At 60.0% G+C, this 57,487-nt stretch carries 50 protein-coding genes, 1 tRNA gene, 2 pseudogenes and 1 riboswitch (1 of these 54 cut by a window edge); of the genes and pseudogenes, 24 read left to right on the top strand and 29 right to left on the bottom strand.

From position 1 onward, the window contains the following. Window positions 1–197: helix-turn-helix domain-containing protein (locus tag E5J99_RS05610; protein ID WP_135496745.1), on the bottom strand; the 197-nt coding region annotated here is incomplete at its 3' end. Window positions 198–231: 34 nt separating this feature from the next. Next, window positions 232–798, bottom strand: a complete 567-nt coding sequence (locus E5J99_RS22195; RefSeq protein ID WP_394345941.1) for a DDE-type integrase/transposase/recombinase — start codon at window positions 796–798, stop codon at window positions 232–234. Between the two features lie 435 nt (window positions 799–1,233). Here E5J99_RS22195 and E5J99_RS05615 point away from each other — a divergent pair, with 435 nt between their 5' ends. Both E5J99_RS05615 and E5J99_RS05620 read left to right on the top strand, forming a co-directional pair. Continuing rightward, window positions 1,234–1,767, top strand: coding sequence for a T9SS type A sorting domain-containing protein (locus tag E5J99_RS05615; protein ID WP_167852006.1), 534 nt, complete (start codon window positions 1,234–1,236; stop codon window positions 1,765–1,767). A gap of 25 nt (window positions 1,768–1,792) precedes the next feature. After that, window positions 1,793–4,300, top strand: coding sequence for an Ig-like domain-containing protein (locus tag E5J99_RS05620; protein WP_135496747.1), 2,508 nt, complete (start codon window positions 1,793–1,795; stop codon window positions 4,298–4,300). A 21-nt stretch (window positions 4,301–4,321) separates the two neighbouring features. Here E5J99_RS05620 and E5J99_RS05625 read toward each other — a convergent pair whose 3' ends face one another. The 5 genes from E5J99_RS05625 to E5J99_RS05645 form a co-directional block, all read right to left on the bottom strand. Next, on the bottom strand, window positions 4,322–5,203 hold the full coding sequence (locus E5J99_RS05625) for an IS3 family transposase (protein ID WP_167852007.1): 882 nt from the start codon (window positions 5,201–5,203) through the stop codon (window positions 4,322–4,324). Then, complete coding sequence (locus tag E5J99_RS05630) at window positions 5,200–5,502, bottom strand: transposase (protein ID WP_135496749.1); 303 nt, start codon at window positions 5,500–5,502, stop codon at window positions 5,200–5,202. Before E5J99_RS05630 ends, E5J99_RS05625 begins: the two co-directional genes overlap by 4 nt. 100 nt (window positions 5,503–5,602) lie before the next feature. Next, entirely contained in the window at window positions 5,603–6,193 is a 591-nt protein-coding gene (locus E5J99_RS05635; RefSeq protein ID WP_167852008.1) for a phosphatase PAP2 family protein, read from the bottom strand. Continuing rightward, window positions 6,190–7,140, bottom strand: coding sequence for an oxygen-dependent coproporphyrinogen oxidase (hemF, locus tag E5J99_RS05640; RefSeq protein ID WP_135496751.1), 951 nt, complete (start codon window positions 7,138–7,140; stop codon window positions 6,190–6,192). The genes E5J99_RS05635 and hemF overlap by 4 nt, the downstream gene beginning before the upstream one ends. A gap of 214 nt (window positions 7,141–7,354) precedes the next feature. Next, on the bottom strand, window positions 7,355–8,698 hold the full coding sequence (locus E5J99_RS05645) for a hypothetical protein (protein WP_135496752.1): 1,344 nt from the start codon (window positions 8,696–8,698) through the stop codon (window positions 7,355–7,357). 413 nt (window positions 8,699–9,111) lie between these two features. Between E5J99_RS05645 and E5J99_RS05650 the strand changes: the two genes are divergently transcribed. Beyond that, window positions 9,112–11,226: an alpha-ketoacid dehydrogenase subunit alpha/beta gene (locus E5J99_RS05650; RefSeq protein WP_135496753.1), complete on the top strand. Its 2,115-nt coding sequence runs from the start codon at window positions 9,112–9,114 to the stop codon at window positions 11,224–11,226. A gap of 242 nt (window positions 11,227–11,468) precedes the next feature. Here E5J99_RS05650 and tamL read toward each other — a convergent pair whose 3' ends face one another. Further along, the gene (gene tamL, locus E5J99_RS05655) at window positions 11,469–13,988 is read right to left on the bottom strand and encodes a translocation and assembly module lipoprotein TamL (protein WP_135496754.1); all 2,520 of its coding nucleotides are present in this window, start codon (window positions 13,986–13,988) and stop codon (window positions 11,469–11,471) included. On the opposite strand from tamL, the gene E5J99_RS05660 reads away from it, so the two are divergent. Next, window positions 13,979–14,722 (top strand): TrmH family RNA methyltransferase, encoded by a 744-nt coding sequence (locus tag E5J99_RS05660; RefSeq protein WP_135496755.1) that lies wholly within the window; start codon window positions 13,979–13,981, stop codon window positions 14,720–14,722. The genes tamL and E5J99_RS05660 overlap by 10 nt on opposite strands. Window positions 14,723–14,948: 226 nt before the next feature. On the opposite strand, the gene E5J99_RS05665 is transcribed toward E5J99_RS05660, so the two are convergent. The 6 genes from E5J99_RS05665 to E5J99_RS05690 form a co-directional block, all read right to left on the bottom strand. After that, complete coding sequence (locus E5J99_RS05665; RefSeq protein WP_135496756.1) at window positions 14,949–16,124, bottom strand: outer membrane beta-barrel protein; 1,176 nt, start codon at window positions 16,122–16,124, stop codon at window positions 14,949–14,951. 20 nt (window positions 16,125–16,144) lie between these two features. Then, the gene (locus tag E5J99_RS05670; protein WP_135496757.1) at window positions 16,145–17,005 is read right to left on the bottom strand and encodes a hypothetical protein; all 861 of its coding nucleotides are present in this window, start codon (window positions 17,003–17,005) and stop codon (window positions 16,145–16,147) included. Further along, complete coding sequence (locus E5J99_RS05675) at window positions 16,986–17,561, bottom strand: RNA polymerase sigma factor (RefSeq protein ID WP_135496758.1); 576 nt, start codon at window positions 17,559–17,561, stop codon at window positions 16,986–16,988. Before E5J99_RS05675 ends, E5J99_RS05670 begins: the two co-directional genes overlap by 20 nt. 370 nt (window positions 17,562–17,931) lie before the next feature. Then, window positions 17,932–18,291, bottom strand: coding sequence for a CoA-binding protein (locus tag E5J99_RS05680; protein WP_135496759.1), 360 nt, complete (start codon window positions 18,289–18,291; stop codon window positions 17,932–17,934). Between the two features lie 100 nt (window positions 18,292–18,391). Further along, the gene (locus E5J99_RS05685) at window positions 18,392–19,978 is read right to left on the bottom strand and encodes an NAD(P)/FAD-dependent oxidoreductase (RefSeq protein ID WP_135496760.1); all 1,587 of its coding nucleotides are present in this window, start codon (window positions 19,976–19,978) and stop codon (window positions 18,392–18,394) included. A 277-nt stretch (window positions 19,979–20,255) separates the two neighbouring features. Further along, complete coding sequence (locus tag E5J99_RS05690; RefSeq protein WP_135496761.1) at window positions 20,256–20,648, bottom strand: acyl-CoA thioesterase; 393 nt, start codon at window positions 20,646–20,648, stop codon at window positions 20,256–20,258. Window positions 20,649–20,817: 169 nt separating this feature from the next. Continuing rightward, a riboswitch (cobalamin riboswitch) is annotated at window positions 20,818–21,015 on the bottom strand. 126 nt (window positions 21,016–21,141) lie between these two features. Between E5J99_RS05690 and E5J99_RS05695 the strand changes: the two genes are divergently transcribed. Next, entirely contained in the window at window positions 21,142–22,467 is a 1,326-nt protein-coding gene (locus E5J99_RS05695) for an MFS transporter (protein WP_135496762.1), read from the top strand. 6 nt (window positions 22,468–22,473) lie between these two features. Here the strand turns inward: E5J99_RS05695 and E5J99_RS05700 are convergent, their stop codons facing one another. From E5J99_RS05700 to E5J99_RS05715, 4 genes are all read right to left on the bottom strand, one after another. Then, a complete protein-coding gene (locus tag E5J99_RS05700; RefSeq protein ID WP_135496763.1) occupies window positions 22,474–23,211 on the bottom strand; it encodes a M23 family metallopeptidase in 738 nt (245 codons plus the stop codon). A gap of 259 nt (window positions 23,212–23,470) precedes the next feature. Then, window positions 23,471–24,406, bottom strand: coding sequence for a tetratricopeptide repeat protein (locus E5J99_RS05705; protein ID WP_167852009.1), 936 nt, complete (start codon window positions 24,404–24,406; stop codon window positions 23,471–23,473). A 170-nt stretch (window positions 24,407–24,576) separates the two neighbouring features. Next, window positions 24,577–25,566, bottom strand: a complete 990-nt coding sequence (locus E5J99_RS05710; protein ID WP_135496765.1) for a tetratricopeptide repeat protein — start codon at window positions 25,564–25,566, stop codon at window positions 24,577–24,579. Window positions 25,567–25,661: 95 nt separating this feature from the next. Continuing rightward, a complete protein-coding gene (locus E5J99_RS05715; RefSeq protein WP_135496766.1) occupies window positions 25,662–26,639 on the bottom strand; it encodes a tryptophan 2,3-dioxygenase family protein in 978 nt (325 codons plus the stop codon). A 205-nt stretch (window positions 26,640–26,844) separates the two neighbouring features. Between E5J99_RS05715 and sdaAB the strand changes: the two genes are divergently transcribed. From sdaAB to E5J99_RS05750, 7 genes are all read left to right on the top strand, one after another. After that, the gene (sdaAB, locus tag E5J99_RS05720) at window positions 26,845–27,525 is read left to right on the top strand and encodes an L-serine ammonia-lyase, iron-sulfur-dependent subunit beta (RefSeq protein ID WP_135496767.1); all 681 of its coding nucleotides are present in this window, start codon (window positions 26,845–26,847) and stop codon (window positions 27,523–27,525) included. Window positions 27,526–27,565: 40 nt separating this feature from the next. Beyond that, a complete protein-coding gene (locus E5J99_RS05725) occupies window positions 27,566–29,107 on the top strand; it encodes a TolC family protein (RefSeq protein WP_135496768.1) in 1,542 nt (513 codons plus the stop codon). A gap of 128 nt (window positions 29,108–29,235) precedes the next feature. Continuing rightward, window positions 29,236–30,642, top strand: coding sequence for an efflux RND transporter periplasmic adaptor subunit (locus tag E5J99_RS05730; protein WP_135496769.1), 1,407 nt, complete (start codon window positions 29,236–29,238; stop codon window positions 30,640–30,642). A 129-nt stretch (window positions 30,643–30,771) separates the two neighbouring features. Then, entirely contained in the window at window positions 30,772–31,761 is a 990-nt protein-coding gene (locus E5J99_RS05735) for an NAD(P)H-dependent glycerol-3-phosphate dehydrogenase (protein ID WP_245318730.1), read from the top strand. Window positions 31,762–31,845: 84 nt separating this feature from the next. After that, a complete protein-coding gene (locus E5J99_RS05740; RefSeq protein WP_135496770.1) occupies window positions 31,846–32,283 on the top strand; it encodes a hypothetical protein in 438 nt (145 codons plus the stop codon). Between the two features lie 131 nt (window positions 32,284–32,414). Beyond that, window positions 32,415–32,810, top strand: coding sequence for a DUF4259 domain-containing protein (locus E5J99_RS05745; RefSeq protein ID WP_135496771.1), 396 nt, complete (start codon window positions 32,415–32,417; stop codon window positions 32,808–32,810). A gap of 1 nt (window position 32,811) precedes the next feature. Beyond that, window positions 32,812–33,240: an EamA family transporter gene (locus tag E5J99_RS05750; RefSeq protein WP_135496772.1), complete on the top strand. Its 429-nt coding sequence runs from the start codon at window positions 32,812–32,814 to the stop codon at window positions 33,238–33,240. A gap of 8 nt (window positions 33,241–33,248) precedes the next feature. Here E5J99_RS05750 and E5J99_RS05755 read toward each other — a convergent pair whose 3' ends face one another. Then, entirely contained in the window at window positions 33,249–33,683 is a 435-nt protein-coding gene (locus E5J99_RS05755) for a hypothetical protein (protein ID WP_135496773.1), read from the bottom strand. Between the two features lie 536 nt (window positions 33,684–34,219). Here E5J99_RS05755 and E5J99_RS22200 point away from each other — a divergent pair. Both E5J99_RS22200 and E5J99_RS05760 read left to right on the top strand, forming a co-directional pair. Beyond that, window positions 34,220–34,738 (top strand): MFS transporter, encoded by a 519-nt coding sequence (locus tag E5J99_RS22200; protein ID WP_394345942.1) that lies wholly within the window; start codon window positions 34,220–34,222, stop codon window positions 34,736–34,738. Continuing rightward, entirely contained in the window at window positions 34,633–35,373 is a 741-nt protein-coding gene (locus E5J99_RS05760; protein WP_245318731.1) for an MFS transporter, read from the top strand. The genes E5J99_RS22200 and E5J99_RS05760 overlap by 106 nt, the downstream gene beginning before the upstream one ends. Before the next feature lie 170 nt (window positions 35,374–35,543). Here E5J99_RS05760 and E5J99_RS22205 read toward each other — a convergent pair. The 5 genes and pseudogenes from E5J99_RS22205 to pdxH form a co-directional block, all read right to left on the bottom strand. Continuing rightward, a pseudogene (locus E5J99_RS22205) lies at window positions 35,544–35,826 on the bottom strand (IS481 family transposase); the annotation flags it as partial. A gap of 41 nt (window positions 35,827–35,867) precedes the next feature. Then, window positions 35,868–36,077, bottom strand: coding sequence for a hypothetical protein (locus E5J99_RS05765; protein ID WP_135496774.1), 210 nt, complete (start codon window positions 36,075–36,077; stop codon window positions 35,868–35,870). A gap of 103 nt (window positions 36,078–36,180) precedes the next feature. Continuing rightward, entirely contained in the window at window positions 36,181–36,771 is a 591-nt protein-coding gene (locus E5J99_RS05770) for a Maf family nucleotide pyrophosphatase (RefSeq protein ID WP_135496775.1), read from the bottom strand. After that, window positions 36,746–38,068, bottom strand: a complete 1,323-nt coding sequence (locus E5J99_RS05775) for a DUF1015 domain-containing protein (protein WP_135496776.1) — start codon at window positions 38,066–38,068, stop codon at window positions 36,746–36,748. The genes E5J99_RS05770 and E5J99_RS05775 overlap by 26 nt, the downstream gene beginning before the upstream one ends. 161 nt (window positions 38,069–38,229) lie before the next feature. Then, complete coding sequence (gene pdxH, locus E5J99_RS05780; RefSeq protein ID WP_135496777.1) at window positions 38,230–38,880, bottom strand: pyridoxamine 5'-phosphate oxidase; 651 nt, start codon at window positions 38,878–38,880, stop codon at window positions 38,230–38,232. A 239-nt stretch (window positions 38,881–39,119) separates the two neighbouring features. Between pdxH and E5J99_RS05785 the strand changes: the two genes are divergently transcribed. The 3 genes from E5J99_RS05785 (at window position 39,120) to E5J99_RS05795 (ending at window position 42,306) form a co-directional block, all read left to right on the top strand. After that, window positions 39,120–39,686 carry a YqgE/AlgH family protein gene (locus tag E5J99_RS05785; protein ID WP_135496778.1) on the top strand — a complete coding sequence of 189 codons (567 nt, stop codon included), beginning with the start codon at window positions 39,120–39,122 and terminating at the stop codon, window positions 39,684–39,686. A gap of 66 nt (window positions 39,687–39,752) precedes the next feature. Further along, entirely contained in the window at window positions 39,753–42,191 is a 2,439-nt protein-coding gene (locus E5J99_RS05790) for a DUF349 domain-containing protein (protein ID WP_135496779.1), read from the top strand. Between the two features lie 42 nt (window positions 42,192–42,233). After that, window positions 42,234–42,306: transfer RNA gene (locus E5J99_RS05795), tRNA-Thr, on the top strand. A 215-nt stretch (window positions 42,307–42,521) separates the two neighbouring features. On the opposite strand, the gene E5J99_RS21780 is transcribed toward E5J99_RS05795, so the two are convergent. Beyond that, complete coding sequence (locus E5J99_RS21780; RefSeq protein WP_245318735.1) at window positions 42,522–43,094, bottom strand: IS630 family transposase; 573 nt, start codon at window positions 43,092–43,094, stop codon at window positions 42,522–42,524. A gap of 1,830 nt (window positions 43,095–44,924) precedes the next feature. On the opposite strand from E5J99_RS21780, the gene E5J99_RS21585 reads away from it, so the two are divergent. Next, the gene (locus tag E5J99_RS21585; RefSeq protein WP_210114408.1) at window positions 44,925–45,176 is read left to right on the top strand and encodes a hypothetical protein; all 252 of its coding nucleotides are present in this window, start codon (window positions 44,925–44,927) and stop codon (window positions 45,174–45,176) included. Between the two features lie 1,392 nt (window positions 45,177–46,568). Here E5J99_RS21585 and E5J99_RS05810 read toward each other — a convergent pair. Continuing rightward, complete coding sequence (locus tag E5J99_RS05810) at window positions 46,569–46,844, bottom strand: hypothetical protein (protein ID WP_167852011.1); 276 nt, start codon at window positions 46,842–46,844, stop codon at window positions 46,569–46,571. Between the two features lie 329 nt (window positions 46,845–47,173). On the opposite strand from E5J99_RS05810, the gene E5J99_RS05815 reads away from it, so the two are divergent. Then, entirely contained in the window at window positions 47,174–47,578 is a 405-nt protein-coding gene (locus E5J99_RS05815; protein ID WP_135496783.1) for a LytR/AlgR family response regulator transcription factor, read from the top strand. A 155-nt stretch (window positions 47,579–47,733) separates the two neighbouring features. Here E5J99_RS05815 and E5J99_RS05820 read toward each other — a convergent pair whose 3' ends face one another. After that, window positions 47,734–51,207, bottom strand: a complete 3,474-nt coding sequence (locus tag E5J99_RS05820) for a PAS domain-containing protein (protein WP_135496784.1) — start codon at window positions 51,205–51,207, stop codon at window positions 47,734–47,736. A 185-nt stretch (window positions 51,208–51,392) separates the two neighbouring features. Here E5J99_RS05820 and E5J99_RS05825 point away from each other — a divergent pair, with 185 nt between their 5' ends. From E5J99_RS05825 to E5J99_RS05840, 5 genes and pseudogenes are all read left to right on the top strand, one after another. Next, on the top strand, window positions 51,393–51,623 hold the full coding sequence (locus E5J99_RS05825) for a hypothetical protein (RefSeq protein WP_135496785.1): 231 nt from the start codon (window positions 51,393–51,395) through the stop codon (window positions 51,621–51,623). Window positions 51,624–51,763: 140 nt separating this feature from the next. After that, window positions 51,764–52,576 (top strand): hypothetical protein, encoded by an 813-nt coding sequence (locus tag E5J99_RS05830; RefSeq protein WP_135496786.1) that lies wholly within the window; start codon window positions 51,764–51,766, stop codon window positions 52,574–52,576. Between the two features lie 86 nt (window positions 52,577–52,662). Next, window positions 52,663–52,899, top strand: a pseudogene (locus tag E5J99_RS22210) (SMI1/KNR4 family protein); the annotation flags it as partial. Window positions 52,900–52,954: 55 nt separating this feature from the next. Continuing rightward, complete coding sequence (locus E5J99_RS21785) at window positions 52,955–53,194, top strand: hypothetical protein (RefSeq protein ID WP_245318736.1); 240 nt, start codon at window positions 52,955–52,957, stop codon at window positions 53,192–53,194. Between the two features lie 121 nt (window positions 53,195–53,315). Next, the gene (locus tag E5J99_RS05840) at window positions 53,316–54,773 is read left to right on the top strand and encodes an MBL fold metallo-hydrolase (protein ID WP_135496787.1); all 1,458 of its coding nucleotides are present in this window, start codon (window positions 53,316–53,318) and stop codon (window positions 54,771–54,773) included. A gap of 212 nt (window positions 54,774–54,985) precedes the next feature. Here E5J99_RS05840 and E5J99_RS05845 read toward each other — a convergent pair whose 3' ends face one another. Together E5J99_RS05845 and E5J99_RS05850 are read right to left on the bottom strand one after the other, a co-directional pair. Then, on the bottom strand, window positions 54,986–56,962 hold the full coding sequence (locus E5J99_RS05845; protein ID WP_135496788.1) for an OmpA family protein: 1,977 nt from the start codon (window positions 56,960–56,962) through the stop codon (window positions 54,986–54,988). A gap of 200 nt (window positions 56,963–57,162) precedes the next feature. Then, window positions 57,163–57,487: the final stretch of an NHL repeat-containing protein gene (locus tag E5J99_RS05850; protein ID WP_135496789.1), read on the bottom strand. The gene runs 752 nt beyond the window's last position; 325 of the gene's 1,077 nt are visible here — the last part of the coding sequence; the start codon falls outside the window, past its right edge; its stop codon occupies window positions 57,163–57,165.

The raw sequence follows: 57,487 nt of genomic DNA on the forward strand, positions 1-57,487 counted from the left end.
CGGCGCAGCTGACTGACGGCCTGCCGGCTCAGGCCCACAGCCTTACCGGCCGCCTGCTGGCCGATACCCGTGGCTAGCGCCAGCAGGGCCTGAGCGCGGCGTACGGCCCGCACCGGGCGGCGGCCCGTGCGGGTGAAGGCTTCCAGGGCGGCCTGGGCGGCGGCCGGTAAGGCAAAAGGGATGATTGGTCGGGCCATAGCACCCTAACCGCAAGAACCTGTATTCTGTTAATCAACTTGCCTGACTAAGCACTAGTTCGATGTGCATCTGCTCGGCTAGGTGCCAGCCCACGACCTGGCGCGAGCAGGTGTCGCGCCAGGTGGCCAGGTAACACCAGCGCCCGCCCACCAGCGGCAGATACATGATGTCGTCCACCCATACTTGGTCCGGGGCGGTGGGGGCCGGCTGGCCGAGCAGCCGGTTTTCGGCGACTACGTCGGTCGGATCGGCTACCGTAGTAGGGGGCGTTGCGGGCGGGTGTTCAGCGCCCGCAAGCCGTTGCGGTGCAGCCAGGTGCGCAGTGCATAACGCCCCACGGCGTGCCCTTCGGCATGCAATTCGGTTCGTAACCAGCGGGTGCCGTGACGGCGGGCATGGCGCACAAAGGCTGCCTGCGCCGCCGGTTGCTACGCCGCAGATGGAGGGGCCGGGCGCTGACACCACTGATAATAGCCAACTGAACTGACGGCTAACAGGCGGCACAGCACGCGCACGGGCCACGGTTCCGCGCAGGCGTGGATAAATGCATAGCGGCTCATGACTGAGGCGGTTGGGAGAGCCCGCGCTTAAAGCGGGCACTGGTCACAACTTTTTTTAAATATCGCGCTCCATTGGATTTCGTCGCGCTCCGCGCTGCAGTACAACATGTCTGAACAAACGAGTCCATTTCATTGGCTTGCCCGTTGCAGAACTGTCAAATCAAAAAAGCATTTGACGTGTTTTTATTTTATTTAAATATTTACTATATTTAATTGTATTAAATTGATAAAAAGGCCCGAAGCCTTGACTTGTGCTACCCCTGTTTTGGCTGTGATTGCCACAACACATCAGCATAGAGTAGTCAATGGAATCCTGGGCGCGTTTTCTTCTCCCACGCAAGCAGCTCCGGCTGTGCCCGTACTATTCATGCTGCATATGAAGTGCTACTACTTGCTGCCGTTCTTATTGCTTCCCGGAACGTTGCGCTGCGCTGCCCAGTCCACTCTACGTTTTACGCTGCGCCAATCCCCGCTCTTGGTTGTAGATGCCGGAGCGGATCAGACTATTCCGCAAGGGGGACGCGTGGTGCTGGGGGGAGCCTTGCCTGCCTCAGGCGGCTCAGGTACGTTCGCCTACGCATGGACCCCGGCCACGGGCTTGGACCGGTCAGACGTACCTCATCCAACGGCTTCCCCTAACCAGACAACCACTTACACGCTGACCGTGACCGACCCCGGCAGCTGCCAAAAAGAAGCCCGGGTCACGGTAACGGTGTCCACCCCCACCCCCACAGCCATGGCCGCTGCTTGGGACCCTTGGGGACTGCACCTGTTCCCCAACCCTACCCACGGCGTATTCACGCTCGCATCCGAGCACCCCATGGGCACGAAGATTTTGCTGCTGGCAGTGTACTCTGTCTTGGGCCAGCGGGTGTACGCCGAAAGCATTTTAGCTGGCTCCCACAAGCTGGAGCAATTAATTCAATTGCCGCCGCAAGCCGCTGGTCTCTACTTCGTTCAAATCACAGGTCAGGACGTGAACCGTGTCTTCCGCCTGCAGGTGCAATAGGCTCCCATTCTTTTCCTTTTACGCCATGTCCTATTTATACATGCGTCCGCTACTGCGCTGGTTGCTCCTCGCATTGTGGTGTCTTTGTTCAACAACTGTCTATGCGCAAGCATCCAAGCCGTTCAAACTGCACCTTGACGGCTTCCGAGGCAACATACAATGGGAGCAATCTGCCGATGCCAAGAACTGGTCAGATGTGCCCAATGGGAACGTAGCCTCTTTGTCCGTCACCCCTACGCAAACTACTTATTACCGGGCGAAGGTGAGCGAGGCCGGATGCGTACCCACCTACTCCGACCTCAAGGCGGCGTATGCCCAGCCCGATGTTAAATATGTCCCCGTGACGTTCGGAGCGGATGTAAGCGCGGCTGGCAGGCAGGAAGTAGAAGGGTTCTACTCTGCATTAGAATCAACGGCCCCCACGGATGATGCCATGTTGCCGGTGGCAATTGGCCGGAAGGAGGACCTCTTTTTTGCTTTAGGGGGAAAAGAACAAGTACTACTGATGGGGTTCACGGAAGGAGAACCAGCAGAGCTGAGCATTGAAAACACAGGCGTGGCCTTGGTACGATTCGCCATTAATCCATTGGGTACGGGCAGCTTAACGCCCGCGCAACTGAAGGAGGCCATCCGGAAAGCACCTGCGTTTTCCTTGCTACGGCAAGCCATTAACCAAGCCTTAAGCAAAGGCGAGTCGTCTTTAGATTCCGACGATGCCATTGCAAAAGCGGGAGCCGTAGCTGCAGAAGTGGTCAAAGCATATGGAGGCTTTGTGCCAAATCGAGGAGTGGCGGGGGCGAGTGTGAATCAGGCCACAGCATTGCCTTATTTTCTTATTAAAACGGCCTTTAAAGGAAATAATATTTGGCTGGAGGACGAGAAGGCATCGGCCAACGTTAAAATGTTTAACGACACCCGGCTCTACTGGGAGGTTGTTACTTCGAACGAACAAGGACAGCAGATTCAAAAGCAGGAGGTCAAGTGGGAACCCTTTAAATTTTTTGAATTTTTGCCGTTTGTAAACCCGCCTGAAACCGCCATTTTGCAGGGCCACCCCGAGAAATTCACGGTTACCATTGGCCAAAATACTCAGCTTCGTGGTCGACACGCAGCTTTTTTAATACAATCCGCGATTTTAACGTTGTTAGAGTGGGCTGGTGACCCTAAGCGGGATCCAGAAAAGGTAGCTGCCTGTGTAAATGCGTTGGCGCCCGTAATCGTCAATAAAGAACTGTCTGGCTTGATTACCCAGGCCGACGGTCAATCTGCCAGACAATACCTACTCGAGATAATGGATAAATTGATGGGGGTGACAGATAGTGGCAAGTTTTGGATATACGAGTACATGAACCAATGCCAAGGGAAAAATTTGCCTGGGATTGAGGATTTACCTGCCAAACGGAAGTTCGCCAAATTATTATCACGTGCGTGGACGAAAATGCAAGTTACGATATCGTTTAGCGCTACGGCAGGATTTGCTTACCAGTTTTTCTACTATTATAATCACACGGCTTCGGTTACTTTATGTAAAAACAACGGCACTGTCAGCGAATGTGTGGACCGAGTAAATATCAGTGACCCTACTGCATCCAATGCGTTGCCCGTGGGCACAACTCTCAGCCTTTCGGGCACTGTAATTGGCGAGGATGGCACAGACTTAACCTCTTCCCACACCATCACGTGGCAATCCAGTAACCCCGCACTGGCTACAGTTAACGCGCAAGGGGTCGTAACGGGCATCAAAGTAGGCAAGGTGGATATTACGGGCACTTGCGGCGGGAAGAAGGGTACTCTAAATCTGACAGTTACTCCTTTTTCTCAATTAGTACTCATGAGTACCATGAAGCTGATGGAAATTAAGTACGCTGGCCCGTACGCTACTACCTCGGACACCATCACCGCCGTTGGCCTGGGTCAAACGCTTGGTTTGTTCCCGCGTTTGGTGGATGAAAACGGTAACGAGCAGCAAATGCAAGGACCGCTGGAGTGGGTGGTGTCGCGCCCAACCGTGGCGTCCGTTACTACCCGACAAGGGCAGTACAATATCCCATTTAGTACCCAACTTTATAACGGCACTTATGGCGAAATAAAGGGGTTGACAGAAGGCGAAATGCGGGTTCGGGCCCGTTACCAAGGCGTGTTCAGCAAGCCAATGTTGGTAAAAGTAGTGGACCTGCGTAATACCTACGACCTTACTGCCGTCGGTGGTGAACCAGTGCCCGGCATCACAAGTAACGGTGTTGAGTGGATAAGTGGAACAGCCACCCTTAAAAGCGCTTCGTTTACTTTGAGTTTAAAATCTAAAAGCACACCGTATTATCCACCAACCGAAGATAAACAAGCAGGAGATCTACACGTAATGGGTTATTCAGAAACTGACCAAGTGTACCCCTCCCATTTCACCGTACCTTTCCCCAAAGGCTTTATTTTACTGCACTGGAGAGGTGGGAATGCCTATAACTGGGGCTCGTTATCACCAGACAAAGGGACATATTACCAGACCTATAACGGAGGGATTTTATTTAGGAAATGAGGACTCTTTGAGGTGGTCTAGCTAAGCCGGACACAACTGGGACGTGGTTAGAAGTTGTGTTTCGAAGTGGTTGGGCGAGTGGTAGCCCAGGGCTGAGTGGCGGCGTTCGGCGTTGTAATAGGCGATATGGTGGCTGATTTCGAGCTTGGCTTCCGCAAGGCCGGGGAAACTTCCGCCGTCGAGCAGTTCGGCCTTGAAGCGGCTCCAAAACGATTCGGCGTGGGCATTGTCGTAGCAGTTGCCGCGCCGGCTCATGCTTTGCAGGGCACCATGTTGCGCGAGTAAGTTCTTGAATCGGGTGGCCGTGTACTGGCTGCCCTGGTCGGAATGCACGATGAGCCCGGCCGCGGGCCGGCGTACGGCCAGCGCGCGGCGTAGCGCCTCACTGACCAAGTCTTGGGGCATCGTGTCGCGCACGTCCCAGCCGACGACTTTGCGCGAGCAGCGGTCCAGCCAAACCGCCAGGTAGAGCCAGCCGCCGCCCTGCCGGGGCAGGTACGTGATGTCGCCGACCCAGACCCGGTTGGGGGCTATAGGGGCCGCCTGGCCCAGCAAGCGGTTGGGGGCCGCGCGTACGGCCGGGTCGGAAGCGGTGGTGCGGGGCACAAACGAGCGCAGCTGCTGCGCGCGCAGGCCGTGGGCATGGAGCACCCGGCGGATGCGCCAGCGGCCCACCGGATGGCCTTGGGCCTGCACTTCTACCCGCAGTCGGCGGGTACCATAACGCTGGCTGTGATACGCAAACGCTTCGCGCACCGCGACTTGCCAGGCCGGCTCGCCCACCAGCATCTGCCGGCGGCGGTGCCAGGCGTAATAGGCCGCTGGGGCCACCCGCAGTGCCTGGCAGAGCTGACGCACCGGCACTTGGCCGGCCCGTTGGGTGATGTGCTGGTAGGTACTCACGGGGTCAGCTGGCCGAAGATGACCAAGGCTTTTTTTAAAATGTCGAGCTCCTGCGCCAGCCGCTTGTTGGCCGCGCGCAGGGCGCGCACTTCCGGGTCGCGGGCCACTTCCACGCTGCCCACTTCGGCCACGAGCTGCGCTTGCTGCCAGCGGTAGAGCAGCTTGGGACTGATGCCCAGTTGCCGTGCCGCGGCTTGCGTGCTGCGGCTCTCCGAAGCCAGGCGCAAGGCTTCCGCCTTAAACGCCTCGTCGTATTTGCGCCGTTTGTCGGGCGACGCCCCGCTGGTTTTGGTTGCCATAATAGAAGAAATATACGTCCTTCTTCTGTCCGTCTTTCCTAGACCACCTCATCAAGCAGGAAGCCCCCGCTGCGCGTGCAACGGGGGCTTCCTGCGTTCTTCAGGCAGGGCTTGCGGCGTTATCATTGGGCCACCAGCGGGCCACGCCGAGCTGATAGAGCCGCACGCAGCCCCAGGCCAGCAAGCTGCCGAGCGTGGCGCCAGCCAGCACGTCGGAAGGGTAGTGAGCCCCCAGATACATGCGGCTATACGACACCAGAATGGCCCAGATGACCACCAGCACCTTCACCAGCCAGTAGCGCCGGGGCAGCACCAGGCACAGAAAAACGACGAGCGCGAAGGCATTGGCCGCGTGCGACGACATGAAGCCAAAGCGCCCGCCGCAGCCATTCACCAGGTTGAGCGTGGCCGAGAGCTGGGCGTCGTGGCAGGGGCGCAGCCGGGCAAAATAGGGCTTGAAAAACCGGCTGGAAATACCATCGGCCAGCGCCACGCTCAGCCCCAGCAACGGCAGCAGCAGCGTGGCCCGCCGGCCAAACAGGTAACTCAGCGCGAGCAGGATAACCAGGTAGGCCGGAAACCAGACGAAGCGCTCCGAGAAGAAAATCATCCACGCGTCCAGCGTGTCCGAATGGTTGTTGTTGGCGGCCAGCAGCAGCCAGCGGTCCAGGGCTTGCAGCTGCTCAATCACAGTGCGTCGGGGGTTGCGAGCCACTGCACGCCTTTGCGCAGCCAGGCCTGGGTGGCGGCTTCCGCCGAGTTGGGCTCGGGGCGCTGGTCGTAGTGCCATTCGCAGCGCGGGGGCAGGCTCATCAGAATGCTTTCGGTGCGGCCCCCGGTTTCGAGGCCGAAGCGGGTGCCCCGGTCGAAGGCCAGGTTAAACTCGGCGTAGCGGGCCCGGCGCAGCATGTGCCACTGCACTTCCCGCTCACCGTAGGGCAGGTCGCGGTTCTGGTGCATCAGGGCGGTGTAGGTGGGCCCAAATACATTTCCCACGGCCTGCATGAAGGCGAATAGCTCCTCGCGGCTACCATCTTTGCCCACCGTGAGGCGGTCGAAGAAAATGCCGCCCACGCCCCGGGTTTCCTGGCGGTGGGGCAAGTAGAAGTAGTCGTCGGCCCACTGCCGAAAGCGCGCGTAGTACGCCGGGTTGTGCGCATCACACACGTCCTTGAGCTGCTGGTGAAACCAGCGGGCTTGGCTCTCATCCACGTAAATCGGGGTCAGGTCGATGCCGCCGCCGAACCAGGCCTCGCCGTTGCCGGCCTCGAAGTAGCGCACGTTCATGTGGGCAATGGGTACCCGGGGGCTGCGCGGGTGCTGCACCACGCTCACGCCGGTAGCGAAGTAGTTGGCGTTGGGCATCAGCAGCACGCGGGCGGCCTGCTCGCTCATTTCGCCCCACACGGCTGAGAAGTTCACGCCGCCTTTCTCCAGCACCCGCCCGCCCTGAATCACGCGCGACAATCCGCCGCCGCCGCTGCCGTGCGTCCAGGCATCCTGCTGGAAAGTAGCGTGGCCTTCGGCAGCTTCCAGCTGCTCGCACAGGCGCCGTTGGAAGTCGCGAAGCCAGTCGGCCACGGTGTCGCGGAAGGTAGAGGCCGCCGGTGGCGCGGGAGAAGGAGAAGCAGTCAGCATAGAGGGGAAAGCGGCCAGGTCTGAACCAGGCAACTACGCAGCTGACTCGTGCAGAAACAGAAAACCGCCTGGCGGCGGAGGAAGTTGTAAGCCGCAAAGGTAGGCGTTTCGGCGTTTTGGTGCCGGCAAAGGTTAGCCGGCCGGCTGAGGTAGAGCACAACAACGCCCGCCTCCGGCAGGAAGCGGGCGTTGGGGCCTTGCAGGGGAGAAAACGCTAGTGGTTTTGCTGCACCAGCGCGGTGTTGGCGTTGCCGTGCTGCAGCACGTCGCTCTGGTTGCCGGCCGCGCCCTGGAAGGTTTGGGCGTCGTTTTCGTTGCCGGTCTGCCGCTGCCGGGCGTAGTGGCCATTGCCCTGCTGCTCGATAAGGGCGTCATTGCCTTTATAGCGTGGTCCGGTGGCTATAACGTCGCCCAGGCTCTGTGCCTGAATAGCGGTGCTTCCGTTGCCGGTCTGCGAAATCTGGGCGCTTTGGTACCTGTCAGCCTGCGTTTGGGTAGTCTGGTTGCTGTTGCCCGTCTGGGTGGCAGTAACCGCTTGAAATCTGCCCTGTTGGTTCTGGGTGGCCTGGTTGCTGTTGCCGGTTTGCGTGGCCCGGGCGTTCAGGTAGTCCCCCTCGTTCCGGATCTGGAGTTGGGTCTGGGTGGCTTGGTTGCTGTTGCCGGTTTGGGTAGTTGTTTGGTTACTTATAGTATTCAGGGTTTGCTGCTGCGTGCTGCGGTTGTCGTTGCCGGTCTGGGTCAGTGTAGCATTCAACATACCGTCGAACGAGGTACTCTGGCCCTGGGAGCCGGTATTGCGCTGCCCCAGCTGGGTAATGGTAGCCCGCGTCTCCACGCCGTTTTGGAGCTGACTGGCCGTATTGAAGTCGCCCTGCTGGCTGATGCTGGCCTGTCCTCTCAGGCCGCTCTGGTCCTGAGCGGCACTGTTGTTGTTGCCGAGCTGATATACTGTAACACGCTGTCCTGTCGTCACGCTGCCACCGCCTTGCTCCTGAGACGAGGTGTTGGCGCTGCCCAGCTGCATGGCTGTGGCCGTCAGCGTGACCCCACCCTGCTCTTGCGTGGCCACGTTGCGGTTGCCCAGGCTTTGCACGATGTCGGCGCTGAGGTTACGGCCCGATTGGCTCTGGGCAGCATAGTTGAGGCCGCTGAGCTGCTGAATAGAAGCTCCCAAGCTAAAGCCGCTCTGGTTCTGGGTGGCATAGTTGCCCTGGCTGCCCGCCTGGGTAGAGCCCTGCGTAATGCTGGCTCCGTTGCTGCCCCGGGTTTCATCGGAGCGCTGGTTCTGAATGGCCGTCTGGTCGTTGCCCATCTGGTTCACCGTAGCCCTTTGGGTGATGCCCTGCTGGATTTGGGTGCTATGGTTGTTGTTGCCGCTGGCCGAGCCGCCATTCACGGCCGCATCGTTCTGGCGCGTGGTGGCGGTGTTGGCCCGGCCGCTCTGCGTTACCGTCACTTGGTTGTTATTCCCATAACTGGTAGAAAGTTGCGTATTCTGCTGCGCTGCCGCCGCGCCGCTCACGGCCATAGCCGCAAAAAGGATTCCGGTTGATTTCATAAAAAGGAAATAGAAAAAGTGGATGATGCTGGCCCTGCAAGTGACCTTGTTAGGTAAGTGGAATCAATATTGTATATAAAAAGTTATAATGAAAGTATATTTAATTATATCATAATAAGATTAATTCCCTACTGTCTGCTTCTATAATGAGCTGATTATCAATATTAAAAATACTGAATATGCCGCTCGCGGGACGGTTGCCTCCCACAACGTCACCAGAGCCGCCCGGGCGGGTTTGCCTGGCGGGAAAACAGGGGACAGGTGAGTCCCGAAACCTTACTGGGAACCAGTAACGACTGAGCCCGATAACGCCGTTGCCCGGAATCGGGCGCCGCCCGCGCTGCCCACGGCCGGGCAACGATGTTGCTGTCGTTGCGAAGTCGTAATTTCGCCTTTCCACCTGCTACTCCTTCATGCCCTCGCAAACCACCCCCGTCATCGAACCGGAGTTTTCCACTCATCTTACCGCTACCCAGCCCAGCCAGGCCACGCTGCTGCGGGCGTATTCCTTTATGCGCACGGCCGACGCGCTGGCTCGCCTCTACGAGGAGAATAAGGCCGTAACGGCCAAATACGTGCACGCTACGGCTCGGGGCCACGAAGCCATTCAGCTGGCCGCCGCGTTTCACCTCAAAGCCACCGACTACGTCACGCCCTACTACCGCGACGACGCCATGCTGCTGGGCCTGGGCCTGGAGCCCTACGAGCTGATGCTGCAGCTGCTGGCCAAGCGCGACGACCCATTCAGCGGCGGCCGTACGTATTATAGCCATCCGTCACTGCGCCGGGCCGGGTTTCCGGTCATTCCTCACCAAAGTTCGGCCACCGGCATGCAGGCTATTCCGGCCACTGGCCTGGCCCACGGCCTGCACTACCTGGAAAGCCAGGGCCTGCTCGCCTCTGCCGATGCGCAGCCGGTGGTGGTGTGCTCTATCGGCGATGGCGCCATGACGGAGGGCGAAGTAGCGGAAGCGCTGCAAATGGCCGTGCTGCACCAGCTGCCCATCATTTATCTGGTGCAGGACAACGACTGGGGTATTTCGGCCACCGGCCGCGAGATGCGCGCCATGGATGCCTACGAGTTTGCCGCCGGCTTCAAAGGCTTGCAGCGCCTGCGCGTGAACGGAGCCGACTTCCCGGATTCCTACGCCGGCATGGCCACTGCCTTCGACTACGTGCGCCGCACCCGCGGGCCCATTCTGGTGCATGCCAAATGCCCGCTGCTGGGCCACCACACCAGCGGGGTGCGCCGCGAGTGGTACCGCGGCGACAACCTGGCCGAGCACAACACCCAGGACCCCTTGCCGCGTCTGCACCAGCAGCTGCTGGACCTGGGCAGCACGGAAGCCGAGCTGGCCGAGCTGGGCGAGCAGGCCCAAACTCTGGTGCAGGCCGACTACCAGCGCGCCCTGGCTGCCCCCAATCCGGACCCGGCCACCTTTGCCGACCACGAATTCGCGCCGCCGGCCGTAACCGAGGAAAGCGGCGAGCGGGCTCCCGCCGGGGCCGACAAGGCGCTGATGGTAGATGCCGCTCTGCACGCCGTGGATGATATTCTGCGCGAATTTCCGGAGGCTTTGTTCTACGGTCAGGATGTGGGCGGGGAGCTGGGGGGCGTGTTTCGCGAAGCAGCCCTGCTGGCCAAAAAGTACGGCGATACCCGTGTCTTCAATACCCCGATTCAGGAAGCCTACATCGTGGGATCCACGGCCGGCATGTCGGCGGTAGGAGCCAAGCCTATCGTCGAAATTCAGTTTGCCGACTACATCTGGCCCAGTCTGAACCAGCTGGTGGAAGAGCTCAGCAAATCGTGCTATTTGTCCAACGGCAAGTTTCCGGTGCAAAGCCTGATTCGGGTGCCCATTGGGGCCTATGGTGGCGGTGGGCCCTATCATTCGGGGTCCATCGAGAGTACGCTGCTCACCATTCGGGGCATAAAAGTGGTGTACCCGAGCAATGCCGCCGACATGAAAGGCCTGCTGCGCGCCGCCTTCCTGGACCCCAACCCCGTGGTGCTGCTGGAGCACAAAGGCTTGTACTGGAGCAAAGTGCCCGGCACCGAAGAGGCCAAAACCGTGGAGCCTGCTGCCGGCTACGTGATTCCGCTGGGCAAAGCAGCCATTGCGCAGCAAGCCGATGCCGAACAGCTGCGCCTGGGTGCTACCTGCGTGGTTATTACCTACGGCATGGGGGTGCATTGGGCCAAAACGGCTAGTCGGCAATTCGCCGGGCAGGTAGAAATCCTGGATTTGCGCACGCTCAATCCGCTCGATTTTGAGGCCGTGGAAGCCGCCGTACGCCGCCACGGCAAAGCTCTGGTACTCACCGAGGAGCCGCTGATGAACTCTTTCGCCGAGTCGTTGGCTGGCCGTATTCAGCGCAGCTGCTTCGCGCAGCTCGACGCACCAATATTCACGCTGGGAGCCGCCGATCTGCCCGCCATTGCCCTGAACGTGGAGCTGGAAAAGCAAATGCTGCCCAGCGCCGAGAAAGTAGCCGCCGCTTTGGCCGAGCTGCTGGAGTGGTAAAGAACGGGTTCGGAACTTCAATTTTCGTGTGTGTCAATATCGAGCCTTAGCGAGACATCTCGCGTGCCATGGTAATCTGATTGCCATGGCACGCGAGATGTCTCGCTAAGGCTCGATATTGACGTTCAAAGAAGATAAATATTCCCTGAGGCGCTACTGGCCACACAGCCTGGGTGAGGCAAGTCCTGCGCGTTGCTTAGAATGACAGGCAGAACAACGGTAATTCATTCATAAGCTCATTGCTAGAATGGATAGCCGATACCCAGGTTGAAAGCCGTTTGGTTGGGCGATTGACTAAAGCGGAAATTGGGCAGCACGAATTTATTGCCCGGCGCGGTAGGGTCATATACCTTGGTGGCTACGTCGAGACGTAGGATCAGGAAGGTGAAGTCGAAGCGGATGCCGATGCCGGAACCCACGGCCAGCTGCCGGTAAAACCGGTTCAGCCGAAACACGGCTTCCTCGCGGTTGCTCTCGTTTTGGAGCGTCCACACGTTGCCAAAATCTGTGAACAAGGCCCCGTTGATAAAGCTATAGAGCGGAAACCGGTATTCCAGGTTGCCTTCCAGCAGCACTTCGCCCGGCTGCTCCAGGTCGTAGTCGCGCACGGCCAGGCCGTTTTCTATGCGCGGCGAACCGTCGGCATTGAGCTTGTAGGTGGTGTAGGAGCCGCTGCCCAGGCGGCGCGGCCGCCAGGCCCGAATGCTGGAGCTACCGCCGGCGAAAAAATACTTGTCGTAGGGAATGCTGAACTGGCCGTCGGTTTTGGTCAGCGCGTGCGCTACGCCGCCATTGAGACGATACACGAAGAACGACTTTGGGCTCAGCTTGTGGTAGCGCCGAAAATCGCCGCTTATTTTGGCGAAGTCGTAGACGTTCAGGTTGATGCTGTTCTGGTAGAGCGAGCGGGTGAGGCCCCCAACCTCCACAAACAGGCGCAGGTAGCGGGCGTCGCGGGTTTGGGTGAAGTCGTTGGAGTTGAAGAGCGACGTGGCGTTGATGCTGGGCACGAACAGGTTGCCAAAGCTGCGAAACAGCGGTGAGCCCTGCGTGGTGAGCAGCTTCTGGAGCTCCGCCTCAAAGGTGGGGTCTTTGATGGGCGTATAAATCACGCTCAGATCGAAGGGCGTGAAAACGTACTGGTGGAAGGCAGAGCGCTGCCAGATATAATCGTAGGTAGCCTCCAGGTTGGTGCGCGTGTACTCGGGCCGCTGCACGTAGGTGTAGCTACCGCTGATGCGGGTTTTGGGGTTGTAGCGCGTCAGGAAGCGGTTGGTGCGCCACGGCACCAGAAACTGTGGCAATACTAAGTTGACGTTGGCTCCCAGCTGGGTCGTGAGCACGCTGCGGTCTTCAATGCGACTCAGCTGGCCTTCGAAGCCGCCCCGCAGGCCCAGCTCCAGCACTTCGGCCCCCCCGAAGATATTGCGCACCTTCAGCCGGAAATTCAGGAAGGGGCCCGGCAGCGCCGCCACGTAGGTGCCACCAAATTCGATGGTTTCCTGGTACTTCTTGGTGGGCGAGGCGTTGACGGTAGCTACCAGCTCGCCCCGAACACTGTCGCCGCTGGTAGGTCGCACTTTGTTGTAGCTCACCGTGTTGAAGCGGAACATATCCAGGTCGCTGAGCTGGCGCTGGGTGAGCAGCGTATTTTGCAGGCTATACCGCTCGCCGGGGCGCACCGTGAGCTTGCGGTCCAGTACTTTGGGGCTGATGCGGTGTTTGAAGGACAGGTAGTACACCGAGTCGCGCACGATGGTGTCGCGCTTCACGCCAAAGCGGGTCGTGCCCGCATCGGTAATAAAGCGCACGCGCCGCACGGTATACACCTGGTGCTGCTCGCCGGCGGCCGGGTTCGTAATAATGGTGCGCAGCCGCACGGTGGCGGGCGCAAAGCTTGTGTCGGCTTCCAGCGACACGTACTGCTGCCGAAAATCGTAGTAGCCCGCGTTCTTCAGCAGTGTTTCCAGGCGCGAGCGTTCCTGCCCGATAACCGACTCGTTGTAGCGGTCATTCACGCGCAGCAACGAGGCCGGCTGGCCCGCCAGCACCACCCGGGCCACTGCCGAGTCGGCAATGTCATAATCGAGCTGGGAGTAGTGGTACGGCTGGTTTTCGGTTACGCGGTAAGTTACCGTCACCCGGCGGTTGTGTACTGTGTCGGGGCCTTCAAAAATATGAACCAGGGAAAAGCGCCGGTCCACCACAGTGTCGGTGGCCGTGACGCCGCTGCGGAAAAAGCCCTCCGACTTCAGGAACGTCGCAATCTGCTCCACGGTCTTGGTCGTGAGGGTGGAGTCGTAGATAACCGGCGGCTCGCCCAGGCGCATAATGGCGTTGCCTTTGTCGAGGGCCAGCAGCAGGCGGCGGGTGCGCTTCTCGCGTCGTACCAGCAGCTTGCCTACTTTCACCGAGTCGGGGCGGGCGGCCTGGGTGCGCTCATCAAACTCGGTGCGGATGCGCTGCAGCTTGAGCTGCAGGCGCTGCTTATCATAAAAGCGGTTTCCGAGCTGGTAGATTGCTAGCTTTGGCAGCGGAAAGCGGCTGTTGGGCTGTTGCTGGTAGAGCGCCTCGATGCGGGCCGCATCGGCTTCTTGCACGCCTTCCAGGCGGATGCGGCTGAGCAACTTCTGGCGGGGCTCCAGCAGCCGCAGCGGCGAGCAGCCAGCCAGGAGCAGCAAGGCTCCGGCCAGCGCCGCGCGGGTCATCCATTCTACCGTAAGCCGCCCGTGGCGGTTGATAAACAAAGAATATGGTTTCAAAAGCAGTAGCGAAATACGTGCACGCGCTGCACCTGAAGAAATACCGGCTCCGCCACCAGGCCTTTCTGGTGGAAGGCGGTAAGAGTGTACAGGAGCTGCTAAGCTCCGGGCTTCAAACGGAACGGGTGTTCCTGACGGCTGAGTTTGCCGCAAAAATCCCGCCGCTGCCCGCGAAGGTACCGGTTGAAATCGTGACGGAAGAAGAATTAACCAAACTTGGCACGCTGGCCAACAACACCACGGCCCTGGCCATTGCCCGCCTGCCCGAGCCAACGGCCTTAGCGCCAGCACCCAACCGGCTGCTGCTGGCCCTCGATGAAGTGCGCGACCCCGGCAACCTGGGCACGCTCATTCGGCTGGCCGACTGGTATGGCCTGCACGGGGTGGTGTGCTCCGAAACCTGCGCCGACCCGTGGGCGCCCAAAACCATTGCCGCCACCATGGGGTCCTTCACCCGCGTGGCCATCTGGCAGCGCGAGCTGCCCGAGTGGCTCGATACGCTGCCCGCCGCGCTGCCGCGCTACGGCGCCCACCTCGAGGGCGACAATGTGCACCGTCTCGCGCTGCGGCCCGGCGGCGTGCTCATCATGGGTAGTGAGTCGCACGGGCCACGCCCCGAGGTGCTGGCCCGCCTCACCCAGCGGCTCTACATTCCCGGTGCCGGCGGGGCCGAAAGCCTGAACGTGGCGGTATCGGCCGCTATTCTGCTCGATAATTTTCATCGGGAGCTGTAGGAGCGGGGCCGGCGTTGCTTTTCCTCATCTGTCATCCTGAGCTTGCGAAGGACCTTCCTCTAATAAGTGCTACGTGTTCTTAAATGCGAAAAGCCCTTCACCACGCCATGGTAAAGGGCTTTTCTACGCTAGGACAAGCTTTCTCAGTTAGGAAAGGAAGGTCACGCCTCTTGATGCGCGGAATGCGCTGCTCAAGATGACCGGCGGGAAGGAGCTAACCCTGCCTTTAATCCAGAATAGAGATGCCGAAGCTGACGGACTGGGCCTGGGGGCCGCGGTTGTTCTTGAATAGCTCATTCATGTTGTATTTCACGAACAAGTCGATGCCGCGCACCCCGATGATGCCTTGCACGCCGTACTGGAATTCTTCCAGGTTGAAGCTGTTGCGGTCCTTGTCTTTGCGGGTGTTACCCTCGTTTTCGTACTTTATTTTGGAATGGCTGGCCAGGCGGTAGCCGGCGAAGCCGCCCGCGCCGATGCGAAACGCGTCGTGCCCGGTTTTGTCCTGGAAGTTGAGTTTGGCCATCAGGGGCAGGTTCAGCACGGTGGTAGCCAGCTTGCTTTTCTCCAGGCTTAGCTCGGGCTCATGCTGGATAAAGGTACGGGTATCGGCGGCCAGGATGCGGCGGTTGTTGTCAAACATGTAGTTGTTGAAGGCCAGCTCCGGCCCCAGCACCAGAAAGAAGGGGCTGCGCCGGCCGCCCACCCGGATATCATAGTGCCAGTTCAGGCTCAGGTAGCGCGAGCCGGTGGGTTTCAAGTCAAACTGCTCCTCGGCGAGGCTCGAGCGGTTGGCCAGCGCATTCAGGCCCAGGTCGAGGGAAAAGTTGCTGTGCACGGCGCGGCGGTCATGTTCTTCCCGCTTGCGGGCCCGGGCCGCGTTGCGAAGAGAGTCGCTGTTTTGCCGGGTGTCGCGGCCGATGTTAATCGATATTTCATCGTTAGTATCCTTATTCTCACCGTCTTTGCCGGGTTCCTTGGCGCTTTCTTTCACCGTCACGCTGAATACCTGCCCGAACTTGTAGCCCTTCACCGCCACTTTTTTCGCGCTAGGCTCCTCGTTGCGCACCGTCACCCTGATTTGCTCGGGAGCCTGGGTGCCGGGGCGCTCCTTGGCCGGATAAAACTCCATCGTGACGGAGCTGTTATTCGCGTTTTTGCTGGCTACTTCGGCCTGTCGAATGTATTTATCGAGCAGCGCCATCAGCGTGTCGAGGCGGTAGGTGCGGAGCTCACGCAGCTGCTCCTTATTTTTGGTGTGCAGCGTCATGGTGGCCTGGTTTGGCAGTTTCACCACGATGGTATCGTCGTTGGAAGCCGGTGTGGTGGCTGCCTGGGTGCGGCAAGGCGCGGCCAGTACTGTCAGCAGCAGTACCGCCAGCAGTGAGGAAAGACGTTTCATGATAGTAGGAAGTTGAAATCTTAGAGTTGAATGACTTTGGTGGCCGAGTGATTGAACACATTGACCTGAACCGTTACCGTTTCCGGTAAATCGACTTTGGGAATACCCACGCGGCCCTCTTTCACCGCCGACTTCGCTTTGTGAAACAGGTTCTTGAGGTGCGAGTGCGACTCATACAGCTGCGGCGCGTCCACGGCAGCTACGGCAGGTGCCGCCTCCGGGCCCCGGTGTACTTCCACTTCAATAGCGCCTGCCTGGGCCGCTGATGGCAGCGGCGGTACCACGGCGGCTACGGCCGGTGCTGCGGGGCGCTCCGGACGCGCCGTAGCAGCAGAGGAAGCAGCAGCCATAGCCAGGGTAGCTACCGAAGCCGGGGTAGTGGCTTTCGTCGGGTGGCTATTGAGGTGAGCCGTTCGTGCCGGTTTCGGCTCCGGCGAGATGATGCCGGCAACGAGCGGCTCTTGTTTGCTGGCAGCAACTGCAGGTGCTGGAGCAGGCATGGCCGAAGGCGCTTTTTTCGGGCTGGCAACCTGGGCTACTGAAGGGCTAGATGAAAACCCGTTGTCGGCGGTTGCCTGGGTCCCAGCGGGATTTTTTGGGGTGCCGACCGCCGTTGGCTGCTGGTTGCGCGAAGGCTTCAGCGGACTGCTGGTAGCCAGCGTGCCGGTGGTAGGCGCGAAAGCCGGAGTGTGCAACAGCCAGGCGCCGCCCGCCACAATCAGCAGCGCTACCATGGCCGCTGCGGCATAGAGCCACATGGCCGGGCGCTTGCGGGCGGGCTGAATTTCGGCTTCCAGCTGCTCCCAGAGGTAGGCCGGGGGCGTAGGAGCGTGGTGCTGCAGCTGGTTGCGAAACAGCTTGTCAATATCTTCCGGTTGCATAATATTCTTTCGGTGAGGAAGTGGAAGCGCTCATGCTGGCGGCTGCCAGGCGGCGCTGCAGCATGGCGCGGGCCTTGCTGAGCTGCGATTTGGAAGTGCCCTCCGAGATGCCCAGCAGCTCGGCAATTTCGGGGTGGGAAAAGCCTTCCAGGGCGTAGAGGTTAAAGACAGTACGGTAGCCGGCGGGCAGGTCGGCCAGCAGCGCCAGCAAATCGGCCGTATTCAGCTGGCTCTCGGCGTCGGCGGGGGTTACAGCTAAATCGGTGTGCGAGTCGTCGATGGCCAGGTGCAGGGGCTCTTTGCGCCGCAGCTGGCCCAGGGCTTCGTTCACCATGATACGGCGAATCCAACCCTCAAAGCTGCCCTCGTGCCGGTACTGGTCCAGGGCCCGGAACACTTTGGCAAACCCGCCCAGCATCGCCTCCTCCGCATCTTCGCGGCGGCGCAGATACCGGATGCATACACCCAGCATCATGCCCGCAAACCGCTCGTAGAGCAGTTTCTGGGCGCGGCCATTGCCTTGGCGGCACGCGGCGATGAGGTCGGCGTCAGTCACGGGTAGAAGGTAAGGTTTTCGGCAGATGTAAGGCGTTTGGGGAGGTAGATGCAACCTATTGGGCGGCGGTTGCCTCTGGGATACTTATTCTGTATGATTTTTTGCGGAAGAGAAGTGTATTTTGAAATATATATTTGTATATCAGTAAGTTATTGATTCGTAGAAGCGTGTTTCACGACCAATTACAGGACATCTATGTAGCCTGCCAGCCAGGCTGTGTAGACAGTGACCGAAAACAGCTGTTTGGGTCTGTGCAGCATGACGTTTCTTCTGTTTACTGTCCACACTAGCTGGTAGATATAAAAACTGCTTTCAGAAAAAAAGCGACTCTGCCGGAGTCGCTTTTTTTCTGAAAGTATAGGCAGCAGCCTTAATAATTGCCCACCGACAGCATCACCAACGTGCAGGCTTCCTCGGTGCGGATGCCGCGCTCCTGGGCCAAGCGCTCCAGCTCCTCGTTTTCGGTGCCGGGGTTGAAGATGATCCGCTTGGGCTGCAGGTCCAGAATATAGTCGTACCAGGCGGGCTGGTTTTGCGGGCCCACGTAGAGCGTCACAGTATCAATGTCGCCTTCCTCGGGCCGGTCGGTGTGAATATCGAGGCCGGCTACCTGGCCCTTGCGGATGCCCACGGGCACCACGTGGTGGCCGTGCTGCTTGAGCTGGTGCACGGCGCGGTAGGAGTAGCGGGCCGGATTATCGCTGGCCCCGAGAACGAGAGTCTTTTTCATAAGATGATGCGGTAGAACTGTTTGCCTGCGCAAAACAGAAAATATGGGTACGGACCAGAAGCGAAGTCAATCCTTCGGACCATCCACAACCAACAAACGATTATTTCCCGGAAAAGGTGGCTACTACGGCTGCTACTGCCTCCGCGCACCGTTCGCCATCCATGGCCGCCGACACGATGCCGCCGGCAAAACCGGCGCCTTCGCCACAGGGAAACAGCCCGGTGGTTTCGGGGTGCTGCAGCGTGGCCGGGTCGCGCGGAATGCGCACCGGGGCCGAGGTGCGGCTTTCTACGCCCACAATCTGGGCCGCGTTGGTGGCGTAGCCGGGGATTTTGCGCCCAAAGTTCTCGAAGCCCTGGCGCAGCCGCTCGGCCAGACCCGCGCCCAGCACCTGGTCCATATTCACCGACACCAGGCCGGGTTGGTAAGACGTTTCGAGCAAGTCGGACGATACTTTTCCTTTCAGGAAGTCGCCGAGGCGCTGGGCCGGGGCCAGCTGGGTGTTGCCGGCCAGGGCGCAGGCGCGCTGCTCCACTTCCTGCTGCAACTGCAGGCCAGCCAGCGGGCCGTAACGCTTCAGGTCCATGTCCTCCAGCTCAATAGCCGTTACAATGCCCGAGTTGGCGTAGCGCGAGTCGCGGCGGCTGGGGCTCATCCCGTTCACCACCACCTCGCCGGGCGCCGTGGCAGCCGGCACAATGAAGCCGCCCGGGCACATGCAGAACGAAAACACGCCCCGCTGCTTGCCCTGCCACTGTGTTTGGTGCACCAGCGAGTAGGAGGCTGCCGGCAGCGGGCCCCGGTCGGCGCGGCGGTACTGGGCCTGGTCGATGAGCTCCTGCTGGTGCTCGACGCGCACGCCCAGGGCAAAGGGCTTGGCCTCGATGCGCACCCCGCGCCGGTGCAGCAGCTCGTAGATGTCGCGGGCTGAGTGGCCGGTGGCCAGAATAACGGCGTCGGCCTCCAGGGCCTCGCCCGTAGCTGTAACCACGCCGCGCAGGTGATTGTGGTCCAGCATCAATTCCGTCACCCGCGTCTCGAAGCGTACTTCGCCGCCGGCCTGCCGAATCGATTCGCGCAGGGCCGCCACCACGCCGGGCAGCTTATTGGTGCCGATGTGGGGATGGGCGTCCACCAGAATATCGGGGGTAGCGCCGTGCTGCACCAGCAGCTTAAGGATGCGCTGAATGTCGCCGCGCTTGGTGGAGCGGGTGTAGAGCTTGCCGTCGGAATACGTGCCCGCGCCGCCTTCGCCGAAGCAGTAGTTGGAGTCGGGATTCACGATGTGCTCCTTGTTGAGGGCGGCCAGGTCGCGGCGGCGGGTACGCACGTCCTTGCCGCGCTCCAGCACAATGGGCCTGATACCCAGCTCGATGGCTCGTAGCGCCGCGAACAGGCCCGCCGGACCCGCGCCCACGATGAGCACCGTGCGCCGCGCCCGGCACACATCGGGATACTGAAACCAGGGGCCAAATAAGTCGGCCGGGGGCGGGGTGCGCCAGATATCGGCCCGCAGGCGCACGAGCGGCTGTCGGCCCCGGGCATCGATGGAGCGCTTACGCAGGTGGACAAAGTCGGCGTCGCCGGGCTGCAGCCCGGCGGCGGCCAGCAGGGCGCGGTAGCGCGCATATTCGTCGTAGGCTACTTCGGGGGGAAGCAGGGCCTCAATTTCCTGTTTTTCGGACATAATGGGTGAAAGGTGTTTAGCCTTTAGACCTTGGTAAAAGGAGCTTTTTGTGGCGCAAAGATACGGAAGTTCGTTGCTCCCCATCGGTCATCCTGAGCCGGCGAAGGATCTTCCTCTGTTAGTGGCAAACGTACAGCAACGCCCAAAATCCCTGTACTGCCGGCGCAGTACAGGGATTTTGGGCGTTGGCAAGAGCTGAAGTGGGGCAGGTGAGGAAGGTCCTTCGCTGTGCTTCGCGCCATTCAGGATGACAGACGGAAAGGGTAGAAGACCGCCCTTACTCGGTCATAATCCGCACGGGACGCTTCTGGGCATCGATGGCGACGAACGTAAACAGGCCCGTGACGGCCTTGGTGCGCTCCTCAGAATACATCTGTTCCACGAACAAATCGACGCGCACCTGCAGGCTGGTGTTGCCCACGCGCACCACGTTGCCGATCAGCTCGACGAGCGTGCCACCGGGAATGGGGTGGGTGAAATCGACTTTGTCGGACGATACGGTTACCATCTTGAGGCGGCTGAAGCGGGTGGCCGTGATGAAGGCTACCTCGTCCATCATGTGCAGCGTAGTGCCGCCAAAGAGCGTGTCGTAGTGGTTGGTGGTGTTGGGGAATACCGCTTTGAAAATACGGGTTTCGGCGCGGGCAATCTTCTCGTCGAGAGCAAGCATGGAAGGGAGGAAAAGGAGGAAAGAAACATCCGTTGCTGATTTCCGGCTCCCACGCACTACCCCAACCGTCGGGAGGAAACGCGGCTGCCCAGCGCCGACGCCCAAACGCGCCCGCGCCAACAAACACCCCACTCGTACCCGACAAGAGCCTCATAGCGCGAAGGCAACCTTATCCAATCGGCGCAAGGCAGGTCTCCTGACTTATACCAGTTTCACCGCCCTTCTCCCTCCGGTTTCGGGCCGGAAGAATGGGCTGTAGCGTGGTGAAAACCAACTCGGTACTTACAGTAGCGCGTCTGTCCGGGATTCGCACCCGGTTCCCTATTAATCCCGGTATTACCCGGAAACCTTGTGCCGTCTGACCGAAATCAAACCAAGAACAACTGCGCCAAAGGTAGGAGTTTCGGCGTGGGCCGCTACCTTGGCGGCTAGTAGCAGGGCGCACTGTATCGGTGGCGCAGCTACTAGCCGCTCGTTCATCCTGGTGCTGTCTATGTCCTCCCAACTTTCTGCCGCGCCGCCCGCCCGCAGCATGGCTTCCCGCATCCGGTCCATCGTCAGCGGCTCCATCGGCAACCTGGTGGAGTGGTACGACTGGTACGTGTACTCGGCCTTCTCTCTGTATTTCGCCCCGGCTTTCTTTCCTAAAGGCGACCTGACGGCCCAGCTCCTCAACTCGGCGGCCGTGTTTGCCGTGGGCTTTCTGATGCGGCCCCTGGGTGGGTGGCTGATGGGTATCTACGCCGACCGCCAGGGCCGCAAGGCGGCCCTGGTCGCCTCGGTGCTACTGATGTGCGGCGGCTCGCTGCTGATTGCCCTCACGCCCGGCTACGACCAGATTGGGGTGGCCGCCCCGGTGCTGCTGGTGCTGGCCCGCCTGCTGCAGGGCCTGAGCGTGGGCGGCGAGTATGGCACCTCGGCCACCTACCTCAGCGAAATGGCCGACCAGAAAAACCGGGGCTTCTTTTCCAGCTTTCAGTACGTGACGCTGCTGGCCGGGCAGCTGCTGGCCCTGTCGGTGCAGCTGGGGCTGCAGCGGGTACTGAGCGAGCCGGAAATGTACGCCTGGGGCTGGCGCGTGCCGTTCGGGCTGGGCGCGGGGGCCGCGCTGGTAGCCTTGTATCTGCGCCGCCACATGGAGGAAACGGACTCGTTTGTGCGGCAGGAACAGCAGGCCGCTACCGACCTTACTACTGCTTCTGCTGCCCCCGGCAAGCTGCGCCTGCTGTTGCGCTACCCGCGCGAAATCCTGACCGTGGTGGGCCTCACGCTGGGTGGCACCATCGTTTTCTACACCTTCACGACCTACGCCCAGAAGTTTCTGGTCAACACGGCCGGCTTCAGCAAAGCTCAGGCCTCGCTGGTTTCCTTCCTGATGCTGGCCTTTGCGCTGGTGCTGCAGCCGCTGTTCGGGGCGGTGTCAGATAGGGTAGGGCGGCGGCCGGTGCTACTGTTTTTCGGCATCGGAGCCACGCTGAGCACCGTGCCGCTGCTCACGCTGCTGGGCCGCGCCGACAATGAGTGGACGGCGCTGGGCTTGCTGGCCGTGGCTATGCTTATCATGAGCGGCTACACCTCGATTAATGCCGTGGTGAAGGCCGAGCTGTTTCCTACGGCCATCCGGGCCCTGGGCGTGGGGCTGCCCTATGCCCTCACGGTAGCTCTATTCGGCGGCACGGCCGAATACATTGCTTTGCAAGCCAAGCAGTTGGATGTCGAGTCGTGGTACTATTGGTATGTCACGCTGTGCGCGGCTATTTCTCTGCTGGTCTACTGGCGTATGCCCGACACCCAGAAGATTAGCCGGATGGACGGGTGAGCCAGTCTATTTCGCCGGTAGTATCTGCCCGGTTGTGAGGTAGCCGGTTTGCAGAGAGTCGGTTTGAGACAGCACGGAATGCTCCAGGGCCTTTGGCTCACTGGGGTAAGCCACGCAGAAGCCACGCAGCGGTTCCCATGACTTGCTCGTGCGCCCGGAATAGCCCAGCCGCTGGCCCGCCCCAACATACTGACCTATCTGCACAGCCGCTCCATTTTGGCGCAGGTGGTTGTACCAGGCATACGTGCCATCCTCGTGGAAAATTACTATCCAGTTAGAATCCTTGTAGTTGACTCGCCGGCTGCCTTTATTCGAGTCCTGCTTGATGTTGGCTACCATACCCGCCCGTGCGGCCCGTGCGGGCGGGCTTCCGGGCAGGGCAAACCTGATTGGCATCTGCCCGCTTTTCGGCCTCTTGTGCGTAGCGGGGTAGAGTATGGTGCTGGGCTGGGAAGGCGCAAAAGGCAGGCGGTACACAAACGTGGTGTCGGGTAGCCGGCCATTGCAGATACCCATCTGGTCATCGAAGGTATACTGAAAGGAAAAGCCGGGGCCGGTAGGCGTGAGGTGGGCCAACACGCGGGGCTTTTTGGTCGGAAAAACCACGATTTTGGCCGGTAAGCTAACGTCGCTCACCATCTTTACCAGCGTGGCGTTGAGAAAGGCGGTAGCGGGGACAAATCCTGTGTTGTGCGCTGTACTAGCTACGCGGCCGTCGCGGTAGCTTACCCTATCAACCACCATCAGCTGCTGCTGCTAGGCTTTGCCGGAAAAAGGGTTCAGCAACAGCAGCAGGCCGGTAATCCAGTAGAATCATCTCATCGGGTAGCTATAGTAGTTGGCCCGAAGAAACAGCATTGCCGGGCACCAACCTAGCCATTTTCACAAGTCGCCGGGTCCGCGGCAACCGCGCCCGAACCGCGGTGCAGCAGGCCATTCGCTTCGGGCGGAAACCTCAGACCGCCGCAGGGCACGAGTATACCTTGTCCTGACTTCGACTACCTCAGCGGCAGTGCTCCTTGATGATGCGCTTCAGTTCTTTCTCGCCCACGGCCGCGTCGCCCCAGCGCAGGGCCTGCTTCAACGACTCGCAGGCGCCGGGGTCTTCCAGCTTGATCTGGGCAATGCCGATCATGCGGTGAAACTGGCCTTTGTCGAGAAAATCGGCCATTTCCAGGCATTTGCTGTAGTCGGCCACGGCTTCTTTCAGGCTGCCCTGCTGCTCGTAGGCCAGGCCGCGCGCGGCATAGGCGTCCAGGTAGCGCGCATTGACGCGCAGGGCCTGGCTGTAGGCGGCCACGGCCCGGCCATAGTCCTGGCGGGCGTAGGCCAACTGCCCCAGACCCAGATACACCACCGAATCCGTGGCATTCAGCGTCAGGGCCTTTTTCAGGTGTTGCCGGGCTTTGGCACTATCCTGCAGGGCCAGGTAGGTCGAGCCCAGTGTCCGGTAGGCCGCTGCATTATTGGGGTCGAGCTTGAGCACCTGCTGGTAGGAGGCCAGTACGCCGGCGTGTTCGCCCAGTTTTTCCTGCAAGTCGGCCAGGCGGGTATAGTACGTCAGCGCACCCCGGTTTTTGGGGTCATGCTGCTGACCCAGCTCAAAATACCGCTCGGCCTCGGCCGGCGTGCCGCGCCGGCTCAGGTAGGCGCTAAAGCCGTAATACACGTTGGCACTGGCCGAGTCGAGCAGCCACGCCTGGTTGTAAGCCTGCAGCGCCTGCCCGAATTTCTCCTGGTAAAAGGCCCCCCAGCCCGCATCGACGTACGTTTCGGAAGCGGCGGCGCGGGTTTTATATTTCTTCAGAGCCTGGGCCACGAACTCCTGGTCGGCTTGGCGCTGCGCCGCCGTATGGGGCCGACCGGCGTAGCGCGGCTTTTCGACCGCGTCTCTGTTCTGGGCGTGGGTGAGCCGGGGAGTGGCAAGGCAAAAAAGCATCAGAACGAGTAGTGCCTTTCTCATAGGAAGCGCGACTGGAAGGGGAGAAGTACCCGCCTACTACGTTCGTGCCCGTAGCAGGATACTAGTTGCGCCGGTTTTCCCGTCTGGGATTATTCCGTCGGGCTGATTGAAGCCCAGCGGCTGGTTCTACCGGCAGTTACTTTTCATCAGACGGCGAATTTCCTTTTCTGCGGCGGGCGTTGCGACCAACGACCCGGTCGGCGCCACGCTTCACAGGCGCCGACCGGGTCGTTGGTCTTTAGCCGAGCCTGTGCTATAAGGTCGTAGAACTGGGGCTTGTCGTGGGACGGTACCAGTCCCAGGCACGTTTGCCAGTCGGCTATGGCTGCCCCGTGATTTCCGGTATCAGAGTAGACCAGCGCCCGATTGGCGTAGGCGCTGATGTAGTGCGCGTTGATGCTGATGGCCTGCGTGAAGTCGGCCACGGCCTGCGAGTAGCATTTCTGCCCGTAGCGCACCCAGCCCCGGTTCAGGTAGGACACTGAATCCTGCGGGTTCAGGGCCACGGCCCGGCTGAGGTAATGGCTGGCGCGGGCTGTGTCCTGCTGCTGCATATACCAAAAGCCCATTCGGCCGTTGGCAAACGTGTTATTGGCATCCAGGGCCAGTATCTGCTCGTTGGTAGCAATGGCCCCGGCGTAGTCGCGGCGCAACGACTGCCCGTAGGCCAGGCTGGCGTAGTACTCCAGCAGCGCCACGTGGCCGGTATCGTGCCGCCGGGCCATCTGTTCGTACTGGGTGGCTTCGGCCGGCCGGCTCGCCTGGCGCAGGTAGGCGCTGAAGCCGTAGTAGACGCCAGCCGCCGTCGAATCCAGCAGCCATGCCTGGTTGAAGCACTTGATGGCCGTAGGAGGGTGGCCGGTAGCCAGATAGTGCCAGCCAAAAGTAACGTGGGCGCGGGCGGCGGCCTGAGGATTGCCATAGCGTTGCACCGCTTCCGCCACGAACTGCTTGTCGGCCTCCAACTGCTGCGGAGACTTGAGAAGCCCGCCGTAGCGGGGCCGCTCATTAATGTAATTCGGCGCACGCAGCGCATCACTTTGCGCGTAGCGGGGTGCCGTGCCACTCCGGGTCTGCGCCCCGGCCGTTGAGCAGCTAAACAGTCCCAAGACCAGAATACTATATATTTTTAGCATAGTGTATAGTATTGATTCAGCGAGAAATAGAAGCTGTTTGGAAAGTCAAAAGAACGTCATGCTGATTACGGTTGGCGACTTTCTAAACAGCTTCGCTAGCTGCGGGCTTCTTCTAAGATGCTTTCCACCCAATTTTTACCCCAGTCCTCTAACTCCTGCGCGGTCCAGAGCTGGGGGTAGAAAATGCGTTTCTGGAACTTGGGAGGCAGGTACTGCTTCCAGTTGGTGCCGCCCGTAGCGGCCAGGGCCGTAGGGTCGCGCTCCAGATACCGCACCGCCGACTTAAAGTGCATCAGGGGCCAGTTGATGTTCACGTTGGAATCGAGCAGCTTGAGCTGGCGCAACAGGCGCGGGTGCTGGCGGTCAGCTTCGGGCAGGCGCTGCACCACGGTCCACACGTTGCGGTCCTGGTAGTGGGTGGCGTGCTGGCTGAGCTGCTGGGTGTATTTCTTCTCGAACTGAATCAGGGTGAGGGCTTTGGCGCCGGTTTCTTGGATGGTGGCCCCGGCTTTCCAGTAGATGCAGCCCATCAGCTCGTCGTGGGCGGCGGCTTCGCCCAGCAGGCGCCGCTTCTCCTTATTGAGCAGGTTGTCGAGTGAGGTCGAGGCAATTTCAATCATGCGGTACTGCACGCTCTGGAAGCCCGAGGCGGGCATCAGGGCCATGCGAAACTGCAGAAACTGGTTCTTGTCCATGCCGTCGACCATCACGTCGAACGAGTCAATCAGATTCTCGAAGTAGCGGTTGATGCGGCCCAGGCGCAGCACCAGCTCGCCCACCGTGGGCTCGCGCAGCTGCCCGATCTGCTCGTATTCGCAGAGGCAGAGCTTGAAGTAGAGCTCCGTAATCTGGTGGTACATGATGAAAATCCGCTCGTCGGGAATCTGGGTGAGCGGGCGCTGAAGCGAGAGCAGCGTATCGAGCTCGATGTAGTCCCAGTAATTGACGTAGTCGGCGTAATACAGGCCTTCGAGGTAGGCGGCCAAATCCTGGCCGTCTGGCGCGTATTTCTGCTGCAACAGGCGCAGCTGTGCCAGTACGGCCGGCGAAAATTCGTCTTGGGTGGAAGACATGGAAAGGGTGGTTTGGGGCGGGTGAGGGAGGCCGTGTGGGTGGCAACGGCCGCACAAGGAACAAAAAAGCCACCGAATACGCCAAGTGCAGGCAACCCCCGGCGGTCGGCCGGCATCTACCGGGCTACGAGTTGACCGGCCGGTACGCCAGCTGCAAATCCGGCTGGTTGGTATCCGGCCGGAAACCCCTACTTTTAGCCCACTTATGGCCGAAAAGAGCAGTATTTTTGATATGATAGGTCCCGTGATGATTGGGCCCAGCAGCTCCCACACGGCGGGCGTGGTGCGTATTGCCAGCGCCGCCATCCGCATTCTGGGCTCCTTGCCCACGCATGCTACCATCACGTTCTACAACTCCTTTGCCCGCACCTACGAGGGGCACGGCTCCGACCGCGCCATCGTGGCCGGGCTGCTGGGCATGGCCACCGACGACAAGCGCATCCGCGAAGCCTTCGACCACGCCGCCGCGGCGGGCCTGGAATACACGTTTCAAAGCGTCGGCAACGCCTCAACGATGCACCCCAACACCATCCGGTTGCAGCTACGCGACGAGCGCACGGGCCACGGCGTGGAGGTAATCGGGCAGAGCCGGGGCGGCGGCGTTATCCGCATCGTGGAAGTCGACGGGTTTCCGTCCGACTTCTCGGCTTCCCTGCACACGCTCATCGTGGACGCCGACGACCGCACGGGCTCCATTGCCTTCATTGCTTCCGTCATTGCCCACGACGACTGCAACATTGCCACCATGTTCGTTTCGCGCAAAGGCAAGAACGACGCGGCCCGGCAGTTTATCGAAATCGACTCGGGCATCAAGGATATTACGCTGGCCTACCTGCGCCAGCTCAGCTGGGTGCACCGGGTGATCTATATTCCCAATATTGAATAATTACATTTGCTCCCGAAATTCCAAGCTACCCGCTGAAGCCATGAAAACACTTCGTACCCAGTTTTTGCACCAGTTGGCCACGTCGGGCATCGGGGCCGTGCTGCTGAGCGCCGCCGCGCTGCCGGCTGTGGCCCAGACCGCGCCGCCCGCCCAGCCCCCGGCCGGCACGCTGCCAGCGGCCGCCCCCAGCGGCCCCTACACGCTGCAGCGGGCCATTGATGTGGCGCTGCAGAATAACCTGACCATCCGGCAGCAGCAGCTCACCACCGAAAACACCAATCTGGTGCTGCGTCAGAGCCGGGCGGCGCTGCTGCCCTCGGCCAACGCCAGCGCCACCCAAAACTGGAACTACGGTACCAGCGTCGATCCGCTCACGTTCCAGTTTCAGGACCAGACCATCCGGACCAACAACTTCTCGCTTAATTCCCAGGTCACGCTGTTTTCGGGCTTCCAGCTGCGCAACACCATCAAGCGCAACCAGCTCGATTACCAGGCTGGCCTGAGCGACATTGAGAAGTCGCGCAACGACATTGCCCTGAACGTAGCCTCGTCGTACCTGCAGCTGGTGCTGGCCCAGGAAATCGTGCGGGCCAACGATACGCGCGTGAATACCAGCCAGCAGCAGGTGGGCCGAGCCCAGAAGCTGCTGAAAGCCGGCAGCGTGGCCGAAAGCAACGTGCTCGACAGTCAGGCCCAGCTGGCCTCCGACGAGCTGAACGTTATTACGGCCCAGAATCAGGTGGCTTTCTACAAGCTGCAGCTGGCCCAGCTGCTGAACCTGAGCTCGGCCACCGGCTTCGAAATTGAGGTGCCCGCCCTGCCCGACCCGGATGATGTGGTGCTGCTCACGGCCGACCCCGACGGCACTTACCAGACGGCTCAGGGTATTATGCCGGAGGTGAAAGCCGCCGAGCTGCGGGTGCAAAGCTCGCTGCGCACCGTAGAAATAGCGCGGGGTGCCTACTATCCGCGCTTCACGTTTGGGGGCGGCCTGTTCTCGGGCTATTCCTCGTCGCGCACCACGCCAGTGTTTACCGGCGAGCTGGAGGAAGCCGGGCAGTTTCCCCTGTTCCTGATTGATCCGGTGACCAAGCAGCGCACGCTGGTGCCGAATACCTTCGCCGTTGCGCTGCAGCCCGGCTTCAAAAGCCTGCCCGAAGGATTCTTCAACCAGGTGAAAAACAACTACGGCAAGCAGCTGCAGTTCACGCTGAACGTTCCGATTCTCAACGGCTTTCAGGTGCGCACCAACGTGCAGCGCTCCGAAATCGGGGTGAAGCAGAACGAATTGCGCGCCGAACAGACGCGCTTGCAGCTGCGCCAGAGCATTCAGCAGGCCTACGCCGATGCCATTGCCGCCCAGCGCCGCTACTCGGCCGCCAAGCGCCAGACCGAAGCCCTGACCACAGCCTACCGCAACGCGGAAATCCGCTTCAACAACGGCCTGCTGAATGGCACGGATTTCAACATCGCCAAAAACAACCTCTACGGGGCCGAATCGAGCATGATTCAGGCCAAATACGAGTTTATCTTCCGGCGCAAAGTGCTGGACTTTTATGAAGGTCGTGGCCTCAGTTTGTAACGCCTGACCTGTGGAGCGAAAGCCAGTAGCGCGAATATTTGCTTCGCGCTACTGGCTTCCTGCTTTTTTTGCCCCAACTTTCCACCGTTTCGCCCCAACCCTACCGTCGATCCGCCTTTCTATCGAACATGAAAAACAACCGCTTACTGTACATTTTATTGGCAGTCGTCATCCTGATGGTGGCCGGCTTTGTGGTAGCCAAAAAACAAGGCTGGGTGGGCCAGCCCGCCGGCACGGAGGTAATGACGGCTAAGGCCGCGCCCACGACCATTGTGGAGAAAGTGAGTGCCTCGGGAAAGATTCAGCCCGAAACCGAAGTGAAAATCTCGCCCGACGTATCCGGCGAAATAACGGAGCTGTATGTCGCCGAGGGCGACTCCGTGAAAAAAGGCCAGCTGCTGCTCCGCATCCGGCCCGATAACTACCAGGCGATGGTGAACATGCAGTCGGCGACGGTGGGCACCCAGCGGGCCAACGTGGGCCAGACCCAGGCCCGCCTGCAGCAGCTGATGGCCAATGCCCGCCAAACCGAGCTGACCTACCGCCGGACGGCCTCGCTCTACAAGCAAAAGGTGATTTCGCAGGCCGATTTTGAAGCCAGCAAAGCCGCCTATGAAGCGTCGCAGGAGGAAATCAACAGCGCCCGCCAGAGCATCAAGGCCGCGCAGAGCAACGTGGCCAGCGCCCAGGCCAGCCTGGAAGAAGCGCGCAAAAACCTGAACAAAACCACGATTTACGCGCCCGTAAGCGGCACGGTGAGCAAGCTCAACGTGAAGAAGGGCGAGCGGGTAGTGGGTACCACCCAAATGGCCGGCACCGAAATCATGCGTATCGCCAACCTCAACTCGATGGAGGTACGGGTGAGCGTGAATGAAAACGACATCATCAACGTGGACCTCGGCGACTCGGTGGAAGTGGAAGTGGACAGCTACGCCAGCAAGGATGAGAAGTTCCGGGGCCTGGTGACCAGCATTGCCAACACGGCCAAAGACGCTCTCACGGCCGAGGCCGTAACGGAGTTCGAGGTGCGCATTCGTCTGCTGCCCGAATCGTACCGTCATTTGGTGCGCACCGTGAAAGGCCGCTCCATCGTGCCTTTCCGTCCCGGCATGACGGCCTCCGTGGACGTCATCACCGACCGGAAAAGCAACGTGATGAGCGTGCCGCTGGCCTCTGTAACCACCCGCTCCGACAGCGCCACCACGGAAGCCAGCACGGGCGGAAAGGGCATGGTGGAGCGGCGTGGCAGCTCGGCCCCGGCCGAAGCCACCGATAAGGCCGGACCTAAAACCGAGATTCAGGAGGTCGTGTTCGTGGTGCGCAACGGCAAGGCGGTGCTGACGCCCGTGAAAACCGGTATCAGCGACTTCTCCAATATCGAAATCAAGAGCGGGCTGCAGGCCGGGGATGAGGTCGTGAATGGCCCGTTCCGGGCCGTGGCCAAAACGCTGAAGGATGGGGGACTGGTAGTCGTGAAAGATGCCAAAACCATCAACAAGGCCGCCCTGGAGGAAGAGCCGGAAGCAGACAAGTAAGCCCATAACGCTGCCTGAGCTAACAGGCGCATTTTCGGCTAGTTGGGAGGCCAGGGGCGGTAAGCGCTTCTGGCCTCTCGTTTTTTTTGCCTAAACTCGGCTCCCTGACCTCACTATTTCCTTTCCCTGGTGGATAAAATAGCCATGCTTGGCGGCGGCTCCTGGGCTACCGCGCTAACCAAAATACTATCAGAAAACGGTGCCCGCGTCGACTGGTGGATGCGCAACAAAGACGACGTGCAGCACCTGCTCCGTACCCGCCACAACCGGCGCTACCTCTCGTCGGTGGCCTTCGACCTGAACCGCGTGTTTCCCGCCACCGACCTCGACGATGTGGTGCGGGAGGCCGACTGGCTGGTGCTGGCTGTGCCGGCGGCTTTCGTGCAAAGCACGCTGGAAAAGCTGGACCGCGACGCGCTGAAACACAAGCGCGTTATTTCGGCCATCAAAGGCATGGTGCCGGGCAAAAACGTGCTGGTGACCGACTACGTAGCCGAGCGGTTTCGGCTGCCGCGCGAGCAGATAGGCGTGGTGGCCGGACCGTGCCACGCCGAGGAAGTGGCCCTGGAAAAGCAGAGCTACCTCACCATCGGCTCGCCCAGCCTGACGCTGGCCGACGACTTCAGCCTGCTGCTACGCAACCGCTTCGTGAAGGCCCATGCCATGGAGGACCTCGACGGCATTGAGTACTTCGCCGTCATGAAAAATATCATTGCCCTGACCTGCGGCATTGCCCACGGCCTGGGCTACGGCGACAATTTTCAGGCGGTGCTGGTGAGTAATGCGGTGCAGGAGATGCGGCGCTTCGTGCACGCCATGAACCCGCAGCCCCGCGACCTGTCGGCCTCGGCCTACCTGGGCGACTTGCTGGTAACGGCCTACTCGCAGTTTTCGCGCAACCGCACTTTCGGCAGCATGATCGGGCGCGGCTACTCGGTGAAGTCGGCGCAGATGGAGATGAACATGGTGGCCGAAGGCTACTACGCCGTCAAGAGCATTCACGAACTCAACAAGAAGCTGAATGTGCACATGCCCATCACTTCGGCCGCGTATCATATTCTTTACGAGAAGATTTCGCCGGCCGTAGAGCTGGAGATTCTGAAGGAGAAGTTCAGGTAGATGCAGTGGGGGAAGAATTTGCTGCTGCTGGCAAACGGTTCAGCAATAGTATCGGTGGCTGTCATACTAGGGTGCCATTATGTAGTGCCTAAGCCGCCGTGGACGTATGACCAGGCTATTGGCTGGACCATTTATCCACCGCTTTCTGCACTGCCGCAGGCAATTCCTGCATCGGTAGGGCCTACCACACAGGAACATTATACCTATACGGGCCTGTTGTGGGGAGCTGGTATTGCATCGGTAGTTGCCCTGGTATGCTGGCTGTCCGGGCTTCTTTCACTGGTTTTTAGGCCCAACCAGGAAAAGGCGGCAAGTAGGCTCAAGATTGTAGTGCCGCTGCTGTTGGTGCCGTGCGCTATCCATCTGACGGGCATGGCAACCCAGTGGAAGGAGCCGCAGCAACAGAGCGAAGTCCTGGAGGAATATCTGTTGGAAAAGGAAACAGGTGGGCCTGACGAGATCTTAGAATCTGGCTCGTCAGCACAAATGCGGGAGGATTCCCTGACTAATCCCATGGAGTAGTTGGGGCCCCCGGATAAGAATGAACGCAGAGGCTCTGGTAACTTCCCCTCTTGGTGGAGCTACCGACAATACGAGTACAGCCAACCATTTTGTAGCTCATTTACGTTAGCTACTTCTAAAAACTGACACCTATGGGCACCTGGGGCTATTACAACTTCGATAACGACGCGGCGGCCGACTTCGCCGGAGATTTTCGCGACGACCACAGCGAGGCCATGCTCTACGAAGCCTTGGCTACCGCCGCCGAGGAAGAAGGCGCTTTGGAAGCTGCTGAAGCCAGTGAGGCCCTGGCCGCCGCCGAAATCGTGGCCGCCATTCTGGGCAAGCCCGCCAAAGACTTTCCCGCTGACCTGATTCCGGTAATTGTGAAGCTCGACGCGGCCGAGAGCGAAGACCTGCGCGAGCTGGCCACCGCCGCCGTAGAAGCCGTGGTCAGAAAGTCGGAGCTGCAGGAGCTGTGGGCCGGCAAGGACGACTACGCCAACTGGCAGCAGCTGCAGCACGACTTGCTCGAACGGTTGAAATAGCGTGCCTTGGCTTCTGCTTGCTCTGCTCACGGCGCTGTGCCTGGCTTTCTACAACTTTTTCATTAAGCTCGCCGCCGACCATATTCCGGCGGCGGTAGGCGCAGTAGTGTTACAGCTGGTAGCGGCGGCCCTGGGCGCGGTGTGGCTGCTGAAACTGAAGCTCCAGGGCCAGCCGCTGCCCATTACTACCAAAGGCCTGCTGCTGGCCACACTGGCCGGGCTGGGCGTGGGCGCCGCCGAAATTCTGACGTTTGTGGTATTCAGCCGGGGGGTGCCCTCATCGGTGGGGACGCCCGTCATTGTAGGCGGCTCGGTGCTGCTGACAGCTGTGCTGGGGCTGGTGGTGCTGCGCGAGGCACTGTCGTGGCCCCAGGCGCTGGGGCTGGTCAGCATCGTGGTGGGCATCGCACTGCTGGCGCGCGGCCACTAACTGGTGGCTTACGCCAATACTACCGCGTGCTGCGGCTGCCGCAATGCTTGCAGGCTGCGGCGCAAAGCGGCCCCCAGCTGGATATGATGACAGGCTACGTAGGTTCTAAGCAGGTCGCCCTTGTACACGAAAATCTTGGTATCGGGATACCAAGGCACGGTATCGTTGGGCGGGCAGAAGATGGTGAGCACCAACTCGTAGCCACTGCCGAACGTGAGGCTAAGGGCGGCCCCGTGGTGCTCGTTGTCTTGCCAGCCTCGTACGCTACGGGGCGCATAGTTCAGCAGCAGCGGCAAGCATTCCTGTAGTTGCGCCTGGGTTATTTGCTGGCAGGAAGTGGACAGCGTGCCAACCAGCAAAAGCTGCTTTTCAAGCTCGGTTTGAATCTTTTGGTTAAGCCGGTCTAGCTTTCGGACTTTTTTAAACTGTAACAATTTTTTCATATTCACCGCAGATGCTGGTCCAACCCCCTCGCTGAAAACTTCGGCTAGGTAGGTGCCCGTACAAAGGTCGAGCTTTCCTGATTCGTTCCAATGGCCGGATAATTATTAGCGCGATTGTTGTGGCACACGTCGGTACGCAGCAAACGGTGAGTGTCAGCGGGTGTTTAAAGCCGCGCTTATCCGAAAGCAAGTTTTTGTTTGTGAGTGACTTAAAAATATTTTTTGCGAGTCGGCGCAAGGAAAAAGCTATGTGGCCGGCCCATACGGGCACAACGAATCAGTGTGCGCGCAAGTGCTTTCAAGCCGCTTGGAATAGGAGTAGCTTCTGAAAATTTTGTTGTGCCCAGTAGTAGTGCTGTTCACTTGCCAAGGGTCTTCTTCGGCACCCTGCCTTGGGTTGGCGAAACAGGTGCAGTTCAGCGCAGGTAGAAGATCTTGTGGCAGAGCGCGCCACTCAACCCTCTTGTATCGCGAGTTACACTACTTCTAGTATCACTATAGGTGATATGCACAATGATGGAGAAAGTCAGCGAGTTATGCTTGTGATTTCCTTGTCTTCAGGTCCTGCTAAAGCCACTCATCGGCTGGCTGTGAGTGCCTTGTTTTTTCTGCAGGGCTTGTGTTTTGCCAGCTGGGCCGCCCGTATTCCAAGCATCCAGCAGAAAATGGGCTTGTCGGATGCGGAGCTGGGGGCGGTGCTATTTGCGCTGCCAGTAGGGCTGATGCTGTCTTTGCCGTTGTCGGGCTGGCTCGTGGCCACGCAGGGTAGCCGCCGAATTGCGCTTATTGGCGCTCTGTGCTACATTGGTACGCTGATCTGCATTGGTTGGGCCCAGAACCTGCCGCAATCGGTGGGCTTTCTATTTCTGTACGGAGTGGCCGGCAACCTGATGAATATTGCAGTAAACACCCAGGCCGTAGGAGTGGGGGCGCTTACCAACGCTCTATCATGGCCGCGTTTCACGGTGTTTGGAGTTTGGCGGGCTTTACCGGCGCGGCCATCGGCACTGTTATGCTGGGGCAGGGTTTCGATCCAGTGGCCCATTTCCTGTTGATCGGGGGCGTTGTTTTGCTCGGGCTGCTAGTGTGCTGGCCCTTTACGCTGCGCGAAGACCGAACCGCCGAAACCCGCGCCCCCATCTTTGCCCGCCCCGACAAAGCACTGCTCACCCTGGGCATTATTGCCTTCTGCTGCATGGTTTGTGAAGGAGCGATGTTCGATTGGAGCGGCATTTACTTTAAGAAAGTAGTGCTGGCCCAGGACGCCTGGGTGGGCGCGGGCTACACCGCTTTTATGGGCACCATGGCCGGTAGTCGCTTCGTGGCCGACCAGATAGTCCACCGGTTTGGAATGAAAAATGTGCTGCGACTCAGTGGAGTACTCACCGCTTCGGGGCTGCTGCTGGCTGTGCTGCTGCCCGCGCTGCCGATGGCTATTCTGGGATTCCTGCTCGTCGGCTTTGGCGTGTCGTCGGTGGTGCCGTTGGTATACAGCGCGGCGGGGCGGGCGTCTACCATGTCGCCGGGCGTGGCGCTGGCGGCCGTCTCTACGGTTGGCTTTCTGGGGTTCCTGATTGGCCCGCAGCTGATTGGGCTGGTAGCGGGCGTGGTGAGTCTGCGGCTGTCCTTTGCCATTATTGCCATTATGGGCCTGTGCATCACTATTGTAGCCAGCCGCGCTAAGGTGTAGTACTAGTTGCCGGGCCGGTAGAGTAAGCCAGTAGCTGTACAATCCTAGCGTAAGGTTGGTCGGGTCTTGGTTGAAATTAACGGGGTTTTTCTGCTACTGAGCGCAGACAAATTCGTGTGGAGTGAGGCCGCAGGCCGCTTGGCGCGGTTATAGGCTAGCAAAAAGGCTTATAAATGTTCGCTTAGCTCCTGCGTCGTTTGGCAATGAAAGAGCTGGGTGGTGGCTTCTTTGATGGTGCTGTTGATGCGTTCCACTTGGCCGTTGGTCCACGGGTGGGCTAGCTTGGTGAGGCGATGCTCCACACCCGTACTCACAACAGATGCGGTCAAAGCGGTGCCCGCCCGGCAGGAACTGATGCGCTTGCGGGGTGAACTGCACCCCGTTGTCAGTCAGAACGGTAGATACTAGACTTGTTCCTGAATTAGGAACCGATGCTAACATTCGGCTGTCATGCTCATCTGACGTCCGCTTGTCGAAGCATCTCTACCGCCATGTTAAGTAGTATTGCGGTAGAGATGCTTCGACAAGCTCAGCATGACGTTCTTTTTTCGTTTCGCTTTATTCAGGAACAACTCTACTTTATAAGGCAGCCTGTTGAGTACACGGCGCAGGAATTCGGCGGCGACCACGCGCTTGGCACAGGAATACAGCTCGGCGAAGGCCACCTTGCTCGTGCGGTCGATGGCCACAAAAATGCGTTTCAAGCATTTGGGCGGTACTGGCGGCCCTCTTCCGTCTGGACCTCAGCAATATCGACGGGCAGGTAGCCAATGGGGGAGTCCTTCTAAAATTCAATAAACCAGTGGTTTACTTAGTACGCGCCAGGGTGGTCAAATCCAGCTTCTCCAACTCCTCCCATACGCGATGCACGGGCAGGCCCATCACGTTAAAGTAAGAGCCTTCCAACTTGGTTACGGCCACCATGCCAATCCAATCCTGTGCGCCGTATGCTCCCGCCTTGTCCATGGGTAGATAGGTACGCACGTAAAACTTAATTTCTGCGGCGGAGAGGGCCCGGAAATACACGCGGGTCTGGTCGGAGAAAACCGTGCGCCGTCCGTCGCCGCCCAGCAGGCACACGCCGGTATACACGTCGTGGGCGCGGCCCTGCAAGCGGGTGAGCATGGCTACGGCTTCGGCCGCGTCGGCAGGTTTGTTGAGCACGTCATCGTCGAGGCACACGATGGTATCGGCCGTCAGCACCACTTCGTCGGGGGCCAGGTCGGCCCGGTAGGCGTCGGCCTTGTGCGCGGCCAGGTATTCGGCCACTTCGGCCCGGTGCAGGTGGGGCGGGTAGCTTTCGTCTACTTCCCGCAGGCGCACTTCGTAGGGTAGTCCCAGGTCGGTGAGCAGCTGCCGGCGGCGCGGCGAGTTAGAGGCCAGAATTAAACGGGGCATAGAAAGAATTGTCGTGTTCAGCGTCGCCGATGGAGGTGAAAAGGAATCCACCGATAGTTTTGGGGTAGAAAAACGTGGATTTGGGCGGCATTACGGCCCCCGAGTGGCATACGCGCTCCACTTCTTCCATCGTTACTTCATTCACGATAAGGGCGGCGCGGGCCTCCTGGCGGTCTACGCGGGTGAGGCACTCGGAGAAAGTACGCACGTACGCAACCCCCGGCCACGTCCGCTGCGCATCGGGGCCAATGATGCCCAACGCCTTTTCCAGCACGAAGAAATGGAGCACCGTGAGGTCCAGGGCCTTTACTTCGGATGTCGTATCCCAGTCGAGCTGCTCGTGGGCGGCGGGCCGCAGGCGCAGCTTGTAGGCCTGCCCCCCGATATACAGACCAAACGCCCATTGCTTACCCGCAATCAACTCGGGCAAACCGTAGGCATCCTCCTGCGGCAGCACGGTGAAATACGGCTCCAGCCGGGCCAGAAACTCCGCATCCGTGAGGGCGCCGGGCAGCTCCAGCAACAGCCGGTGGGTGGGCAGAATGCGCAAATCGTCGGCGGCCGCGTTTGTGAGGTACATCAGGTGGAAGTTCCACGGCTCGCGGCCCGTATGCTGCGGGTCGGCGGCCATTCGGGCCTGGCGGTAGGCCAGCGAGCCTTCGTAGCGGTGGTGCCCATCGGCCAGAATAACCTGCCGCTCAGCCAGTACCGCCCGAAACCGCTCGATGACGGCCGCGTCCTGAATAACGGCCAGCACGTCGCGCGCGCCCTGGTAGTCTTCCTCCGTCTGGTACAGCGGATCCGCAATGGCCTCGTCCAGGTAGCGTTCCAGCTCGAAGTCTTCGTCGCGGTAGAGGCCGTGGGTGGCGCTGCTCTGAAACTGGGTGCGGGCCAGCAGCTCGGCGCGGTCATTGACGGCGGCGGGCAGGGTGTTCTCGTGGCGCAGCACCACGTTATCGGCCCAGGCGGCGGCCCTGATGTGGCACATGAAGCCCTTGCGGCAATACTCGTGGTGGCTGCCCGGGAGTCGGAAATACTGATAGTACACGTAAATGCCCGGCATTTCATCCTGGCGCAGCACGCCAGTCTGTTGCCACTCTGCCAGGCGCTGCCCGGCCTCGCCGGCCGGGTCGGTGCCCCGGGGTACCGAGAGGTGAATGCTGTTCAGGGGGTTGCGGTACAATGCCTCACGCTGCTTGGCCGACACCACGTCGAAGAGCGGAGAAACATAATCGTCGATGTTGGCACTCAGCATGGCGTTGTAGCGCCAGCCGCGGACGGGTTGAATTTCGGCCAAGGAAGAAAGAAATTAGGAAGTAAGAGCAGGTAGTAAGAAGTAAGAAGTAGGGGGTAAGCTGCCATACCATAGCCGGGCAAGCAGAGTCTCTGCCCGGACAAGTCTTATGTCTATAGGCCCATTTCTACTTCCTACTTCTTAAGTCTCAGTCGCGCGAAGCGCTACGGGGCCAGCCGGGCTAGCGTCCAGCTTTCCCCCTGGCGCTCGTACACGATTCGGTCGTGGAGGCGGGACGGGCGGCCCTGCCAGAACTCCACGCGGTGGGGCCGCACAATGAAGCCACCCCAGTGCTCGGGGCGCGGCAGCGGGTCTTGGCCGGCAAAGCGTTGCTCTACTTGCCGTTCCTGCGCTTCCAGCTCTTCCCGGCTGCCGATAGCCTGACTTTGGGGCGAGGCCCAGGCCCCTACCTGGCTGCTGCGCGGCCGGCTCTGAAAATAAGCATCCGACAAGGCTGCCGGGGCTTTTTCTACCCGGCCTTCTACGCGCACCTGCCGCTCGAGGCCGGGCCAGAAAAAGGTGAGGGCGGCCACAGGTCGCGCGGCCAGATCCTGCCCTTTGCGGCTGTCGTAGTTCGTGTAAAACAGAAAGCCCGCGTCGTCGGGTAAGCCTTTGAGCAGCACCACCCGCGCCGAGGGGTGACCGGCCGCATCGACCGTCGAAATCGTCATGGCCGTGGGCTCGTCGAGGTGGGCGCTGAGGGCTTCGTCGAGCCACTGCCGAAACTGGAGCACGGCGTCGGCCTGCACATCGGCTTCCGACAGGGTGCGTTGCGCGTAGGTCTGGCGCAGGTCGGCTAGTTGTTGATCCGTCATGTGTGTAAAAACCTCAAACCAGATACTTGTGGTGGCTTTGGTGCCGCAAGGTAGTACATTGACCGTCCCCTTGGGAACCTAGCAGTGCCTGGTTCGCGTAAGAATAAAAGTGAAAACCTGCCGCTAGCTTGTACAACTTGCCCGACTGTTTGTTCAACTTGGGCCGAGCCGCTAGTACGTGGTCCAACAGGCTTCGCCAGTGGCTTTCCGTGTAGTGCTCACCCATCAATGTCATTCCCATGCCCCGGCTACGCGACAGCAGCTTATTGATTTCCCAGCCCTTTCTGGGCGACCCGAATTTCGAGCGTGCGGTAGTGCTGATCTGTCGTCATTCGGAGGAGGAAGGCTCCTTCGGGCTGGTGCTCAACCGCCCCTCCACTCTGCATTTCGGCGACGTGCTGGAACTGCCCGGCGGGGATGCCTCGCCCGCCGCCCGCTTGCCGCTCGGCCTTGGCGGCCCCGTGCACCCCGATACCTTACACTACCTGCATCACCGCGCCGATATTCCCAAAGCCGTCAGTCTGGGGCAGGGTATCTATTGGGGCGGCGACTTCAAAATCTTTTTGGGCCTGCTGACGAGTGGTGAGCTGCAAGCTGCCGACGTGCGCTTGTACGTCGGCTATTCTGGCTGGACGGCCGGCCAACTGGAGGAGGAAGTGAAGGAAAATGTTTGGATAGTGCACCCCAATGCTGCCGGGAAAGTATTTACTTTGGATACTGATGCCTTCTGGCAAGCCATTTTGCGGGAAAAAGGCGGCCGCTTCCGGGTTCTGTCCAACTATCCACTCGACCCCCGCCTCAACTAGCTTTTGCTTTCTTCGCTGCCGGACCACCCTTTCTTAGCCCCGTGTCCGGCCTTTTCCTTTGACCTTATGTTACCTGAAAACGAGAATCCCGCCCCCAACAGCTCCGACGCTGCTTCGGAGTCGCCGATGAGCATTCTGGAGCGCCGGCTGGCCGAAATCCAGTCCAAGCAAACCTCGGACGCCGACACTACTGCCACGTCAGAGGCAGCTTCTACCACTGCTGAAGAACTAACCGAGCGGCCCGCACAAGGCACTCCACCCGTAGCTGATGCTTCGGCGGGGGCCGGCACCGCCGAGCCTACTGCCGCTACTACTGAGGGAGCCGCTGAAGCCGCCGCGCCACTTTCCGCCGCCGAAGCCCCGGCTATTTCCGATTCGCTGGCTCGCGCTGAGGACCACTACGGCCACGCCAACCCCGGCGTCCAATCGGCGGAAGCCGCCCAGTCCGAAGCCGCCGTTGGCTCAGCGGCAGAACCCGCGCCCGCGCCTGCCGTCGGCTCCTTGCCCGCAAGTATCGAAGCTACTGCTGGCTCAACGCCGGAAGATGCCGCCGTTGGGCCTACGCCCTCACAGCCGGAAACAGCCGATTCGGCGCCGGTAACGGCCGTGAATGAGCCGGTAGTAGTGCTGGCTACCGCCGCCGATATTGAGGATGCTCCGGCGGCAGTGGCGGCATTGCCAACTTCGGCCAACGACACGGCCGCCGAAGCAGCAGAGGCCGCCGCGCACAGCCACGCGGCCCCCGAAGAGGAAGAAGAGTACGTGCCGGAAGTTGCAGGACCCGATTTCTCAACACTGGACCTGCCCGCTCAGGCTTCTCACCTGCTGGCCTTGCTGCGTCGCCCCGATGCGCGCCAGAATCGCAAACAGATTTTTGACCTTCATCGGCACTACGAAACCAGCATTGCCGCCGACCGCACCGCAGCCCGGCAGCGCTTTACTGAAGGCGGCAGCGAAGCCGATGACTTTGCTTACAGCGGCCCGGAAGGACACGCAGACTTAAGCAAGGCGCTGCAGGACTTCCGTGACAGCCGAGCCCGTGATGCCCGCGCCGAAGATGAGCAGCGCGCCAAAAATCTGGCCCACAAGCAATACCTGCTCTCGCAATTGCGGCAGCTGGTCGAATCGGCTGAAACCAAGGACAGCTCGGTGCGCATCAAAGCCCTGCAAAACGACTGGAAAGCTACCGGGGCCGTGCCGCAGAAGGAGGCCCAGGAAATCTGGAACAGCTACCACGCCCTGCTCGATATTTACTATAACAACCGCGGCCTGTTCTTCGAGATGAAAGAGCTGGACCGGCGGCGCAACCTGGAAGCCAAGGAAGCGCTGATCGTGCGCGCTGAGGCGCTGGTGCAGCAGCCCAGCATCAACAAGGCCCTGCAGGAGCTGCGCCAGCTGCACGAGGAGTGGAAGCATATCGGGCCGGTTTCCAATGAGCAGCGCGATGCTATCTGGAACCGGTTTCTGCAGGCTTCCGAGAAAGTACACGACCGGAAAAAGGAATTCCTAAACGTGCGCTCCACCCAGGAAAACGCGAATCTGACGCGCAAAACGGCGCTGATGGAACAGATCAAGAGCTTTGCTGAATTCCAGACGGAGCGGGTGAACGAGTGGCGCGCCAAAACCGATGAGCTGCAAAAGCTGAAAGAGGAATGGGATGGTGCCGGCCTGGTGCCCCGCGACAAAGCCGAACAGCTCAATAAGCAGTTCTGGGGTGCTTACAAGGGATTTTTCCAGCGCAAGAATCAGTTCTTCAAGTCGCTGGACGAGGAGAAAAATACCAACCTGCAACGCAAGCTGGAGCTTTGCGACCAGGCGGAAGCAGCGTTGCAAAACCCAAACTGGGAGGAAGGCCGCGAAATAGTAATCCGGCTGCAGAAGGAGTGGAAGCTTGTGGGCCGCGTGCCCGAGAAGCAGTCCGACAAAGTTTGGAACCGCTTCCGTACGGCCTGCGACTCTTTCTTCGAGCGCAAGAACGAGGAAGCCAAGCAGCGGGTGCAGCAGGCCCAGCAGGTGTCGCAGGAGCAGGCCACCCGCCTCGACCATATCGCCGAAGCCGTAACGGCCCTTTCGGCCGATGCCCCCGGCACGCTGGAGGGATTCCGCCAGCACGTGGAGGAGTGGCGGGCCTTCGATGGCTCGACCACCGGGCCGCGCGGGTCTGCTGAGCGGGCCGAGGAGAAATTTCAGGCCTTGATGAGCAAGTATCTGGATGCGGTACCGGGCATTTCGTATGCCGAGCGCACCGATATGCTATTCCAACTCCAGGTGGAACGCCTCAAATCGAATCCCGATTCGCAGCAGGTACTATACCGCAAGGAGCAGGGCTTGCGCCGGGATATTAACGAGCTGGAAAACGACATCGCGACCTTACAGACTAACCTTGAGTTCTTTGCGCGCTCCAAGAATGCCAACCAACTGCGCGAGGAGTACCAGGGGCGCATCGAGGAAGCGAAGGCTCGCATCGAGGGACTAAAAAAACAGTTGAAAATTATTCGCTCATAGTTTGGGAATTGTGGTGGAAGCACTAGTTTTGCACCACAATTCGCCTCCTTAGCTCAGCTGGTAGAGCAACTGACTTGTAATCAGTAGGTCGCTGGTTCGATCCCGGCAGGAGGCTCTGATAGCCAACAATAGCCACCCACATCGGGTGGCTATTGCTGTTTTAAGCCATTCCAGGCGCATTCCTGTTTCGCTGGCTAGTACTCATCTCAGATCAACTCTGCCTATTGCACTGCCCAGACATGACTGAGCACCTCGCGGTCCATGTTCAGGCTAGCTCCACCGCTACTATCGACACTACTATAGCGGTTTCGTGAACCGTTTATCCTTTTTTCAGGCTATCTGGACATGGTAGCCACAGTGGTTAAACCAGTGCTGGGCATCGGCACTGGTAATCCAGTCCACGGCGGCCTGCACCGCTTCTTGTAGGGCCTGCCGGCTCGGTGCCTGGGCTGTGCGTAAGGCCGTTTTGAGCTTGCTCCAGGCCTGCTCAATCGGGGCAAAATCGGGCGAGTAGGGCGGCAAAAACAGCACCTGCACGCCCCGCTCGGCCAACCACTCCCGTAGGCCCCCTATTTTGTGCACGGGCAGGTTGTCGAGCACCAGCACATCGCCCCGCCGCAGAACAGGGGCCAGACAATAGCCCACATACAGGGCAAAGCGCTGGTAGTTGAGCGCCCCCTCAAAGAGTTGCACGGCTTCCAGTGTCTGGCACGAGAGCAGCCCAATGAGCGTGAGCGAGCCCCCGCGCTTGAGCGGGACGGCTTGCCCCACCCACTGCCCCCCTACGGCGTGGGCGTAGCGGCGGCTCGCATCCAGACGCAAGCCGGTTTCGTCCAGAAAGTGAAACCGGCGCGTATCGTAGTGCTGGGCGACTGTTTCAACAAAATCGTGGCGCAGGGCCACGACGCGGGGCGTATCACGTTCGCTGGCGTGATAACTTTTTTTCGCCGTAGGTGGTGCTCGTCCAGCACCCGCCAGAGGCAGGGCTGGCCGATGGGCCGCCCGCCCTGGGCCTGCCAGGCCTGGTTCAACTCGGCCAGGGTGACATCGGCATGCTGGCCCACATAGGCTACCAGCCACGCCTGGGCCGCCGTATCCAGATAGCGCGCCCGCCCCCCCACTGGCCGGTTTTGGCGCCAGCGAGCCGGTTTCGCGCTCGTGGCGCAGCAGTTTTTTGATAAAGGCCACGCTCACGCCGAAACGCTCGGCGACGGCGGCCTGGCGGGAGCCAGGCTGGCCCAAGGCCGCCGCCACACGGGTGCGTAAATCAAGAGAATAGGGTTGCATAGGGGTCCTTACGTAGTTCCCACCATATGGCCTATATAGTTCACGAAACCGCTATAGGTGCCTATCCGAATAGGTAGTCATGCTGAGCTTGTCGAAGCATCTCTACCGCTTCGCCTGACGATTGGCAACGAAGCGGTAGAGATGCTTCGACAAGCTCAGCATGACTACCTATTCGGATAGCCTCTTAGTGCCAGGACGTGTAGGAGCTAGTGTGTAGCAATGACGTAAAGTATGCCAACGACTGTTATGCCCGCAAAGCAGGGGCGTGACTTATACCTGCGGTGCATGCGACGGTGATCTTTAGAATGTCCCGGATAAGAAAAACGCCCTGAAGCTCTATGGGGGCTTTTTTGTTGGTTCCAAGCTCATAAACACAGCCTAAACAACGCCTCGGCGCTCATCGTCTACTGGTTATACGAATATAAAATACCGGGACGATCCACTCAGCAAAGCTGGTAAGCTGATTTTATACCAGGCATGACGGTCTTTTTCAACAACGTCAGCAGGCGAGATGCTTCGGTTACGCCACTACATGACGAAAGAAATAGGAAGCATCATCTGGAGCCAACTGGTATAGGCATGGGAAGCGGCCGGGTATTCTATCGGGCTGTGCTTTGTACACTACCACTGTCACTTGGCCACACCTCAGCTCATTATGCCGTGCGGCGGCCTGCTTGCATAGTCGCTAGCATTTCATCGTGGCGTTTGCGTGCTAAATCTTGGCTACGAGAGGCGACGCCCCAAATGGCGGCTGGTATCCAGCCAAGGATGGTGAACTGCAGGATAAAGCACACTATTCCTTTAAGAAAGTGCCCGTTAAGCATCATGGAGAGGCCAGGGATGAGTATGGCTAGCAGCATCTGTGAAATAAGATTGAGGTGATGGTAATTCTAACCTACGCAAAAATCACAATCTGGCCCACGCAGGTACGGCCGCCAGGCTACTGACAATGCCTGGCAACATGGATGACCGTAGTAATCCTTGAGGAAGAGGCGTTGGGTAAAGATGATTTTTTACCGCAGTGTTCAACAAGAAAAATCAATATTTCGGCCACTTGCGAAACAAGCTGAACGGGCAAAACTGTATTTGGTAATGCTTATGAGAGCTTAGGTCGTAGGTGCTCTGGCATCCACGCTGGCTCGACCATGGGTTTACCTCCCTAAGTAGGTAAACCCAATAAAATATCATAAACGAGCTTGCATCTTACGCCTTTCGGTAGCAAGGCACAACAGTAGTGAAAAGGCAAAGTTGACATATTGCTTTCAAGTTTATCGTAATGCTTGATTGAAAACCAACTCGGATAGAATCAGAATTATTAACTGTTGTTAAATTTTGTTTAAAAGCATCATCGAAAGTAATTGTAAACGAAAATGAATATGCTACGTTTGTAACAGCGTTAAGCAAGGATTAATGCTTGTTCTTCATCCACACTAAAAAAAATTCAGCATGGCATTAGATTTCAGCCAATTCGAAGAGGTACTCAAGGCTGCTAAAAGTAGCGATGTTGTTAAGAAAGATCTGCGTAAGGCGCTGCGGGGCGTGTCTTCGGCTATTACTGCTCTCAACCAAGCCGTAGCCGACATGGAAGCTGTATTGGCAGATGACTACCAGCCAGTAGCTAAAGTGCGGAAGCCCCGCGTAGCAAACCCAAATGGCGCTAAGCGGGGGCGCAAGCCCAAGGTGGCTGCTGCGGAGTAATGCTCAGCTTTGCTTTCTGTGGAAAAGGCTCCTAGTAGTAGGAGCCTTTTTTTGTGTGTTTTTCGATGCTGCTGCGCAGGCCCTCACTATCTATGCTGCTGCAAATCGTAGCGTAAGTGTTCAAGCCAACGTGCCTGGGAAAGCTAAAAGCTGCCCGGCCAAAAGGTGCCGCTTATTGTGCATACTCGCTGGTGATGCGCCCAAAAATAGCTTGTATTGGGCGGGTACATCCAGTTCCTGGATTCTGAAGAAATAGTAAGCGAGTTAGGCTGTGTGGACAGTAAGAAAAAATAACGTCATGCGGAGCGCCGCGAAGCATCTCGCGTGCAGTCGTTGGATTACGACTCCTATGTCAGCACACGAGATGCTTCGCGGCGCTCCGCATGACGTTCAAAAAGTATTCAGGAGTGATTTTTCGATTTGCCCATACGCCCTAGGAGAATGTCTGCCATAAGGTAAAAGGAACTCGTCCTACAGAGCAAATCCATGCTCTTGCGTAAGCATCATCATCGTATTGCTGAGCAGTTCACTTCACTAAGGCCGTTGCGTCATCGCTATACAATTCGAGCAGAGCGGTAGCAATGCGTCTGTAGATGCAGCAGTATACTAATTAAGTGCGTACTTAAAAGACTAGGGTAGTGATGGTTGACAAAAAAACAATTTAGGCCAGGTACAGGAGTTGAAATACAACGCTAGCTACAAGAGCGTATACATACCCGGCGCAGTAAAACGATAGAGGAAGGATTAAAATGAAATGCGTACTATTCTACCTTATAGCGGTTTTGCAAACCGTAGACACCCGATGTAGAGACGCGTATTCGCGTCTCGTCGTTGAACGAAACCGGGCAGGCGGCACGAACGATGAGACGCGAATACGCGTCTCTACATCAGCCGGGTTCCACCGTTCACGAAACCGCTATAAGTTGTTGATAGGGTGCATAGGACGCTCAGACAAATAATCACTCTTTGTCAGCGCGCCCGTCATTAACCCCAAGTTTATTAAACGTGCTGACGCACCCTGATGGAGGTATTTTAAAGGCTACTCGATATGGCCAGGCTGCCGATTTAGCACGGAGCGCAGCTTGATCTGTAACCTGGTACCGGCGGCACCGCCCTGCTGTTTGCTGCCTTGTTTGGCCGCGGTGCGCTGGTGAAAAGGTACTCATCATCGGAGCTGATGCCAGCTAGAGCAACGTGTGCGCCCTGATGATATTGGACGTTGCCTTGCAGCAAGGCAATGAAGAAGCTTGCCAGCTTTTGCAAGCACAGAAGGCCACGTAGGGGGCAAGAGAAAAGATAGTTAAAGAAAATCTGCTGCCCCCTGCCGCCAGAACAGCCGCAGGAATTGATCGGCCACAAAAAAACCGACTCAGGAGTCGGTTTTTTTGTGCTTTAGGCCGCGTCGCTTAGTCGCTCACGGGTCAGAATCGCCTGGATGGCAGGCGAGCCTTGGTCATTGGGGAGGTGGGGAAGCTGGGCAATCTGTTGAATGGTCAGTTCGCCATCTACGTAGCGTTGCAACTCAAGCAGTAATTCCGGCTTGGGGCCGGCACCACCCATGGAGGCCACCGCAATACCCCACTCGGCGTGCCGCTGCCGCTTGAGGCGGGCAGCCACTTCCTGTTCGGGTAAGTCAGCGGAAATAGGTTTAAAATAGGTAGGATCCATCAGCTTGCGCAATTGGTGTTGCGAGTGTATACGACGCAACCTGAGAAGAGGTAACAGAAAGAAAATGGGCGGCCCTATCGCCCAACCAACCGCGCCCCTGCCACAATGAGCCGTGGTAAGAGCATGCCAGATAAGTGGTTTTGACTGAAGAGGGCTGCGGAAGACAAGCAAAAAAAGAAATAGCTGGGGCGGTTTCGGGGTTTTATTATTCTCATATCTTTGTAATGCTGCCTGATGTATGAAGGGTTGAATTCGTTGGCTCACCACGCGCTTCTGGTCCTGAGTGCCACACGTAGCCGCAGTGCCGCCGCCTCTGTTTACGCTCCGCTATGATTCCAAATTTTCCCGCCGGATCGGCTCCGTTAACTTGTGCTATTCTGGATGACGACGAAATAAACCGGCTGACGCTGGCGCATTATATTGCCCTTAGCGGCTCCCTGCAACTAGTGGTGTCGCTTTCAGGCAGCGTTGAGGGCCTGGATTTCTTCAGCATGGGCCGCCGGGTCGACATCCTGTTTCTGGACGTGGAAATGCCGGATCTGAACGGGTTGGATATGCTGCGCCTGTTGCCCGAGCCGCCCCAGGTGGTGCTGACTACGGTCCACGAGAGCTTCGCCTGGGAAGCCTTCGAGCTGCGGGTAGCCGATTACCTGGTGAAGCCCTTCGAGTATGAGCGGTTTATGCAGGCCGTGGCGCGGGTAAGCGAGCTGGTCGTAGCGGGCCGCGCCGGCTAGTTGGCCACCGCACCCAGGCCCCAGGCCCCAAGCCGCTCGACAGCCACGGCCGGTCCTAAAGTGCCTGCCTGAACTGCTACCATCTCGCCCGCTGACTACCTGAGGGAGTTGCTACGCCAGCCCAGGCGGCGAGCCAGCCTTTGTGTGCGGCTGATCTAAGTTCGGTCGGAGGGAATATTGGAAGCGTGCTGTTGCACTTGCCACACGAGCTGCGACAGAAGTTGGGTAAGCTGCTGCGCGGCGGCGGTTCGTGCTTCTACCGGGGCCTTGGCATCTTCCAGCGTTTCCACGAAGGGCAGCAGCGTATAAGTCATCAGCAGCTTCAGCGAGGGCTTGATGCGGTGGGCCAGAGCAGCTACCCGCGGCCAGTCGGCAGCAGCGGCGGCCTCCTGCAGATGCGTGATGCTCGCAGGGGTATGGGTCAGAAATGAGTCCAGAATGCGCCGGATAAACGCCGGGTTGTCGCGGGCCGTGCGCCGCAGATCGGCCAGGGCAAACAAGGGTGGGGCGGGCCGGATATCGGCGCGGTGCAGCACCAACATCTTGCGTATCAGTTCCGTGGCTTCGAACGGTTTGGCGAGGCAGTCGTTCATGCCAGCGGCCAGGTACTTCTCATTATCAGCCAGAAAGGCGTTGGCCGTCAGGGCAATAATGGGCGTTTGGGCGCGGGCCGTATCGGGGTGCTGCCGGATGCGGGTGGTGGCTTCCAGGCCGTTCATGCCCGGCATCTGAATGTCCATCAGAATAACATCGTAGACGGCGTGCTCAAACAAAGCGAGGGCCGAAGCTCCGTCGGTGGCGGTTTCGACCTGCACCGCGTAGCTTTCGAGCACCAGCTGCGCCAGCTGCCGGTTCACGTCGTGGTCTTCTACCAGCAGCACACGCAGCCCCCGTAGCGTTTCGGCCGCCTGCACCAGGTCGTCCTCATTTTCGACCGGGGCGGTGGCGCTGATGGCATCGGCCGGAGCCTTGGCAAACGTGAGCGTGAAGCCGAAGGAAGTGCCCTGGCCGGGCTCACTGCACATGAGCAAGTGGCCGCCCAGCTGCTCTACCAGGCTGCCGCTGATGGAGAGGCCCAGGCCCGAGCCGCCAAAGCGCCGGCTGGTATCGGCGTAGGCCTGGGTGAAGGTCGAGAAGATGGCTTCCTGCTTGTCAAGGGCCACGCCCAGGCCCGTGTCGCTGACCAGGAAGTTGATGGTGAGTGTAGTATCGGTTTCGCTGAGCAGCTTGCCCGTGAGCGTAATGCTGCCTGACTCGGTAAACTTGAGGCTGTTGCTGAGCAGATTGAGCAGCACTTGGCTCAGGCGCTGCGAATCGCTCAGCACCACGGGGTGTGGCTGGACCACGGGTTCAGTAGTGAAGCGCAGTCCTTTGCTATCGGCCTGGTAGCCTATAGTTTGGCCCACGGCCTGTAGCGTCTGATTCAGATCGAACGGAATCCGCTCCAGCTCCAGCTTACCCGACGTGATTTTGGCCACGTCCAGAATATCGTTCAGCAAGCCGAGCAAGTGGTTGCCCGAGTTGCGGATAATAGCCACGTACTCCTGCTGCTGCGCGCTCAGCGCGGTGCGTGTTAGCAGGCCGGCCATGCCCAGCACCCCGTTCATAGGCGTGCGAATCTCGTGGCTCATGTTGGCCAGGAAGTTCTCCCGGGCCATGGCGGCGGCTTCGGCCTCGCGCTTGGCGCGCTTAAGCTCCGTGATGTCGGTGCACACGGTCAGCACCTCCATCATGCCGTGGGGGCGCAGCAACGGACGCTTGACTACCTGCAGCTGCCGCACTTCGCCGGTGGCCAGCGTGAAGGGCATCTCGCCCGATACTTCCTCGCGCGTGGCCATTACCACGTCGTGCCAGGCCGCCAGCTGCCGCATTTCGGCCGACTCGGGCGAGTCGCCATCGAGCGGGGCCTGGTGGTGGTGGCTGAGGCCCAGCAGCTCGTTGAAGCTGGCATTGCTGAAAATCGGCTCGCCAAATCGCTCCGTGACGTAGAGGAAATTGGGGGAAGTATCGACCACCTGCCGGATAAATTCCTGCTGCTCAGTGAGGCGTAATTCGGCCAGGTAGCGGTCGGTGATGTCGAGACCGTAGGCTACGATCATCCGCACGGAGCCATCGGGGTTGAACACGGGCTGCATCAGGCGCAGCAGGTGGCGCGGCCCGTCCGGGGTCTGCACGGTTTCTTCTGTCGTCACTTGCTGCCGCTTCTGAATTACCTCATCGAACAGCTGCTTGCGCTGCTCGGCCAGCGCAATGGGCCGCTGGCGGTGGGCGCAGTACTCGAAGTGGTCTTTGCCAATAATCCAGGCCCGCACCTCGGGGTTTTTGATGCCGACCGGGTTCACGAACAAATACCGGTGCTGGGCGTCAAACACGCCGATATCGGCGGGCAGCTCGTTGAGAATGGTTTCGTAGAATTCGCGCTGCTCGGCCAGCTTTTGCTCGGCCCGGTAGCTTTCAGTCGTATCCAGGCCATAGGCTACCATCATGCTCAGGCTGCCGTCGGCGCCGAACACGGGCCGGAAGCTGCGCAGCATGTGCACCGAGCTGGTGGGGCTCTCGATGGTTTCTTCCCACTGCACGTCGCGCCGTTCCCGCAGGGCCAGCTCAAACAGCTCCTGCCGCCGCTCGGCCAGCGCCCGGGGCCGCTGGCGGTACGCGGTAGCTTCGAAGTTGTCTTTGCCGATCATCCACTGCCGGGTCGCCGCATCGGTGACGGTGCTGGGGTTGGCGAACAAATAGCGGTGCTGGGCATCGAAGACGGCCACGCCCACGGGCAGCTCTTCCAGAATGGATTCGTAGAATGCCTGCTGCTCGACGAGCTGCTGCTCGGCCTGGCGGCGACCCGTGATGTCGACCAGGTAGAGGGTAGCATACTGCTCCTGGGGCACGGGCGTCACCTGGAGCAGAAAATGCTGGTCGCCCACGCTGATTTCCTGCTGCTGATTATCGGCGGTGGCCAGGGCCGCCGCCACCAGGGCCAGCAGCTGGGCCCGCAGCGCGGGCGCGGCGGCCTGGGCTTGTACTAGCTGTTCGGCGGTCGGATTGGCATAGATAAGCTCGCCGCCCACAGTAAGGCGCAGTACGGGGTTGGGGTTCTGCTCCACAATCAGTGACACGGTGTGCAGCTGGGCTTCCCGCTGGTGGCGCTCTGTCACGTCGCGGTAGCACACCAGGCGGCCGGCCATTACGTTGTCGAGCACGAGGTAGTCGCGCTCCAGCACGCGCCCGTTGGCCAGCACCATTTCCTCATTTATGACCGACTGGCCCGCCCGGCGAATTGCGCCCGCCCGGGCCAGGTAGGCCTCCGGGTCCAGGAAGTTGTGCCGGATGCGGGCCGCCACGGTCATGCCCGTTATTGGGGTTGTGTCGGCGGAAATATCCTCGATGCCAAACAGCTCGCAGTAGCGTTGATTGACCAGCTCCACCATGCCGTTGTCGTCGACCAGCATAAACCCCATGCGCAGGTTTTGCACCAGCGATGCCAGCCGCGTATGGTAGCGTTGGGCGTCGGCCTGGGTATCGGCCAGCTGCTGCTCCAGGGCCGTTACCCGGGCCTCGGCCTGCTGGCGACGAACCTGTTCCTGCTGAAGCTGAGCGGCAAGAGAATCGGGAGGGGCAGAGGTGGACATAGAGCGGCGGAGACGATGCGCGACGAAGATACAAGGCCGGGTGCGCTACCACCAAGCGTTGGGGTGCAAAGCAGGCCGGAAAAGCCCCGGCCGGGCTACTGACACCAGAGTAGCGAAAGAATATGCCTGAAAAGAAATATTTCGGGTCAGAAAACCGTTGTTCTTCCTCCACCAACCCTCCTAAGGTGATGAAGAAAGTGCTGTTGTTGTGGGGCGTGCTACTTTTTTTCCTGGGCGGCGAGGCTGCCGCCGCCCGGCCCAGCGCCTACGCCCGGGCCAAATCTAAGGGCCGCGTGTACGTGCACCGGCCCAACTACAAACTCTACCGGGGAGCCCGGCACTACCGCCCGGTGCGCTGGCTCCAGGCCCCCAGGTTTCTGGCCCGAAAAGCCGGCGGCTCCCGCAGCCGGCTGTAAATAGTGGTCAGCGGGGCGGTGCGGCGGTGCGCCCGTGTATCTGGCCAAGCCGGTTTATACCAGTGGCTGCTGCCAGCAGACCACCGCCGCGTATATTTAGGCAGTCTATCCTGTTGTGCCCCACCTAATCCGCTAGTCACTTGCCCGCTATTTCGACCCGCTATCTGCTTCTGGGGAGCTTGCTATGGGCTTCCTGCTCGCCCGATACGCCCGCCCGGCAACCGGCCCAAGCGGCAGCCGTGCCCCAGAGCCCGCTACCGGTTTCTGCTGCGCCCGTCGCCGATACGCTCCCGACCTACACCTGGGAGTCGGACGCGTGCCGGTATGCGGGGCGCTATAACCCACGCCGCTACACCCGGGCGCAGCTCGATGGCACCTGGCAGGTGCTGAGTCAAACGCCGCTGCTGCATTACCGCACACTGCCGGCCCAACCGGCTGATATTGAGCGGCTGAACCTGGATAGCCTGGAAGCTGACTATGCCCGACTGCGGACCCAGTATCTGCGGTTGGCGGTGGTGCCGCAGCCGGCCTGGCAGAAGCTCAAACGCGCCCGGCTGCGGGAGTTGGAAGCGGAATATCAGGCCTCTAAAATCATTCTCAACGCCTTTATTTCTTCGGGCGCATCGTTTACGACGGCGTATGCGGCGGGTTGCGAGCGGTATACGCAGGGCCTGGCGGCGCAAAACGATAGTCTCATCCGGCGCGACTGGCAACGCCTGGCCGAGGAGCACAAAAAGCAGAGCGGCATCCCGGAAAGCTATATGGCACGGTTCGACGAGCAGTACGCCTCGGCCGACTGGCTGCTCTACGCCAAAATCGACCTGCTGACCTACGGGTGGTGGAACTGCGTGAATACCAACATGGCCCGCCCGCAGCCCGGCGAGCAGCTCCACCAGCAGTTTGAGCAGCTATTCGTTGGCGCGGTGCGCACCGATTGTGATGAGGCCGACTAAGCGGGCCGATTCGCCGGCGCAGGTCGGTGTTCCGGCGCTGCAAGTATTCGTTACACCCGATGGTGTCCACTTTCACTTCCCTAGCGATGACCAGCTTTCCCGCCGCTACCCAGCCCTTTTGGGATGATTCAGACCATTTTACCAGTCCGGAGCTCCTCACGCCGGCCATCATTAGCCGGGCCGAAACGGCCTTGGGCTACAAGCTGCCCGCCGCTTACACCGAGCTGCTGCGGGGCAAAAACGGCGGCACGCCCATCAACACGTGTTTCCCCACCGCTACTGCTACTTCCTGGGCCAACGACCTATATTGCCGTCAGTGGTATCTGCGGCATTGGCGGAGAGTGGGGAATCGACTCGCCGGAGCTGGGGAGCCGGTTTATGCTGGAAGAACGGGGCTACCCGGCCATCGGCATTGTGGTGGGGCAGTGCCCGTCGGCGGGCCACGACGCCGTGATGCTCGATTACCGGCAGTGCTCCCCACAGGGCGAGCCACAGGTGGTGCATGTGGATGTGGAAACGGGAGACGAGCCCGAAATTACGCCGCTGGCCGCCACGTTTCAGTTGTTTCTGGCGGGGCTGGCCCATGAGGAGCGATTTGCCCCAGCGAAGCCGGAGTAGTGGAATCAGAAACTATCGGGCACTAGGTGGCGGGTAGGCGGTCAGGGGAGGGAAAGAGTCCGGGCCACCAGTCGATTTTATCACCATACGAGGTGCAGTAGGGCTTCTTTCATCATTCTGTATGCAAATTCCATCAAAGTTGGTCTGCTTGTGTGTGCTGTTGTGGTTGCCCATTTGGGTGTGTGCCGCCCCCACCAACTACTTGCAACAATGCTGGCGTAAGCAGGGGCAGGCCCTGCAGGGCGGCTACGTTAGCTTCTCTTTTCAGGAGAAAGCCAACGAGCTGGAACACAGCCTGTATCCGTGGCAGCAAACCAGCTATGCCAAGCAAGGCAGCGTGGCGATGAATGCGGAAAACTTCCTCAAGCACGACTCCCTGACTCAGGGCAGCCGCACGCTATCCTCCAAAACGCAGCTCAGCCCCAGTGAGCTGCTGTTTCTGGACTACGGCGACAAGGATCTGTTTGCCGTGACGCCCGACCTCTTTGCTGGGCAGCTGGTGCACTCGGCACGCTACTCGCCCCTGTTGCTGCTGCACTATTTTGTGCGGCAGCAGGTAGCCGCCACCGCGCCCGCCGCCACGGAATTTGCCGTCTATCAGACCCAAGTGCAAGGCTCCCGGGTCACGCTCTTTATCCGCAAGGCCAGCCAGCTGCTCGACCGGGCCGAAATCCTGAGCCACGACGACCTGTTCGGCGACGTGCTGACTACCTGTACGTATGGCAACTACGAGAGCATCGGGAAGGTCAGCGTGCCGACCACGGTTGCCATCAGCAAGCTGAACGGCAAGCTGCAGGATGCAGTCCTGATTTCGGGGCTGCGCGTGGTGGCGCAGTCCGCGCCGCTGCTCCAGCGGCCGGCCGGCTACCAGATGCCGGCCCCGCCAGCGGCCCCGGCCCCGGTGGTGCAGCACTACCGCCCCAATATTCATCTGCTGGAGCTCAAGCACACCGATGACCGGGTGATGGTGGTGGAGTTCCAGGATTTTCTGCTGGTGGCAGAAGCACCTTTGAACAGCCAGAACGGCGAATCCATTCTGGCCGCCGCCCGTCAAATTGCCCCCGGCAAGCCCGTCAGATACTTTGTTTTCGGCCACTATCATCCGCATTACCTGGGCGGCCTGCGTCCCTTTGTGCAGCAAGGGGCCACGGTGCTGTGCGGCCCCGGCGACGAAGCCTACGTGCGCTACCTGGCTGCCGCCCCGCACACCCTGCGGCCCGACAGCCAGCAGCGCGCCCCGCGCCCGTTGCAGCTCGAAGAAATTGCGACCAGCAAAACCATTACCGATGGGCAGTTCACGATGCAGATTTACTTCATTGGCAATGCCTCAGCGCACACCAACGACTATTTGATCTATTATTTTCCGAGCGAAAAGCTGTTGTTTGAAGATGACCTGGTCTGGATTAAGCGGGAGGGAGGGAGCAAAAAAGCCAGCGCCCGCCAGGCGGGCCTGTATAAGGCCGTAAAGGCGCTGAACCTGGACGTCGAAACCGTCATCCAGTCGTGGCCCGTAGCCGACTACGGGGTGAAAACCATCATTCCCTTCGCCGACATTGAGCAGTCGATGCAGGTGAAGTGACGCCGGCCGGCGGTGGCACGCGTTGCCTGGAGCGTGTCGAAAGTAGCGCTTGTTAGAGGTAGTTGTCCCGTTGACCGTCCTGCTTCGGCTGCACGGACGCCCGAGCAAGCAGGCCCGCTACCAACGCACGCGGGATGCTTCGATATGCGCCGCAGCACGGTTCCTGGGCTTACTGCCCGCACCGCTGCCCTTCTTTGCCCGGAGCTTGGGGCCTACTGCACGCCCGTCACCCGAAATTCTACCCGACGGTTGAGCTTGCGGGTATTTTCCTGCAGGTTGCTGGCGCGGGGCTCCGCGCCGCCCAGCCCGATGCTGGTGATGCGCGGGGCCGCAATACCATGGCCGACGAGGTAGGCTTTTACGGCGGCTACCCGCTGCTCGCTGAGCACGATGTTTTTCTCCCAGACCCCAATATTGTCCGTGTGGCCGCGTAGCTCGATGGTTAGGGCCGGGTTTTTCGTTAGTAGGGCTGCCAGCTCATCGAGGGCCGCGAAGGAGGAAGCCAGCAACACGGCCTGGCCCTGGGAAAACTGCACTTTATCCAGCCGCAGCGTGGTACCGATGGCCAGCGGCTTCACCAGAATATCCTGCACGTAAGGCCCGGCTTGGGTCGTGTGGGTGCTGTCGGAGGACAGGTAGCCGGCCAGCAGGGTGCGCACCGTGTAGGATCGGCCCGGCGCGGCCGAAAAGGTGAAAGCGCCGTCGGGGGTGAGGGGCACCGGGGTTTCCTGGCCGCTGGCCACCAGCCGAAGCTGGGCCTGGGGCAGTGGCTGAAAGGTAACGGCATCGAGCACCCGGCCCCGCCAGGTGGCCGTGGTGGGCGGCGGCGGCGGCGCGGGTGCGGCCTGGGCCGCCACACGAAACAGGTTGCAGCCGGCCAGGTCGGTGTAGGTGCCCCGGCGCACCAGGCTGGCTTCGTTACGAGCCATATCTACCCGATACAAGGCGGTGGGGCCGGCCAAGTAGAGGCGGCGGCGGCCGGCTTCATCGTTCTGAAACAGCAGGTCGCTGTAGCCGCCGCGCTTGGGCAACCCCGCCAGTGGCGTTAGCTCGGGCAAGGGCTGGCGGGTCGTGAGGTCCACTTTCAGCAACGAGCCGTTGGTGCTGTAGACTTGGTACAGCGTGCCGGCATCGTCGAGGCAGAAGTTGCTGTGGGAGCCTGCTCCGGCAAAGCCGATGCTCGGATAATAGGGGGCCTGCCGCACCGGGTCGGTGGTCCAAACGACTGTCACCTTGCCGTCGTGGGGGCTGACTTTCACCAACTGCCCGGCGTCGGAAGTCATGAAGTACAGGTCGCCCCGGTCGTCGGTGGCGGCCGAAATCCAGACGTTTTCGGGGCCCTGGGCCGGCAACTGCCAGGCGGTGTAGCGGCCCTGGCGGGTGGCCGGGTCGTAGCGGTACACGTACTCGAGCGTATCGGTGGGCGCTTTGGTCACCGAATACAGACAGTTGTCGAAGCCTTTGGCCAGCGCGTAGGACTGAAAGGGCAGCACCCGCCGGTGGATTTTGGGCGGCGCGGTAGGGTCGGAAACGGAAAACTCATGAATCGTGCGGCAGTCATCTTCCCAGTGCTCGTCGAGGTAGCGCAGGGCCGCGATGCCGTACATTTTATCGTCGCAGCGCTGGTCGGCGTAGCGGCGGCTGGGGGCCGCGCCGGTGAAGGCAAAGGAGGCCACCACCTGCTGGCCCTGGCCCAGGTAGCGGCTGTCCTGGCTGGTGGCGGCCCGGTATTCCAGCCGATACTCGTAGCCGCCGCGCCACACCCGCCGCCCCACCACGCGGGTGCGGCCGGCCGCGCCCGGCGCGGAAGCGAAGGTGTAGTGGTAGCGCACTTCCTGGTAGCTGCCGGCATCGAGCTGGTCGAGCCCCAGCACCTGAACCCGGGGCAGGCCCCGGAAGCTGCGCCACAGCGAATCGGGCTGGCCGTGGGCAAGCAGATCGGGCAAGTCTTGCTGGGCGGTCGGCAACGGGCTGATGATTAGCATGACGCTGGCCGGGGCGGGCCGCTTCGCCGTGGCGTAGAAGGTCACCTGCGTCCGGCTTTCGGTGCGCTGGCGCTGCCACGACTCCGGGTACGTGAGTCGGATGTGGGCCCGGACATCGGTATACACCTCTTTGGGGGCCGAGGCCTTCTGTGCCGATAGCCTGAACCAGCATACCGCCAGTACCAGCGTCAGCAAAACCTTCATAAACGGGGAAAGCGGGAATACGAAAGAACGAAAGTACGCAAGCGCGCCGCACTTTGCCCGGCTGTTTACCGCCAATCCTCCGGTTTAGCAGCGGAGGCTCGGCGGTTGGGTACCGCAGGACATGCGTTGCCTACTCTGGCCCACCTGGCTCTTTGTGCCCTCAATGCCCCTGAGGCTGCGTTAAAAAGAGCTGCGGCTTCTCACTGGATACAACGAATGAGCCCGTTTTGGGTATCCGTCACATACACCACTCTGCCGCCAGCACCCACGGCTACCCCGAACGGCAAATTGAAGCGAGCCTCTTTCCCGACGCCATCCTGGCTTCCCCAGCCGCGTACGCTACCGGCAATAGTTGTCACTTCGCCAGCCGGCGTGATGCGGCGAATGGTTGAACTCACATAATCTGCCACATACATAGTGCCCCTGGCATCTGCCGCAATGCCATTTGGGGTATCAAAACGAGCGGCTGCGCCCGTGCCATCGGCAGCACCATTCTGCCCAGCCATGCCGGCCAGCGTAGCTACG

The sequence above is a fragment of the Hymenobacter elongatus genome, assembly GCF_004745955.1.
Lineage (GTDB): Bacteria > Bacteroidota > Bacteroidia > Cytophagales > Hymenobacteraceae > Hymenobacter > Hymenobacter elongatus.

Bases quoted from the DNA above. Each gene is read 5' to 3' on its own strand.
- E5J99_RS05620 (WP_135496747.1), top strand. From the start codon at position 1,793: ATGTCCTATTTATACATGCGTCCGCTACTGCGCTGGTTGCTCCTCGCA.
- E5J99_RS05630 (WP_135496749.1), bottom strand. From the start codon at position 5,502: ATGGCAACCAAAACCAGCGGGGCGTCGCCCGACAAACGGCGCAAATAC.
- hemF (WP_135496751.1), bottom strand. From the start codon at position 7,140: ATGCTGACTGCTTCTCCTTCTCCCGCGCCACCGGCGGCCTCTACCTTC.
- E5J99_RS05645 (WP_135496752.1), bottom strand. From the start codon at position 8,698: ATGAAATCAACCGGAATCCTTTTTGCGGCTATGGCCGTGAGCGGCGCG.
- E5J99_RS05650 (WP_135496753.1), top strand. From the start codon at position 9,112: ATGCCCTCGCAAACCACCCCCGTCATCGAACCGGAGTTTTCCACTCAT.
- E5J99_RS05660 (WP_135496755.1), top strand. From the start codon at position 13,979: ATGGTTTCAAAAGCAGTAGCGAAATACGTGCACGCGCTGCACCTGAAG.
- E5J99_RS05665 (WP_135496756.1), bottom strand. From the start codon at position 16,124: ATGAAACGTCTTTCCTCACTGCTGGCGGTACTGCTGCTGACAGTACTG.
- E5J99_RS05670 (WP_135496757.1), bottom strand. From the start codon at position 17,005: ATGCAACCGGAAGATATTGACAAGCTGTTTCGCAACCAGCTGCAGCAC.
- E5J99_RS05680 (WP_135496759.1), bottom strand. From the start codon at position 18,291: ATGAAAAAGACTCTCGTTCTCGGGGCCAGCGATAATCCGGCCCGCTAC.
- E5J99_RS05685 (WP_135496760.1), bottom strand. From the start codon at position 19,978: ATGTCCGAAAAACAGGAAATTGAGGCCCTGCTTCCCCCCGAAGTAGCC.
- E5J99_RS05690 (WP_135496761.1), bottom strand. From the start codon at position 20,648: ATGCTTGCTCTCGACGAGAAGATTGCCCGCGCCGAAACCCGTATTTTC.
- E5J99_RS05695 (WP_135496762.1), top strand. From the start codon at position 21,142: ATGTCCTCCCAACTTTCTGCCGCGCCGCCCGCCCGCAGCATGGCTTCC.
- E5J99_RS05700 (WP_135496763.1), bottom strand. From the start codon at position 23,211: ATGGTGGTTGATAGGGTAAGCTACCGCGACGGCCGCGTAGCTAGTACA.
- E5J99_RS05705 (WP_167852009.1), bottom strand. From the start codon at position 24,406: ATGCTTTTTTGCCTTGCCACTCCCCGGCTCACCCACGCCCAGAACAGA.
- E5J99_RS05710 (WP_135496765.1), bottom strand. From the start codon at position 25,566: ATGCTAAAAATATATAGTATTCTGGTCTTGGGACTGTTTAGCTGCTCA.
- E5J99_RS05715 (WP_135496766.1), bottom strand. From the start codon at position 26,639: ATGTCTTCCACCCAAGACGAATTTTCGCCGGCCGTACTGGCACAGCTG.
- sdaAB (WP_135496767.1), top strand. From the start codon at position 26,845: ATGGCCGAAAAGAGCAGTATTTTTGATATGATAGGTCCCGTGATGATT.
- E5J99_RS05725 (WP_135496768.1), top strand. From the start codon at position 27,566: ATGAAAACACTTCGTACCCAGTTTTTGCACCAGTTGGCCACGTCGGGC.
- E5J99_RS05730 (WP_135496769.1), top strand. From the start codon at position 29,236: ATGAAAAACAACCGCTTACTGTACATTTTATTGGCAGTCGTCATCCTG.
- E5J99_RS05745 (WP_135496771.1), top strand. From the start codon at position 32,415: ATGGGCACCTGGGGCTATTACAACTTCGATAACGACGCGGCGGCCGAC.
- E5J99_RS05755 (WP_135496773.1), bottom strand. From the start codon at position 33,683: ATGAAAAAATTGTTACAGTTTAAAAAAGTCCGAAAGCTAGACCGGCTT.
- E5J99_RS22200 (WP_394345942.1), top strand. From the start codon at position 34,220: ATGCTTGTGATTTCCTTGTCTTCAGGTCCTGCTAAAGCCACTCATCGG.
- E5J99_RS05760 (WP_245318731.1), top strand. From the start codon at position 34,633: ATGGCCGCGTTTCACGGTGTTTGGAGTTTGGCGGGCTTTACCGGCGCG.
- E5J99_RS05770 (WP_135496775.1), bottom strand. From the start codon at position 36,771: ATGCCCCGTTTAATTCTGGCCTCTAACTCGCCGCGCCGCCGGCAGCTG.
- pdxH (WP_135496777.1), bottom strand. From the start codon at position 38,880: ATGACGGATCAACAACTAGCCGACCTGCGCCAGACCTACGCGCAACGC.
- E5J99_RS05785 (WP_135496778.1), top strand. From the start codon at position 39,120: ATGCCCCGGCTACGCGACAGCAGCTTATTGATTTCCCAGCCCTTTCTG.
- E5J99_RS05790 (WP_135496779.1), top strand. From the start codon at position 39,753: ATGTTACCTGAAAACGAGAATCCCGCCCCCAACAGCTCCGACGCTGCT.
- E5J99_RS21585 (WP_210114408.1), top strand. From the start codon at position 44,925: ATGGCATTAGATTTCAGCCAATTCGAAGAGGTACTCAAGGCTGCTAAA.
- E5J99_RS05810 (WP_167852011.1), bottom strand. From the start codon at position 46,844: ATGGATCCTACCTATTTTAAACCTATTTCCGCTGACTTACCCGAACAG.
- E5J99_RS05815 (WP_135496783.1), top strand. From the start codon at position 47,174: ATGATTCCAAATTTTCCCGCCGGATCGGCTCCGTTAACTTGTGCTATT.
- E5J99_RS05820 (WP_135496784.1), bottom strand. From the start codon at position 51,207: ATGTCCACCTCTGCCCCTCCCGATTCTCTTGCCGCTCAGCTTCAGCAG.
- E5J99_RS21785 (WP_245318736.1), top strand. From the start codon at position 52,955: ATGCTGGAAGAACGGGGCTACCCGGCCATCGGCATTGTGGTGGGGCAG.
- E5J99_RS05840 (WP_135496787.1), top strand. From the start codon at position 53,316: ATGCAAATTCCATCAAAGTTGGTCTGCTTGTGTGTGCTGTTGTGGTTG.
- E5J99_RS05845 (WP_135496788.1), bottom strand. From the start codon at position 56,962: ATGAAGGTTTTGCTGACGCTGGTACTGGCGGTATGCTGGTTCAGGCTA.